The organism is Bradyrhizobium sp. 604_D8_N2_3 (genome assembly GCF_051810765.1).
GTDB lineage: Bacteria > Pseudomonadota > Alphaproteobacteria > Rhizobiales > Xanthobacteraceae > Bradyrhizobium > Bradyrhizobium barranii.
In genome coordinates this window covers 9,170,863-9,227,988 of sequence record NZ_JBPWPM010000001.1, presented here as the reverse complement: position 1 = coordinate 9,227,988, position 57,126 = coordinate 9,170,863, and the positions used below count along the sequence as shown (strand labels likewise).

Genomic DNA, 57,126 nt, shown 5'->3' with positions numbered 1-57,126 from the left:
GCGCAAATATTCGCTGGCGAATTACGATGATCTCAAGAAGACCTTCATCGCCGTGACCAAGCTGCCGGACGCGGTCGTCGACAAGCAGCTCAAGGAGCGCACCGAGCTCACCCACAGCCGCATCGGCGCACCCCAGCGCGAGTCGATCCTCGCTGCCGGCCTTGCCCTCCAGCAGGCCGGCGTCGTCGACGCCAAGGTCGATGTGAAGGCGACGCTGGATGCCTTGATCGACGACCAGGTCCCGCTGCCGACGAATTAGTTCGGCAAGCGTGCGCGGCAAACTCCACTGTCGTCCCGGGGCGCGAAGCGAGCCCGGGACCCTTAACCACAGGGCGTGGTTTGGCGCGAAGGCCGTCACTCCGGGTCCCCGTAACCATATCGCCCTGTGGTTATGGGCCCCGGATCTGCGCTTCGCTTGTCCGGGGCGACAACCGAGATTGCCGCGCGCCCTTGCATTCCCCGATCAGACGCGCTTCCTACCGGCCATGATCTCCGACGCGCCAGTCCTGCAACAGACCTCGGAACCGGCCGAAAGCGCCGCCGCGCCCTCGCGGCTGTCGCGTTATGCGCGGCCGTTGCTTGGAATATTGCTGCCGCTCATCCTCGCGCTCGGCTGGGAGCTGGTGGTGTGGTCCGGCTGGTCCAACGGCCGTCTGGTGCCGCCCCCCTCGCGCGTCTTTGCGACCATCACCGAGCTCGCCCGCTCCGGAGAGCTGGTCCGCCACATCGCCGCGACGCTATGGCGGGTCGGCCTCGGCTTCGCTTTCGGCGTGATCGCGGGCACCGTGCTCGGCGCCATCTCCGGCTACTGGTCGCTGGCGCGGCGGCTGCTCGATCCGACCGTGCAGGCGCTGCGTGCGATCCCTTCACTCGCCTGGGTGCCGTTGTTCATTCTCTGGCTCGGCATCTTCGAGACCTCCAAGATCGCGCTGATCGCGGTCGGCGTGTTCTTCCCGGTCTATCTCGGCGTGATGGGCGCGATCCTTTCCGTCGATCGCAAGATCGTCGAGGTCGGTCGCACCTTCCGCCTCTCCGGGTTCGCCATGATCCGCCGCATCCTGCTGCCCGCGGTGCTGCCGGCCTATGTGGTGTCCTTGCGTGTCGGCCTTGGTCTGGGCTGGATGTTCGTGGTGGCGGCCGAGCTGATCGGCGCTTCCGAAGGCCTTGGCTATCTCCTGCTCGACGGCCAGCAGCTCGGCAAGCCCGCGCAGATTTTGGCCGCGATCGTCATCTTCGCCATTCTCGGCAAGCTCACCGACTGGCTGATCGAGGTCGGGGCCGCGCCGTTCCTGCGCTGGCAGGACGCCTTCGGGCGCGCGAAGGGAGCGTAACGCGATGCTGGCGCTCGACCGGGTCAGCAAGACCTATCCCAACGGCGTGCAGGCGCTGGCGCGATTCTCCGCTGAGATCAAACAGGGCGAGATCGTCGCCATCATCGGCGGCTCCGGCTGCGGCAAGTCCACGCTGCTGCGTGCCATCGCCGGCCTCGATCGCGCGAGCGCAGGCATGGTGACGCTCGACAGCGAGGCGATCAGTTCGCCGCACGCAAAAATCGGCATCATCTTCCAAGAGCCGCGGCTTCTGCCCTGGCTCAGCGTCGCGGACAATATCGGCTTCGGCCTTGCCGACCTGCCCGCGGCCGAGCGGCGCGAGAAGGTGGCGCGCGCGCTCGCCCGCGTCGGGCTCACTGATAAGGCGCAGGCCTGGCCGCGCGAGCTCTCGGGCGGGCAGGCGCAGCGCGTCGCGATCGCGCGTGCGCTGGTGCCGCAGCCGGAAGTGCTGCTGCTCGACGAGCCGTTCTCGGCGCTCGACGCCTTCACCCGCAGGGATCTCCAGGATCATCTGCTCGACCTCTGGGCCGACACCCGGCCGACACTCATCCTCGTCACACATGACGTCGACGAGGCCGTGGTGCTGGCTGATCGCGTTTTGGTGATGCGGCCGCGGCCGGGCCGGCTGTTCGACCAGATCGAGATCAATCTGGGCCGGCCGCGCGACCGCAATTCGCCGCTGTTCGAGAATTTCAAGCGAAGTGTGCTGACGTCACTCGACCGTTCGCTCGACCGCAACGTGCCCGACCGTGACGCAACCCAGGGTCCCGGTCAGGCCATGTGGTGGTGACATTTTCTCTCTGAGCCGGTACATCGAGGGACGATTTTTCCGGGAGAGAACAAGATGGACGCCGCAGCACTGCGCCAGATGCAGGCCCCGATCAAGGAACGCTACAAGACCGATCCCAAGACCGCGATGATCACGCTGAAGGCCAAGGGCTCGACCGACAGCGAAGGCATCGCCTGCAAGGTCGAGACCGGCCGCGCCATCGCGATGGCGGGCCTGCATCCGGCCACCGGCGGCTCCGGCCTCGAGCTCTGCTCCGGCGACATGCTGCTGGAAGCGCTGGTTGCCTGTGCCGGCGTCACGCTGAAATCGGTCGCGACCGCCATCGAGATCCCGCTCAAGACCGGCAATGTCTATGCCGAGGGCGATCTCGATTTCCGCGGCACGCTCGGCGTCGACAAGGAGACTCCGGTCGGCTTCGCCGAGATCCGCCTGCGCTTCGAGGTCGACACCGACGCGCCGCAGGACAAGCTTGATCTGCTCCTGAAACTCACCGAGCGCTATTGCGTGGTCTACCAGACCATCAAGAACGGCCCGAAGGTTTCGGTGTCGATGCAGCGGATGTGACTTCCTGACCCTCCCCTTGAGGGGGAGGGTCGATCGCGCGCAGCGCGAGCGGGGTGGGGTGATCTCTCCACTCGGGCGCCGTATCCGTCGAGAGACTGTCACCCGACCCCGTCTCATATTTCGCTACGCTCCATATGAGCCGACCCTCCCCCTCAAGGGCAGGGTAAGAAGCAAAAAAATGCCCCCCGAGCTCCACTTCATCATCCTCCTCGTCCTGCGCATGGCGATCGCCGCGGCGTTCGTCGTGTCCGCGTCGTTCATTGCCGAGCGCACCGGTCCGGTGATCGGCGGACTGGTGGCGACCTTGCCGATCTCGGCCGGTCCTTCCTACGTCTTCCTCGCGCTCGACCATGATGCCGCCTTCATCGCGCAAGGCGCGCTGTCGAGCCTTCCGGTCAACGCGGCGACGATCGTCCTTGGGCTCACCTATGTCGTGCTGGCGCAGCGGAACAATCTGCTGGTGAGCGCGGGCAGCGCGGTCGCGGTGTGGATCGTGCTGGCCTCCATCATCCGCCTGTTCGACTGGACGTTGACCGCCGGGCTCGCCGTCAACCTGGTCGCCTTCGGCATCTGCATTCCGCTGCTCGCACGATACCGCCATGTGAAGATGCCGCTGGTGACGCGTCGCTGGTACGACATTCCATTCCGCGCCTCGCTGGTCGCGACGCTGGTTGCGATCGTGGTCTCGACCTCGGGATGGGTCGGCCCGCGGGTGAGCGGCGTCATCGCACTCTACCCGATCGTGTTCACCAGCATGATGGTGATCCTGCATCCGCGCATCGGCGGCCCGCCGACCGCTGCCGTGCTCGCCAACTCCGCCTGGGGCCTGCTCGGCTTCGGTCTGGCAATTGCGGTGCTGCACGTCGCCGTCACGCAGTTCGGCTCGCCGATCGGCTTGAGTTGCGCACTCGCCACCTGCATCGGCTGGAACCTGACGCTGTGGTGGATGGGACGACGGAAGAGGCCGATGCATCAGCCGCGCCGCGCTTCGTAAGGCGAGATACGCTACGCTTGGGACCTCAACCCTGCGTCAGGATAGTTAGTTACCCGGGCTGGCAGACCCGCTAAACTGGCAACAGAGCAAGATCGGGGCGTGCGGTGGAGGGATTGTACAAGGTCGAATACGATATCAACGACGGCTCCGGCCGCAGCGTGCTGTACGCCCATGCCGGGAAAATGCTTGGCGGCAACACGGCCTTCGCCCACTTCGGCACCTACGAGATTGTGGACGGCGAAATCGTCGCCAGGCTCCGGACGAAGCGCCACAGCCGGTCGCCGCAGCACAGGTCGCTGGTCAGTTCCGACGCCGTCACAATCAGCATTCGCGGTCGACCGCAGGGCAAGCTCTACCGCTTCGAGGGAGAAGTGGTCGAGGACGCCTCGGTGTTTCGCGCCGTGATGACGCCGCTCGGCGACGAGGACGTTCCCCCGCCCGGTGCGGTCGGCGAGGGCGGCATCGTCAGCGGACTCTATTCGATCGACATCCGGATGCTGGATGGAATTACCGGTGGCCATACCGGCGTGATGTTGCTGCGCGACGGCCGCATCCTCGGCGGCGATGCCTTCTTCTATTATCTTGGCGCCTATTCTTCGGCGAACGGTCGCTGGAAAGGCGAATTCGTCAATCAGGAACACACGCCGGCGAAGAGCGAGCATCCCTTGTTCGGTGGCTATGAGGTGGGCATCGGCTTCTCCGGCCACTGCGATGACAAGGGCGCCGACATGGAAGCGATCGCGCTCGCCGGCAAGCGCAGCATCCGCCTCGCCGCCACCTTGAAGCTGATCGAGCCGTTTGCCAGGGCGAGCCGCTGACGGCCGCCGGAAGGCGTTGCGTTAATGGGGCAGCATCCTGGACGGTAGTCGCGCGGAAAAGTGCGCGCGGGGCCGCAATCCGTTCATGTCGCGACGTCGCTAAGTATCGATTTGATCGTTGCTAATTCGCGTTTCGGCCGTTTCTTCCGCCGGCCATTTTCGGTTCCATCACTCCGTATTTCTTCGGAGATGGGCTGCCCGATTCCGATAGGTGCATTAATCTAAATTTGGTGCATTCCCCGTAAAGCTACTCGTCGGTTGTCGTTTCCGCGTTTGGGCGGACATGGGCATCAAGGCGGGTCCTCTGTACGCGTGAACGGACCCACATAGTTCACAGCTAGTCATATTCCAACGCTCGGTCTGTCCGAGGGCGTCCGCTCGCCTGTCTTTGAGGCGCGTTGCGCTGCGGCACCATGCGATCCATTCTGGAGATGTTTTGATGTTTGGTCGTAATCCCCATGGAAATGCCCAGGCACAGCTCGACGCCATCGGCCGTTCGCAGGCGACGATCGAATTTGCACTGGATGGCACCATCCTCACCGCGAACGAGAATTTCCTGAAGGCCCTGGGCTATGGGCTGGGGGAGATCAAGGGAAAGCATCACTCCATGTTCGTGCCCGCCGATCAGCGAGGCGGCGCGGCGTACAAGGCGTTCTGGTCCGCGTTGAAGAGCGGCGAGTTCCAGGCCGCGGAGTTCAAGCGGATTGCAAAGGGTGGTCGCGAGATTTGGATCGAGGCGTCGTATAATCCCGTGCTTGACGGCGACGGCAAGCCGATCAAGGTCGTGAAGATCGCGACCGATATCACCGCGAAGAAGATCAATGCCATGACGGAAGCCTCCAAGGTGTCCGCCATCGGCCGCGCCCAGGCCGTCATCGAGTTCAAGCTCGACGGCACTATCGTGACTGCGAACCAGAATTTCTGCCAGGCGCTCGGCTATTCGCTGGCCGAGATCGAGGGCAAGCATCACAGCCTGTTCGTAGGCCCCGCTGAGCGCGACAGCGCGGCCTATCGCGAATTCTGGGCCAGGCTCAACCGCGGTGAATTCCAGGCGGGCGAATACAAACGCATCGGCAAGGGCGGCCGCGAGGTCTGGATCCTCGCCTCTTATAACCCGCTGCTCGACGAGAACGGCAAGCCGTTCGGCGTTGCCAAATTTGCGACCGACGTCACCGCGGAGAAGCTGAAGAACGCCGACCTCGCTGGTCAGATCTCGGCGATCGACAAGGCGCAGGCCGTGATCGAATTCAACATGGACGGCACGATCATCACCGCCAATGCCAATTTTCTCGGCACGCTCGGCTATTCGCTGGCCGAGATCAAGGGCAAGCATCACAGCATGTTCGTCGAGCCATTGGAGCGCGACGGCGCTGCCTATCGCGAGTTCTGGGCCACGCTCAATCGCGGCCAGTACCAGGCGGCTGAATACAAGCGCATCGGCAAGGGCGGCAAGGAGGTCTACATCCAGGCCTCCTACAACCCGATCCTCGATCTCAACGGCAAGCCGTTCAAGGTCGTGAAATACGCCACTGACACCACGCGGCAGGTGCTGGTCCGCATGGGCAATGAGCGCGTCCGCGGCATGATGGAATCGGTCGCCGCAGGCTCGGAGGAGCTGAACGCGTCGGTGCGCGAGATCTCCGAAGCGATGACCAAGTCCCGCGAGACCGCGATGAGCGCGGTGGAGCAGGTTGCCTCTGCCGACGCGCAGGCGCAGCGGCTGACCGAGGCAGCGAAGGCGATGAGCGGCATCATCGAGATGATCAACAGCATTACCAGTCAGATCAACCTGCTCGCGCTCAACGCCACGATCGAATCGGCGCGCGCCGGCGAGGCTGGCCGCGGCTTCGCGGTGGTCGCTTCCGAGGTGAAGAGCCTCGCCAATCAGGCGAGACAGGCGACCGACAAGATCGGCCAGGAGATCGGCAGCCTCAACGGCATCTCCGGCGACGTCGTCAGTGCGCTCGGCTCGATCAAGCAGGCCATCAACAACGTCAGCGAATACGTCACTTCGACAGCCGCTGCCGTCGAGGAGCAGAGCACGGTCACGAACGAGATGTCGACGAGCATGCAGCGCGCCGCCGCGGAAGCTGCTGCGATGGCGGCAAGGGCGTAGCCAAGCGCGCAGAAGTCGTAGGGTGGGCAAAGGCGCGCTCTTCGCGCGCCGTGCCCACCATCTTCCCGCGAATTGGTCGTTGAATGGTGGGCACGCTGCGCTTTGCCCACTCTACGGCATCGTCACTGCTTCGGCAGCTTGGCCTTCAACGCATACAGCGCATCCAGCGCCTCGCGCGGGGACATCTCGTCCGGATGCAGCGCCTTCACCGCGTCCATCAATAGCTCCGCCTCGCTCGGCGGCGCGGCTTCGGCGGCGGCGCGCGAGGGCACCGCGAACAGCGGCAGATCGTCGGCCAGCGCCCGGGCGGTTTGACCGCGGTCCTGGGCTTCCAACTTCGCCAGCACCGATTTGGCGCGCGTGATCACGGCCGGCGGCAGGCCGGCGAGCTTGGCGACCTGGATGCCGTAGGAGCGGTCGGCCGAGCCCGGCAGCACCTCGTGCAGGAACACGACATTGCCCTGCCATTCCTTCACCCGCACCGTCGCGTTGAACATCCGCGGCAGTTTTGCCGAGAGCGCGGTCAGCTCGTGATAATGCGTGGCGAACAGCGTGCGGCAGCGGTTGCTCTCGTGCAGATGCTCGATCGCGGCCCAGGCGATGGAGAGGCCGTCGAACGTCGCGGTGCCGCGGCCGATCTCGTCGAGGATCACGAGCGCGCGCTCGCCGGCCTGGTTCAGGATCGCTGCGGTCTCGACCATCTCCACCATGAAGGTGGAGCGGCCGCGGGCGAGGTCGTCGGCGGCGCCGACGCGCGAGAACAGGCGGTCGATGATGCCGATCCGCGCGCGCGTCGCCGGCACGAAGCTGCCGATCTGCGCCAGCAGCGCGATCAATGCGTTCTGGCGCAGGAAGGTCGATTTACCGGCCATGTTGGGACCGGTCAGCAGCCACAGCTGGCCGGATTTTTGCGCCGGTGTTGGCGAGAGATCGCAGGCATTGGCAATGAATGGCTCGCCATTGCGCTTCAAGGCCTGTTCCACGACGGGATGGCGGCCAGCTTCGATCGCGAAGCCGAGGGAGCCATCGACCTCGGGCCGCACATAATTGTCGTCGACCGCGAGCTTGGCCAGCGAGGTCGCGACGTCGAGCAGCGCAAAGGCATGGGCAGCGGCGCGCAGATCGTCGCTGATATCGAGCGCCTTCGCGGACAGCCGCTCGAAGATCTCGAGCTCGAGCCCGAGCGCGCGGTCGCCGGCATTGGCGATCTTGGCCTCGATCTCGCCGAGCTCCGAGGTGGTGAAGCGCACCTGGCCCGCCAGCGTCTGGCGATGGATGAAGGTCGCATTCAGCGGCGCCGACATCAGCTTGTCGCCGTGTTGCGCGGTGACCTCGACGAAATAGCCGAGCACGTTGTTGTGCCGGATCTTGAGGCCCTTCACACCGGTATGATCGGCGTAGCGCGCCTGCATCGAGGCGACCACAAGACGCGAAGCGTCGCGCAGGTTTCGCGTTTCGTCGAGCGCGGGCTCGTAGCCCTGACGCACGAAGCCGCCGTCGCGCTTGATCAGCGGCAGCTGCTCATCAAGGGCGCTGGCAAATTCGGATGCGAGCTCGCGCGACGGACGCTGCAGGGCCGCCATCACCACCGCGATCTCCTGCGGCGGCTGGTCGAGCTCGGAAAGCCGCGCCAGCACCTGGTCGGCGGCGATGATGCCGTCGCGCAGGCCGGAGAGGTCGCGCGGTCCGCCGCGGCCGACCGAAAGGCGGGCCAGCGCCCGCGACATGTCGGGCGCGCCGCGCAGGATGCTGCGGATGTCTTCACGCGCAGCGGAGTCCGCAACGAAGGCGCTGACGGCATCGAGCCGCCGCGCGATTGCGGGCGCGTCCGTCAGTGGCGCGGCCAGCCGCTGCGCCAGCAGGCGCGAGCCGGCCGAGGTCACGGTGCGGTCGATGGCGTCGAGCAGCGAGCCGCGGCGTTCGCCCGCGAGCGTTCGCGTCAGTTCGAGATTGGCGCGGGTGGCCGGATCGATCGCCATGGTCGCGCCCGAGGCCTCGCGCGCGGGTGGCGACAACGGCGGATGCTTGCCGACCTGGGTGCGGTCGACATAGGTGACGGCGGCGGCTGCGGCGGTCGCTTCGAGCCGCGTCAGTTGCGCCAGCCCGTCCATGGTCGCGACGGCGAAATAATCACACAGGCGTTTTTCCGCGGTGGCGCCATCGAAGACGTCGCGGGTCAGCGGCGTCACCGCCGGCAGCTCGCGCAAGGTCTGTCCGAGCTCGCTGTCATTGTAGAGTGCGTCGGTGACGATCGCCTCGTTCGGATTGATGCGCGCCAGCGTTGCGGCGAGCTCGCCGCTAGAGCATTCCATCACCGTGAATTCGGCGGTCGAGATGTCGATCCAGGCGAGGCCAAAACGGTCGCCGCCACCGGAGGCGCGGGCGCGCGCGATCGCCAGCAGATAATTGTTGGCGCGCGCGTCTAACAGCGTGTCCTCGGTCAGCGTGCCCGGCGTGACCAGCCGCACCACGCCACGGCGTACCACGCTCTTGTTGCCGCGCGCTTTGGCGGCGGCGGGATCCTCGGTCTGCTCGCACACGGCGACCCGGTGGCCGGCGCTGATCAGGCGATGCAGATAATCCTCGGAACGCTCGACCGGCACGCCGCACATCGGGATGTCGGCGCCCTGATGCTTGCCGCGCTTGGTCAAGACGATGCCGAGCGTCTTCGAGGCGATCTCGGCGTCCTCGAAGAACAGCTCGTAGAAGTCGCCCATCCGGTAGAACAGCAGCAGGCCCTGATGCGCCGCCTTGATTTCAAGGTACTGTTCCATCATCGGCGTGACGCGCGCGATGGCTTCCGCCGGCAGCGTGGGCGCTTCGTCAGGGGGCGGCACAGGTATCGGCTGTTGCATTGTCATGGGCGGCGCAACCTACAAAATTTCGCCTCCTGCTCCTACCGGTTTGGCCGGCGAGCGGAGGTTTTCCACGTTGTCCGCACCACGGCATGCATTGGCAGCGTGCGCCCCCCTCGGAACAAGCAAGAAACCGTCAATTGACCTGCCGCGGGCGCCCTCCTAAAACTCCGCGGACATTGAAGAATTTGGGCCGGACCGCGGCATTCAGGGAGAACAACGATGCGTGACGTCTTTATCTGCGATGCCGTGCGGACCCCGATCGGCCGTTTCGGCGGCTCGCTCGCCAAGGTGCGCGCCGACGACCTCGCGGCGGCCCCGATCAAGGCGCTGATGGCCAAGCATCCCAATCTCGACTGGGCACAGGTCGACGAAGTCTTCTTCGGCTGCGCCAACCAGGCCGGCGAGGACAACCGCAACGTCGCGCGCATGGCGCTGCTGCTTGCGGGCCTGCCGGATTCGGTTCCCGGGCAGACCCTGAACCGGCTCTGCGCCTCCGGCCTCGACGCGGTCGGTGCGGCTGGCCGCGCCATCCGTTCCGGCGAGATCGAGCTTGCGATCGCCGGCGGCGTCGAATCCATGACCCGCGCGCCCTTCGTGATGGGCAAGGCGCAGGAAGCCTTCTCGCGCTCCGCCGAGATTTTTGACACCACCATCGGCTGGCGTTTCATCAATCCGCTGTTGAAGGCGCAGTATGGCGTCGACGCCATGCCGGAGACCGGCGAGAACGTCGCCGAGGAATTCCAGGTCTCGCGCGCCGACCAGGACGCCTTCGCGATCCGTTCGCAGCAGCGCGCGGGCGCGGCGATCGCGGCGGGTTATTTCGCCGAGGAGATCACGCCGATCACCGTTCCCGGCGGCAAGGCCGGCCCGATCACCGTGGACAAGGACGAGCATCCGCGCCCGGAGACGACGCTGGAAGGCCTGGCAAAACTGAAGCCGATCGTGCGCAATCCCGGCACCGTGACCGCCGGCAACGCCTCCGGCGTCAATGACGGCGCGGCCGCGATGATCCTGGCTTCTGAAGCCGCCGTGAAGAAGCATGGCCTCACCCCGCGCGCACGCATCCTCGGCCTCGCCTCGGCCGGCGTGCCGCCGCGCATCATGGGCATCGGCCCGGTGCCGGCGACCCGCAAGCTGATGGAACGCCTCGGCAAGAAGATCAGCGATTTCGACCTGATCGAGCTCAACGAGGCCTTCGCCTCGCAAGGCATCGCCTGCATGCGCCAGCTCGGCGTCGCTGACGACGCCGATTTCGTCAATCCGCATGGCGGCGCCATCGCGCTCGGCCATCCCCTCGGCATGAGCGGCGCGCGCCTCGCGCTCACCGCCGTCCACGGCATGGAAAAGCGCGGCGGCAAGCTGGCGCTGGCCACCATGTGCGTCGGCGTCGGCCAGGGCGTTGCCGTTGCGATCGAGAAGCTGAATTAAGCTTTCTCTTCTCCCTCTCCCCGCAAACGGGGAGAGGGCCTTTCGAGGGCCGTGTCATGATCATCGAGCGCGAGCAGGATGTCACGGCCGCCGCACTGGCGGTTATGGAGCGGACGTCCGACCCGCGGATGCGGCAGATCATGGTCTCGCTGGTCAAGCATCTTCACGGCTTCGTCCGCGACGTGCGCCTGACCGAGAAGGAATTCCGCGACGCCACCGCTGTTATCGCCGAACTCGGCAAGCTGACCACCGACACGCACAACGAAGTCGTGCTGATGGCGGGCTCGCTCGGCGTCTCGCCGCTGGTGTGCCTGCTCAACAACGGCGATCAGGGCAATACCGAAACCGATCAGTCGCTGCTCGGCCCGTTCTGGCGGTTGAACTCGCCGCGGGTCGAGAATGGCGGCTCGATCGTCCGCTCGGAAACGCCCGGCGCGCCGCTGTTCGTCAGCGGCCGCGTCGTCGACAGGGACGGCCGTCCCGTCACGGGTGCGGAGGTCGATGTCTGGCACGCCTCGCCGGTCGGTCTCTACGAGAACCAGGACCCCGATCAGGCCGACATGAACCTGCGCGGCAAGTTCACGACCGACCAGGACGGACGCTTCGCCTTCCGCTCGGTGATGATGGTCGGCTACCCCATCCCGACCGACGGCGTGGTCGGCCGCCTCCTGGAGGCGCAGAGCCGGCATCCCTATCGTCCCGCGCATCTGCACGCGCTGATCTTCAAGCCCGGATTCAAGGTGCTGATCTCGCAGGTCTACGACCCCGCCGACCCCCATATCGACAGCGACGTGCAGTTCGGGGTGACGCAGGCACTGATCGGCAAGTTCCAGCGCCACGACACGCCGCATCCGACCGCACGAGACGTCCCGACCCCCTGGTATTCGCTCGACCACACCTACCGGCTGGAGGCCGGTGAGGCCGTGTTACCGCGTCCGCCGATCAAATAGCGTGGCCCTGCCGGGCGCAGGACGCCCGCCAAACCCGCTTCCCTAGATTAGTTATGTTCTATAATGATCGGGGGGAGCGTTGACCGGCTGGAGCAAAATGGCCGGGGAGGAGTTCGCCAATGACATTCATCTATCCCGTCGACAGCAACAAGGCGCATCCGCTGCCGCTGTCGCCCGAATACAAGAGCTCGATCAAGCGCGCGCCGAACAAGCCCTTGATCCCGATGCGCCACACGCTGTCGGAATTGACCGGCCCGGTCTACGGCCACGAGACCGTGCGCGAGGGCGATGCCGATCTCACCACCCAGCATACCGGCGAGCCGATCGGCGAGCGCATCATCGTGCACGGCCATGTGCGCGACGAGGACGGCCGCGGCGTGCCGAACTCGCTGGTCGAGATCTGGCAGGCCAATTCCTGCGGCCGCTACGTCCATGTCCGCGACCAGCATCCGGCGCCGCTCGATCCGAACTTCACCGGCGCGGGCCGCACCGTGAGCGATGCCGCCGGCTACTACCGTTTCGTCACCATCAAGCCTGGCGCCTATCCCTGGGGCAATCACCACAACGCCTGGCGTCCCGCGCATATCCATCTGTCGGTGTTCGGCCATTCCTTCGTAACGCGCCTCGTGACGCAGATGTATTTCCCTGCTGACCCGCTGTTCCCGTTCGACCCGATCTTCAATTCGGTGCCGGACGAGAAGGCGCGGGCGCGGATGGTGTCGTCTTTCGACCTCGAGAACACGCAGCCCGAATGGGCGCTGTGCTACCGCTTTGACATCGTGCTGCGCGGCAAGAACGCCACGCCAATGGAGAACACTTAAGTGCAGGACAACGGTATTACCCCATCGCAGACCGTCGGTCCGTTCTTCAAATACGGCCTGACACCGACCGGCGAATACGCCTGGAACGACGCGTTCACCAACTCGACGCTGACGCCCGACGTCACCGGCGACCGCGTCCGCATCGAAGGCCGCGTGTTCGACGGCGACGGCGTCGTCGTGCCCGACGTCATGCTGGAGATCTGGCAGGCGGATGCGAAGGGCCGCTTCGCCGACCCCCAGGACAAGCGCGCGCTGCCCAATGCCAGCTTCCGCGGCTTTGCCCGCTGCGGCACCGACAAGGACGGCAATTATTCCTTCGACACCGTCAAGCCGGGCGCGGTGCCCGATCCCGACGGAAAGCCACAGGCGCCGCACATCGTCCTTGCGGTGTTCGGTCGCGGCATGCTGCGGCATCTCTACACCCGTATCTATTTCAGCGACGAGGCCGGCAATGTCGCCGATCCCGTGCTGGGACTGGTGCCGGCCGATCGCCGCGCGACGCTGATCGCGACGCGCGAGGCGGGGAAGGCGGTCTATCGGCTCGACCTGCGGCTTCAGGGCGACGACGAGACGGTGTTCTTCGACATGTGAGGCAGCAACGCGTGGCGGCGATATCGACAGCCGCCACGCGTTTCTCATCCAGCGCAACTGAGCTGGTTGCTGCGTTTCATCGGGCCTGAGACGTTTCTGTTCGTGCCCCGAGTCGGTCTCGCTGACGCAAAAACGACCGACTGACGTCCTCTTTTCGTAATTTTCCGGTGCCCGCGGGATACAATTTCCGCGCGAAGCAATCCCGTGTTTACCGCAGTTGTTTAGGGTCCGTTCGGATTTCGACCTGCGCCATTGGATTGTTTCATGAAAATTCGTCTCTCGCTTTCTTCTGCAGTCATTGCATTCGGGATCGTGCTCGCCATCGGCTTTACTGCCGTCGTCTCGACCAGCCTTTACGCCCTGCGCGAGCTCAAGGTCGGCGGTCCGCTTTACTCCGACATCAAGCTCGGCAACGACCTCATCGCGGACATCCTGCCGCCGCCCGAATATGTGATCGAAGCCTATCTCGAGGCCACGCTCGCCATGCGTGAGCCGGACCAGCTGTCGGCCCATGGCGAACGCCTGGTCCAGCTCCGCAAGGATTACGATGAGCGCAAGGCATTCTGGACCACCTCCAACCTCTCCACCGATCTGAAGACGGCGTTGGTGTCGAAATCCGACGCCGAGGTGCAGAAGTTCTGGAAGCTTCTGTCCGACCAGCTCCTGCCAGCCCTCAAAGCCAAGGACGTGGCCGGCGCCGAACGCGCCTATGCGCAGCTCAAGGACGCCTACACCGCGCACCGCGCCGTCATCGACAGCATCGTCGAGAGCGCCAACAAGCAGAATGCCGACATGGAGAAGCTGGCCGCCGAGCGCGACAGCTCGATCCTCTACATTCTCCTCGGCGTCTCCGCAGCCGTCCTGGCCTTCATTGCCGCAGGCCTGCTCGGCGTCGCGCTTGGCGTGGTACGCCCGATCGTGCGCATGACGGACACGATGCAGAAGCTCGCGACCGGCGATCTCGCCGCCGACATCCCCTTCGCGCACCGCCAGGACGAGGTCGGCTCGATGGCGGGTGCGCTCCAGGTGTTCAAGCAGGGGGCGATCGAGAATTCGCGCCTGCGCGAGGAGCAGTTGCGGAAGGAGCAGGAGGCCGCGACGGCCAAGCGCGGTGCCCTGCACCAGATGGCCGAGACCGTCGAGCGCGAGACCGGCCGCTCGGTCGATTCCGCGAGCGTGGCGAGCCAGGGTGTCGAACGGGCCGCCTCCAGCCTGTCCGAGATCGCCCGGTCGCTGTCTGCGGAGTCGCAGGCGGTGGCCTCGGCGTCCACCCAGGCGCTGGGCAGCTCGCAGACGGTCTCGGCCGCGGCCGAAGAACTGAGCGCCTCGATCCGGGACATCGCAACGCAGGTGGCGCGGACCAGCACGGTCACGAAATCGGCGGTCGCGGGCCGCGAGCAGGCGCGTTCGACCATCCAGGCGCTGGCGGGCGCGGTGAAGAAGATTGCGGAGGTCTCCGACCTCATTGGCGGCATCGCCGGCCAGACCAACCTCCTGGCGCTCAATGCCACGATCGAGGCCGCGCGGGCCGGCGAGGCCGGCCGCGGCTTTGCGGTGGTTGCGGCCGAAGTGAAATCGCTGTCCGACCAGACCGCCAAATCCACCGAAGAGATCGGGCGCCTGATCGCCGAGGTGCAGGCCTCGACCCAGGCCGCGGTCGATGCGGTCGAGACGATGGGAGGCCACATCGTCGAGATCGACGGCGTGGCGACCTCGGTCGCGGCGGCGATGGAGGAGCAGGACTCCGCAACGCGGGAGATCGCGCGGTCGATTTCCGAATCGGCATCCGCTGCGAAGGAGGTCTCGGCCAAGATCGCCAATGTCAGCCGCGACGCCGCCTCGGTGGACGAGCGCGCCACGGAGGTGAGGCAGGCGATTGCGGGCATGGCGGCCAATCTGGAATCGCTGCGGTCGGTCGTCGTCCGGACCGTGCGCGACTCGACCGCCGCGGCTTGAGCCGGGCGCCGGGTCTGCAACTGGTGTGTGGGGTCGTGATCGCGCAGTATGGCGCGGGACAGGGGCATCGTGGTCATGACACCTCCACAACTGCCGGCGGTCGTTGAGCCCGCCCAACTGACGGCTGCGCTGCGCAGGGGTGGCGTGCTGGACGCTGGCGCGGTGCGCGAGGTGAAGGTGCTGCATCAGCGTGACACCGTCGTGTCACACATCGTCCGCCTCGGCCTGCGCTATGTCGGGGAATCCGCCGGTGCGCCGCAATCACTGATCCTGAAGACCGCCAATTCCGCGTTTGCGCAGACGCTCGCCAATGCCGGCCGGCACGAGGTGGCGTACTACACGCAGCCTGCGCCGAAGATGCCGCTGGGATTGGTGCCGCGCTGCTTCGACGCGCATTTCGACGAAGAAAGCCTCGCCTGGCACCTGCTGCTCGAGGATCTCACCGACAGCCACGAGGTCGCAACGCAATGGCCGCTGCCGCCGTCACGCGAGCAGGCGATCGCGATCGTCACGACGCTGGCGCGCTGGCATGCGGCCTGGTGGGACCATCCCGATCTCGGCGAGACCGTCGGCAGCTGGGCGAGCACCGAAGACAGCACGCAGCACATGGAGGCGTTTGCAGGTCATTACGACCGCTTTGCCGATTTGCTCGGTGACCGCCTCAGCGAGGAGCGACGCCTCATCTACCGTCGCCTCATCGATCAGTCGGCCCGGCTATCCGAGCGCTATCATTCGCGCCGTCATCTCAGCATCACCCATGGTGATGCCCATAGCTGGAATTTCCTGCTGCCCCGCACCGGTGTCGCCGATACCGCGCGCATCTTCGACTTCGACCTGTGGGGCATCGACGTCCCGACCAACGATCTCGCCTACATGATGGCGATGCAATGGTACCCGGAGCGACGGCAGGCGCTCGAACGCTCGCTGCTCAATTTCTATCATGACACGCTGATCGAAAGCGGCATCACGGGCTACACGCGAGGTGCGCTCGATCGCGACTACCGTTGGTCCGTGCTCTGGCACATCACCAAGCCGGTCTGGCAGTGGAGCATCAACATCCCGCCGGTGATCTGGTGGAACAATCTGGAGCGGGTGATGATGGCGGTCGAGGATTTGGGCTGCGAGGAGTTACTGTAGTAACTCGTGCCGCCTGCTCGCTGTCGTCGCCCGGCTTGACCGGGCGACCCAGTATTCCAGAGACGTTTGTGGGCTTCGGAGAAGCCGCGGCGTACTGGATGCCCCGCCTTCGCGGGGCATGACGCCAGTGGCTACTCCATCACCGCATGTTCCGGCCCCGCGGCCTGCTTGCGCAGCGTGGCCTTGGTCGAGCCGATCAGCAAGGCGAGCGGGATGGTGCAGAGGATGAAGATCATCACCAGCATATAGTCGTGTGCGAAGGCGATGATCTGCGCCTGCACGCTGACCATCCTGTCGGCCATGGCGCGGCCGGCGTCGGTGGAGAGATTGATCATGCCGCTGACGCTGGGCATCTGGAGCGCGTGGTTGAACGGGTTGATGTACTCGGACAGGATCGCGTAGGTCCTCCGCGTTCCCTGCGTCAGTTCGGCGATGACGACGGAGATGCCGACCGAGCTCGCGACGTTGCGCATCAGGGTCAGCATCGCGGTGCCGTCAGTACGCAGCTCGTTCGACAGGGTCAGGAATGCCACCGTCGAGAGCGGCACGAAGACGAGGCCGAAGCCAAAGCCCTGGATGACACTGACGGTGACGATCTCCGGCACCTGGGTCAGGTCGGTCCACCCGGTCATCTGGAACAGCGAGCCCGCGGTCAGCGTCAGGCCGGTGATGATCAGTGTGCGTGCCTCGAAATAACGCATCATGCGGCCAACCAGCATCATGGCGAAGAAGGTGCCGAAGCCGCGGCTCGCCAGCAGCAGGCCGGCGGTGATGATGGGATAGCCGATCACGTTCTGCATGTAGGGCGAGGCCAGCGCCATGGTCGAGAACAGCACGAGCCCCATCACGACCATGAACATGCAGCCGGTGACGAAGTTGCGATCCTTGAACAGCGCGAAGCGGATGAACGGCGACGACGTCGTGAAGGAGTGCGCGAGGAAGAAGTAGAAGGCGACGGCCGAGACGATGAACTCTGCGATGATCTCATTGGATTCGAGCCAGCCCAATTGCTCGCCCCTGTCCAGCGCGAGTTGAAGCGAGCCGATCGCGACCGCCAGCGCGGCGAAACCGAACCAGTCGAATTTGAGGCTGATATCCTTCCGGGTCTCGTCCATGAAGACGATCAGGCCGAGCACGGTGATGGCGCCGAACGGCAGGTTGACGAAGAACACCCAGTGCCAGGAATAGGTCTCGGTCAGCCAGGCGCCGAGCGAGGGGCCCATGATCGGGCCCATCATCACGCCCATGCCCCAGATCGACATCGCCTTGGCGCGTTCCTGGAGCGTGTAATAATCGAGCATGACTGATTGCGACAGCGGCACCAGGGCCGCGCCGAACACGCCTTGCAGCAGACGGAACAGCACCATCTGGTTGATGTCCTGCGCCAAGCCGCACAGCACGGATGCGAAGGTGAAGCCGGCGGCGCAGATGATGAAGATGCGCTTGCGGCCGAAGCGGTTGGCGATCCAGCCGACCGGCGCCGTCATGATCGCGGCGGCGACGATGTAGGACGTCAAGACCCAGTTGATCTGGTCCTGCGAGGCCGACAGTGAGCCCTGCATGTAGGGCAAGGCGACGTTGGCGATGGTGGTGTCCAGCGCCTGCATGATGGTCGCGGTCATGGCGCAGATCGTCACCATGTTCCTGCGCAGGCCGGGGACCATCAGGCTGGCATTGGGGCCGGACATCGGATCAGTCCTTGTCCTGGTCTTTGTCCTGGTTCGCCGTCGCCGACAATCCGAACAGGCCGGCGAGCGAGCGCTTGTGGCCGGTGTCGATGGTGGCGTAGACGCTCATGCCGGCCTTCAGCTTCCGCACGTATTTGTCGGTCTCGTCGAAATAGATCCGGATCGGCACGCGCTGTACCACCTTGACGAAATTGCCGGTGGCGTTCTGCGGCGGTAGGATCGCGAATTGCGCGCCGGTGCCGGGCGAGAGCGAACCGATCTTGCCCTTGAAGACGTGGTTCGGGAACGCGTCGACCTCGAGGGTCACAGGCTGTCCCTCGGTGACGTGGGTGAGGTCGCTCTCCTTCGGATTGGCGTCGACCCAGGGGTGGGCGACGTCGATGATGGAGAACACCGGCGTGCCGGCGGTGACGTAGCGGCCGAGCTGAATCTGCTCGACCTGCGTCGCAACGCCGCCCATCGATGCCCGCACCACGGCGTGGTCGAGATTGCGCTCGGCATTGTCGAGCTTGGACTTGGCCTGCGCGTAAGGCGGGAATTTCTCCAGCGGCAGGTCGGTGTCGCCGAGCAGCTGCGTCTTGGCCGCCGAGATCTGCTGCTTGACGTATTGCGCGATCGAACCTGATGTGACCAGCGCGTTCGCGGAGTTGTCGAGGTCGAGTTGCGAGCCGTAGCTGTTCTTCACCAGCGCCTGCTTGCGCTCGACGTCGCGCTGCTTCAGGTCGACGCCCTGTTGCGCAAGGTTAAGCATGTCGCCGTAGATCTTGATGTTGGCGCGGAGGTTGTCATAGGTCGACTGCGCCTGCATCAGCTGCGCCCTGGCCTCGTCCACCGCGAGGCGGAACGGCACGGGATCGATCTCGAACAGCTCGTCGCCTTGCTTGACGATCTGGCCTTCCCTCACGACGACCTTCTGGATCTTGCCGGAGATGTCGGGCGTCACCAGGACCTTCTGCGCGCCGACATAGGCATCGTCCGTGCCGACGTAGCGGCCGCCGTTCAGATAGAAGGTGAGGCCGCCGACGGCGACGACGAGCGGCAGCACGACCAGGAGCAGGAAGCGGCGATAGCGGCGCAGGCCCGCCACCAGGCGGCGGCGCGGATCGGTGCCGGCTTTCTTGGTGGGCTTGCCGCTGTCGCTCTTCTGCTCGGGCTGGAACTTGAGGACCTGATCAGCCATAGCGCTGCTCCTTACGCGCTTGTTCCGCGCCGGATGTCTGGATCGCGTTACGCACGTTTTCCTTGATGGATTCGAGTTGGGTGAGGAGACGGTGGGCGTCCGCCGGGCTGATGCCGTCGAGTGCGTTCGCCGTGAGTTCCGATTTCAGGCCGCTCATCTTGCCGAGCAGCGCACGGCCGGCCTTCTTGAGATAGAGGCGCTTGACGCGGCGGTCCGAGGCGTCGCTGCGGCGCTCGATCCAGTCGCTGTCGCAGAGCTTGTCGATCAGGCGCGTCAGCGTGATCGGCTGCATCTCCAGCAACTCGGCGAGTTCCGACTGCTTCATGCCCTCGCTGCGCTCGACCTTGGCCAGGACCGCCCATTGCGCGCGGGTGATGCCGAAGCGCGATGCCTCCTTGTCGGCATAGACCCGCAAGAGGCGGTAGAGTTCACCGAGCGTGAACAGGAAGTTCTGGTCGACGGACCCGCGGGTCATAAGGTTATCTCCAATGAGCTTGACTATAATAAGCAAGCTTATGATTATTTCGTGGCGGATTAGCGGGACGCTGTCCCGCAGCAAGAGCATGGCTGGCAGGCGCATTCCCGGTCGCGCTTTGGGTTCCACGGCCGAAATGCTAGAAGGCAGGCCACATGACCCTCGCAAAGCCGGCATTTCCGACGCCCGACCACGATCACGGCCGCTGCACCGCGGACGCGCTGGCGCACGCCGAGACGGTTTGCGAGGCTCGCGCGCAGAAATTCACGCCGATCCGCCGCCAGGTGCTGGGGGCGCTGCTCTCCAGCCACCGGCCGCTCGGCGCCTATGAGATCATCGACGAATTGGCAAAGTCGATGCCGCGGCCGGCGCCGATCACGGTCTACCGTGCGCTCGATTTCCTGATGGCCAACGGCCTCGTGCACCGCATCGAAAGCCGCAACGCCTACCTCGCCTGCGCCGCCCACGACCACGACGCGACCTCGGCGGTGGCGTTCCTGATCTGCGAGCGCTGCGGCCTGGTCGGCGAGATCCCGTCGGCGTCCTTCGCCAAGGACCTCAATGCCGCGGCGCGCAGCTCAGGCTTCGCACCAAAACTGTCCGTGGTGGAGATTACGGGCGTCTGCGCCCATTGTCAGAAAGCTGCATAAAGCAACAACGGCGCAAGCCGGTATTCGGGAAGAAATGTCCGCACCACAAGCCATACCGTCCGCCGGTCGCCCCCTCAGTGCCGGCGCCATCGCCCTGATGCTCATGCTGTGCCTGACCTGGGGCTTCAATCAGATCGCAGTGAAGCTGGTGCTGCCGGAGGTGCCGGCGATGCTCCAGGCGATGATCCGTTCGATGGGTGCGCTGCCGGTGCTGTTCATCGTCGGCAGTTTGCGCGGCGTCAAATTCTTCGAGCGCGACGGCACGTGGAAGGCCGGCCTGGTCGCCGGGCTGATGTTCGGCGTCGAGTTCGTGCTGATTTTCCAGGGCCTGCGCCTGACCTCGGCCTCGCGCGCGGTGGTGTTCCTCTACACGGCGCCGTTCTTCGTCGCGCTCGGGTCCTACCAGGTGCTCGGCGAGCGGCTCGGCGGCACCCAATGGCTGGGGCTGGCTGTGAGCTTTGCCGGAGTTGCGCTCGCGATCGGCGTGCCGCAGCCCAATGTGGATTCGCACATCCTGCTCGGCGACCTCCTGATCGTGGCCGGCGCAGGGCTTTGGGCGGCGACCACGCTGGTCGCCAAGGGCACCCGGCTGCGCTTCGCGGCGCCGGAAAAAGCACTCGGCTATCAGGTCGCGACCTCGATCCCGATCCTGGGCACCGCCGCCTGGCTGTTTGGGGAGACCATCACCCAGACCCCGTCGCCGCTGTCGCTCGGCCTGATGGCCTTCCAGGCGATCTGGGTGGTTGGAACCACGTTCACGCTTTGGTTCGCGCTGGTCAAGACCTATTCGGCCAGCAAATTGTCGGCTTTTACCTTCATCACCCCTTTGTTTGGCGTGGTGGGTAGCTATTTCATCATGCACGACACCTTGAGCCTGACATTCGGGGCCGCTGCGATCCTTGTAATTGCTGGGCTTTTTCTGGTTAACCGTCCCAGCTCAACGGCTGCGGCGCCGCGCGATGCATTGCTCAACGTCACCAAAACCTGATATTTGGACCCCATGAACAAGCTCGAAAACCCCATTGATTCCGACATTGCGGGCCCGGCGCCCCGGCACCGGACCACCCAGGTCAAGGTCGGCGACGTCGCCGTTGGCGGCGGTGCGCCGATCGTCGTGCAGTCGATGACCAACACCGACACCGCCGACATCGACGGCACCATCGCCCAGGTCGCAGCGCTTGCGCGCGCCGGCTCCGAAATGGTCCGCATCACCGTGGACCGCGAGGAGGCCGCTGCTGCCGTTCCGCATATCCGCGACGGCCTGGCCAAGCGTGGCATCACCACGCCGCTGATCGGCGACTTCCACTATATCGGCCACAAGCTGCTCGCGGCCTATCCGGCCTGCGCCGAGGCGCTCGCGAAATATCGCATCAATCCCGGCAATGTCGGCTTCAAGGACAAGCGCGACACCCAGTTCGCCGACATCATCGAGATCGCGAACAAGAACGGCAAGCCGGTCCGCATCGGCGCCAATTGGGGTTCGCTCGACCAAGAGCTGCTGACCAAGCTGATGGACGAGAACGCCGCGTCCGCCAATCCGCGCGACGTGCGCGCGGTGACGCGCGAGGCCATGGTGCAGTCGGCGCTGCTCTCGGCCGCACGCGCCGAAGAACTCGGCATGCCCAAGAACCGCATCATCCTGTCGGCCAAGGTTTCGGCCGTGCAGGATCTGATCGCGGTCTATCAGGATCTCGCGGCGCGTTCCGATTACGCCATCCATCTCGGTCTCACCGAGGCCGGCATGGGCACCAAGGGCATCGTGGCCTCGTCGGCCGCGCTCGGCATCCTGCTTCAGCAGGGCATCGGCGACACCATCCGCATCTCGCTGACGCCGGAGCCCGGCGGCGACCGCACCCGCGAAGTGCAGGTCGGCCAGGAATTGCTGCAGACCATGGGCTTCCGCACCTTCGTGCCGCTGGTTGCGGCGTGCCCCGGCTGCGGCCGCACCACATCGACCACGTTCCAGGAGCTGGCGAGCTCGATCCAGGCGTTCATCCGCGACGAGATGCCGGGCTGGAAGACGAAATATCCGGGCGTCGAAGAGCTCAACGTCGCGGTGATGGGCTGCATCGTCAACGGCCCCGGCGAATCCAAGCACGCCAATATCGGCATCTCGCTGCCGGGCACCGGCGAAGCGCCGGCCGCGCCCGTCTTCGTCGATGGCAAGAAATTCCGCACGCTGCGCGGCCCGACCATCTCCGCCGACTTCAAGGCGCTGGTGATCGACTACATCGACCAGCGCTACGGCCAGGGCGCCAAGGTGCCGGTGACCGCGGCGGAGTAAGCGTCTCCCAAACATTGGAATCGTAGGGCGGGTTTGCCAAAAGCAACCCGCCTTATTTTTTGCGCGACCGTAGCCTGGATGGAGCGCAGCGAAATCCGGGGCATTGCCCACCGTGGAACGACCCGTTCCCGGATTGCGCTTCGCTCCATCCGGGCTACGATGTCTTCCAATCAAAATGATCGGGAGACATGCCATGAGCTCACTCGCCGGCAAGCAGGGCCCGCGCTACCGCCACACGGCCGAAGACGGCGCGGCTTACGAGACCATCGCGGTCGAAAAGCTCACCCCCATCATCGGCGCGGAAATATCCGGCGTCGACCTCGGCAGCCTCGTCGATGGCGATGCCCGCTCCAACCGACAGATGGACGAGATCCACCGCGCGCTCGCCGAAAACCTCGTCATCTTCTTCCGCGATCAAAACATCACGCCAAAACAGCATCTCGCGTTCGGCCGCAAGTTCGGCGAGCTGCATTTCCATCCCGCCGCGCCGCACGAGGACGAGGATCCCGCGCTGATGAAGATCTACGCCGACAAGAACTCGCCGCGGGCGAACGGCGAGGGCTGGCATTCGGACGTGTCCTGCGATCTCGAGCCGCCGATGGGCTCGATCCTCTACATCAAGCAGTGCCCGCCGCGCGGCGGCGACACGCTGTTCGCCAACATGTACGCGGCCTATGAGGCGCTGTCGGATCGGATGAAGGCCTATCTCGACGGGCTGACCGCGCTGCATGACGGCGAGCCGATCTATCGCGGGCTTTACGCCAATTACGGCGTCGCCGATCGTCCGTCCTATCCGAGCGCCGAGCATCCGGTGGTGCGCACGCATCCGGTGACGGGCAGGAAGGCGCTCTACGTCAACCGCGGCTTCACCCATCACATCAACGGCATCCCGCGCGACGAGAGCGATGCGATGCTGGCCTATCTCTACCAGCACGCCGAGAACCCGCTGTTCCAGTGCCGCTTCCGCTGGACCGGGAATGCCATCGCGTTCTGGGACAACCGCTGCACCCAGCACCGCGCGATGTGGGACTACTGGCCGCATACGCGTTCAGGCACGCGCGTGACGGTGAAGGGGGAAAGGCCGGTCTAAGTCGCCGCCGTCGCCAATCGCTCAGTGACCTGAATCACGGACTTGGTATTGCCCCCGTCGAATGATGTGGGCTCGTGGTGCTGCTTGCAGGGGCTACAACCAGCGATATACTCGCAAAGGGCGATTTGGGGGGAATTATGCGCTGGGTGGCGGCTACCATTCTTGCGCTCGTTTTTTACGGGTTCGCGGGTCAGGCGCTGGCCGAGAAGCGCGTCGCTCTGGTGATTGGCAATTCGTCGTACCGGAATGTCCCGAGCCTTCCGAATCCCCGGAATGACGCCGCCGAGATTGCCTCCCTGTTCAGATCTGCAGGATTTTCCGCGGTCGATGCCCGCCGTGATCTTGGGATTTCAGACATGCGGCGCGCGATCAGCGATTTCGCCGAGATGGCAAGCGATGCCGACGTGGCCGTCGTCTATTTCGCCGGCCATGGCATCGAGGTCGATGGTGCAAACTACGTCATCCCCGTCGACGCGAAGTTGTCCCGCGATTTCGACATCGAGGATGAGGCTATTTCCCTCGATCGCATTCTGAAATCGATCGAGCCCACCAAGCGGCTTCGCCTCGTCATCCTGGATGCGTGCCGGGACAACCCGTTCTTGAAGACCATGAAGCGAACCATAGCGTCCCGATCGATCGGTCGCGGGTTGGCGAAGGTCGAGCCCGCGATATCCGATACGCTGATTGCCTTCGCGGCCAAGGCCGGATCGGTTGCGCTGGACGGCGATGCCAAAAACAGTCCCTTCACGGCCGCGCTGCTGCACAACATCGCCGCTCCCGGCTTGGACTTGAGGATTGCGCTCGGCCGAGTTCGCGACGAAGTGCTGAAGGTCACCAATCGTCACCAGGAGCCGTTCGTCTATGGATCATTGGGCGGCTCTGTCATCTCGATCGTCGATGCACCGAAACTGCCGCCACCGCCAACGACGGATGACATCGTCTGGAACGCCGTGAAGGATTCGACCTATCCGGCCGTGTTCGAGGAGTTCATCGCGAAGTTTCCGACGACGCCACATCTGAAGGCGGCCCAATCACGGCGTGATGAGCTCAAGCAGGCGCAAGCTGCGGCTGCCGCGCGCATACCCCCGCCGCCGACCGCCGACGAAATCGTCTGGACGGCGATCAGGGATTCGAACTATCCCGCGATCTTCGATGATTTCGTCAGCAAGTTTCCCACCAGCAAGCATCGAGCCGAGGCGCAATCGCGTGCCGACGAGCTGCAAAAGCAGATCGCCGCCGCTGCCGCCCGCGTTCCACCGCCTCCGACCGCCGACGAGGTCGTCTGGGATGCCATCAAAGGCTCGACGTATCCGGCAATCTTCGATGATTTCGCCAGCAAGTTTCCGGCAAGCCCGCATCTGGCGGACGCCCAGAGGCGCAGGGATGAGCTGAAAAAGCAGATTGCCGCCACGCAAGCTCCGCCACCTCCAGCCGCCGAGGACATCGTCTGGGCCGCGATCAAGGGATCGCGCGATCCCGCGATCTTCGATGAGTTCGTGAGTAAATATACGGCGAGCCCGCACATCGCGGACGCGCGACAGCGCGGGAATGATCTGAGGAAGGAGATCGCGGCCGCTCAAGCGCCGCCACCTCCGCCTGCAGATGAGATCGTCTGGAACGCGATCAAGGAGTCGCACGATCCCGCGATCTTCGAGGAGTATTCCGCAAAATATTCCAGCAGTTCGCACGTCTCTGCCGCGCTGTCGCGTCGTGACGAGCTGTGGAAGGAACGCGCGGCGGCAGCTGCACCGCCGCCGGCCCCGCCCGCGACCGATGAGATCGTCTGGAATGCGATCAAGGATGGGCGCTCGCCGGCGATGTTCGAAGAGTTTCTGAGCAAATTTCCCGAAAGCGCGCGCTCCGCAGAGGCGCGCGAACGGTTCAAGGCGTTACAGGCGGTGCAGGTGGCCTCCACCAACGCCACGCTTCCGGCTCCAGACACGACCCCGCAGCGCGAAGGACTGACTGCGATTGGCATCAAGGTGTTGTCCGATTCGGAAGAGGCGGCTCTGAAGCAGAAGGCCAGCTTCAAGGAATGTGAAAAGTGTCCGGAGATGGTTGTGGTCCCGCCGGGCGCGTTCATGATGGGGACGTCGGAGAGTGCATCGAAACGCACCGCGGAATCGTCTCGCCACAAGGTGACGTTCGCCCATTCATTCGCGGTTGGCCGTTACGCTGTCACGTTTGCGGAATGGGACGCCTGCGTCGCCGATGGGGGATGCAATGGGTACAAGCCCTGGGACAACGGTTGGGGCCGCGGGAGACGACCGGCGATCAACATTTCCTGGTCGGATGCCAAGAGCTATGCAGCCTGGTTGTCGGCCCGCACCGGCAAGACGTACCGCCTCCTGAGCGAAGCCGAGCGGGAATATGTGACGCGCGCGGGAACGACGTCATCGTTCTGGTGGGGAGTCTCCGTGTCTCGGGGCCAGGCCAACTACGATGACAGGGCCAGCCAGGACAAGAATGCAAAGGGTGCCTCCGGGCAAAAGACGGCTCCTGTCGATTCCTTCCAGCCGAATCCGTGGGGCCTCTATCAGGTGCACGGCAATATTTGGGAATGGGTCGAGGATTGCGTCAACGACACTTATGAGGGCGTGCCTGTGGACGGGAGTCCTTGGCTGAAAGGCCGATGCGAGCAGCGTGTCCTCAGGGGAGGCTCCTGGGTCAGCAAGGCGGATGCAGTCGAAGCGGGGAGCCGTTACGGCGTGCAGTCCGAAGGACGCGTGAGCAACGTTGGATTTCGAGTCGCGAGAACCTTGAGATAGCCGGGCACGAGTGCATCGGCCTCGCCAGCCGGAACAATCCCATACAATAACTCTAAGATTTTTTCATTGGAGACTTATGAAATGACAACCTACCCGGTACGCCTACCGTCGGCCCTCTTGATCAAAATCACCGCGGGGCTCGTCCTGTTCTTCGGAATCCTCTGTGGCGCACATGCGGGCGGGGGGAACACGTCGCTCGTCGTGAAATCGGGCGAGGCAAAGGAAATCTGCAAATGCGGCGGACACTGGCGCGTCGACAGCAGTGGCAAGGTCTGGCCCGTCAGCATTGAAGTCGTGACTCCGCCGAAGAGCGGTGCCGTGACGACGCGAGCGAGCACCGGGCAACGCAAATTGAGAAGCGGAGAGGCCAAGACCGTGCGGCTGACCAGCGTGGTGTACCAATCCAAGAAGGGTTATGTCGGTGAAGACTCCTTCACGTATCGGCGCGTGACGGCGGACCCTACCGACCCGGATAATGGCAAGGTATACACAGTCGCCGTCACCGTCAGGTAATTGCGATGGGGGCGGATAGGAGCCCTAAGATCTGCCCCCTTCGGCCTGCCATAAAGGCGGCGATTACGCTGCGCCAACCCACTTCACGAAGCCGTGCTTGCGTTGACGTCTTCCCGCGTCCGCGCCAATCTTCCCGAAAATCAAATCGGGAGGATCCGCCATGCTCCGCGCCGAGGACAACAAGTTCCTGACCGAGTCCGGCTCGGGGACGGGAATGGGCGAGTTGTTGCGATCGTCGTGCAGCGCTTCGGCGACGTCGCCGACTTCGTCGGCAGGCCGAGGATCGCGGCAGCGGAGTAGGACTTGTCGTTAGGGCGGGGCATCGTCGCAATTCTCCTCGTGTCGCTGGTCGCACTGTTGCTTCCGTCGATCGACGCGGGCCGTGCTGCCCCGGCCCGGAAGGTTGCGAAAGCCAGACCTAAGCCTGCGCCCGCACCAGCCAAATGTGAGATGCCGAAATTCCGGATCGTCGTCGACGTCGGGCACACCCCGGACTCCTACGGCGCGTTGAGCGCGCGCAATGATCCGGAATTCGGCTTCAACTTCCGGCTCGCAAGGCTGGTCACGGCAAAACTCAAATCCGAAGGCTTTACCGCAACCCGGCTGCTCGTCACGGACGGCAAGGCGCGGCCGAGCCTGTTCAAGCGCGTCAGTGCCGCGAATGACGGCCGGGCCGATCTCGTGCTATCGATCCATCACGATTCGGTGCCGGATAAGCTGCTCGAGACCTGGGAATTCGACGGCGCAAAGAGCTATTTCAGCGACCGCTTCTCGGGTCACTCGCTGTTCGTGTCCGAGCGCAATCCGCACTTCACCAGCAGCCTGAAGCTGGCCCGGATGATCGGCAGACAGTTGAAGGAGCAGGGGCTGCACTACGCCAGCCAATACACCCTGCCGGTGATGGGCCGCTACCGGCGCCAGCTGCTCGACAAGGATGTCGGCGTCTACCGCTATGACGGGCTCGTCGTGCTGTCACGGACGCGGAGTGCCGCCGTGCTGCTCGAAGCCGGCTCGATCATCAACCGCGACGAGGAGATGGAGATGAATTCGTCGGAGCGGCAGGAGATGATTGCGGGCGCCGTTGCGGCGGGGGTCGGGGAATTTTGCGAGAGGCGATAGTTGGTGCTGCCGTCATTGCGAGCGAAGCGAAGCAATCCAGAGTCTTTCCACGGCAGCAGTCCGGATTGCTTCGCTTCGCTCGCAATGACGAAAAGACTACAACGGCACCCCCCGATACTCCCTGTTCGCCAGGCTTGCCTCTTCCAGGTCCAGGTCGCGCTCGATCCGGCGCCGCGTCTCGTCGGTGATCTGACCGTCGCGCAGGAGGTCGTGGATGAACTTTCGCTCGGCGACGATCAGGTCGCGGGTCAGGGCGGTGCCGGCGGCGGAGACGTCGTGATGGTTGGGGTCGAGGGAATCCGGAAGCTGGTTGACACGAATCTCGTGACGCGCGCGCAGGAGCCGCATCACCTCGTCCGACACATCCTTTTCCTCGGTCATTGCGTCGAGCGACTTCAGCGCCGCCTCGAGCGCCTGGCGGCGTGCCGCGATCTCGGCCTCGTGCTCGGCGACATGCTCGTTGCGGCCGGCCTCGGCGACACCGAGCCAGCGCACCACCGGCGGAAGCGTCAGGCCGACGCCGATCAGCGTCACGAAGATGACTCCGAAGGCGACGAACAGGATCAGGTCGCGATACGGGAAGGCCTCGCCGCCCGGCAACGTGAACGGCAGCGCCAGCGCGGCCGCCAGCGACACCGCGCCGCGCACGCCGGTGAAGGCGAGCACGAACGGCCATTGCCATGGCGGCGATGGGTCGCGCTTGCGCAGGCTCTTGCTCAATATCCGCGGCAGATAGATCGCAGGATACAGCCAGACGAAGCGTGCGATGACGATGACCGCCAGGACCACCGCGGTCGCGATCATGATATCGTCGAGCGGAAACGCCTTCGACTTCTCGTAGAGTGCCCGCATCTGGAAGCCGGTGAGCAGGAACAGCAGGCCCTCGATCAGGTAGATGATGAGATCCCAGAAGAAGATGCCTTGCAGGCGCGTTGACGCCGAGATCAGCAGCGGGCCGTTCCAGCTCACATAGAGGCCGCAGGCCACGGTCGCGATCACGCCGGAGCCGCCGAGATGCTCGGGCAGCCAGTAGGACACGTAGGGCGTGATCAGCGACAGCGTCAGCTCGACCTGCGGATCCCTGGACCATTTGCGGAAGCGAAGGGAGAGCCAGCCAATGCCGATGCCAAAGGCGATCTCGCTGGCGACGATGAGGACAAACTCGCCGGCCGCCAGCGGCAGTGAGAAATGGCCGACCATGATGGCCGCAAGCGCGAAGCGGTAGAGGATCAGCGCGGTCGCGTCGTTCGCGAGTCCCTCGCCCTCGAGGATGACCAGGAGCCGGCGCGGTATGTTCAGACGGCGCGCGATCGCGAGCGGCGCCACCACGTCCGGCGGAGCGACGATGGCGCCCAGCAGGAATCCGATGGTCCAGGGCAGGCCGATCACATAATGCGTGGCCGCAGCCACCAGCGCCGCGGTGAAGATCACCGCGCCGACAGCGAGCAGCACGATCGGCCGCAGATTGTTCCTGAACTCGCGCCAGCTCATCGCGACGCTCGCCGAGTAGATCAGCGGCGGCAACACCATCAGCAGCACCAGTTCCGGCGGCAGTTCCACCGGCGGCATGCCCGGCACGAAGGCGAGGCCGACGCCGGACAGCATCAGGAGAATGGCGGGTGCGATGTTGAAGCGGCGGGCGACCAGCGCGGTGCCGGCCAGCACCGTGAGCAGGATGAGAAAGGTCTGAAATTTCGCTGCGATCATGGCCTGTCTTGGCCCGGAAGCGGCCAAAAGGTCAATGCGTCGCGGCTCACGCCAGCCGTTCGGCCACCATGCGTCCGACGCGCGCGAACACGGCTTCGATCTGCGCGGCGTTGGGCCTGCCGCCCTGGGTATAGGCCGCGATCAGGATTGGTACATCCGCCTTGTTGTCGAGCTTGGGCCAGACGACCGCGATATCGCCCGACGCATCCTTGCCGTTGTTGCCGGTCTTGTCGCCGATCTTCCAGCCTGCCGGCAGGCCGCCGCGCAGCCGGTTGGCGCCGGTCTTGCAGCCCACCATCCATTCGGTGAGCTGGGTCCGCGAGGCCGGCGACAGTGCTTCGCCCACCACCAGCCGCTTCAGGTTGCCGGCCATCGCCGCCGGCGTCGTGGTGTCCCGGGGATCGCCGGGCGGTGAGCGGTTGAGCTCGGGCTCGTTGTGGTCGAGCCGCGAGGTGGTGTCGCCGAGCGATCGCCAGAAGGCCGTGAGCGCGGCGGGGCCGCCGATCCGCGCCAAGAGCAGGTTGGCGCAGGTGTTGTCGCTGAGCTCGACGATCGCCTTGCACATGTCGGTGACCGACATCGCGCCGGCGGCGAGATTTTGTTTGGCGACCGGCGCGTAGTCGAGCAGGTCGGCCTTGCCGTAGGGGATCATGGCCGCAAGCTGCTCCTCGCCGCGATCGGCCCGCGCCAGCACGCAGGCCGCGAGCGAAGCCTTGAATGTCGAGCACATGACGAAGCGCTCGTCGGCGCGCCATGCGAGCTTCGCGCCAGTCGCGAGGTTCTCGGCATAGACCCCGATCCGCCCGCCGCTCTCGCGCTCGTAGGATTCGAGCTCCGGCGGTGCGTCTACGGCGAGCGCGGGGGAGGCGGCCATCCAGCACAGCGAGGCAAACAGGGTACGGCGGTCGAGAGGCATAGGGGACTTTCAGACATCGTCATTGCGAGCGCAGCGAAGCAATCCAGAATCTTTCCGCGGAGACAGACTGGATTGCTTCGCTTCGCTCGCAATGACGGAAAATCAAAGGCGAGTTCGTCAGAATTCGGGCAGCGGAAGGGTCGTCCCCCTCACTCCCTCAGGTCATACCGGTACGATTTCGACACGATCTGCCAGCCGTCGGCGAGCTTCATCGCCACCAGATAGTCCGTGAAAAAGCGTGGCGGCAGCTGGCACCTGACCTTGATGAAGGCGGTCTTGTCGTCCGAGCGGTCGATGGTGACGATGAAATCCTCGCGCGGCTTGCCTTCGGCCTTGCCGGAAGGGCGCTTGCGGACGCGATCGAGCCAGTCGGGCACGGTCAGCACCTGAAGCTCGCCCTTCTCGACCCAGCGCAAATCGGCGGAGGGATGGAAGATGGCGCCGAGTTTTTCGGCATCGCCCTCGTAAAGTCCGTCGAAATAGGATTGCACGACGGCTTCGACGCTCGAACGGTTCTGGCTCATGGGACATCCCTTTGAATGATGGCTTGGGGCGAACTTAGTCGTACACATCAAAATGCGCTATGGGTGTCTGCGCCAATTGAGCGAGGACGCTGGAATGACCGGATCAGAAAATTCGAACGCTCGTATCCTCACCGGTGAATGCTATTGCCGTGCCGTGCGCTGCGAGGTCGCGGACGCGTTCTCTTACGCACTGAACTGCCATTGCTCGAACTGCCGCCGCACCACCGGCTCCGCCTTCAAGCCGTTCGCCGGGATCGTGCAGGACAAGCTCCGCATCGTCCGTGGCGAGGACCAGCGCCTCATCTATGGCGACGACACAACCCATGACGCGCACTGCGCGCGCTGCGGCTCGCTGCTTTATTCCCGGGTGCGCGAGGGAAAATGGGTCCATGTCGCCATGGGAACCCTGGTTGACGCCCCCTCGATTCGGCCGAGCGCCCACATCTTCGTGGGCTCGAAAGCGCCCTGGCATGAGATCACGGACGAGCTGCCGCAATACCGGGGACACATCGGGGCTGACTGAGCGCATACTTGGCCTGCGCCAGCGAACCGCTATCGCTCTGGCGAGACTAAAGAGTTCCTTGGCAGTTTGCAGGCGTCGTCTTCGTGATCTCCATCACAAATGCGATGGCGGATTCTGCTAAGGCAATCCCCAAAGGGCGACCGAATTGCTCCCGATCTCTGGAAGTTCTGTCATGCGTAGCCTGCTCGGACTTTGTCCGCTTTTCCTGGCTCTCTTGTTCGGCGCTGCGCCCGCTCTCGCCGGAAAGCGCGTGGCGCTGGTCCTTGCCAACTCGTCGTATCAGTACGCGCCGTCGCTCGCGAACCCCGTCAATGACGGTGCAGTGATGGCGAAGACGCTGAAGGACGCCGGCTTCGAAATTGTGGAGTCCCGGCATGATCTGTCCGCGCTGGAGACGCGGCGCGTGCTGCGCGATTTTGCCGATGTGACGCGCGATGCCGACATCGCCGTGATCTACTATGCCGGCCACGGCATCGAGGTCGAGGGCTCGAACTATCTGATCCCTGTTGACGCCAAGCTCGAACGCGACACCGATGTCTACGACCAGGGGCTGTCGCTCGACCGCGTCCTGGTCACGGTCGAGCCCGCCAGGCAGCTTCGCCTGGTGATCCTCGACGCCTGCCGCGATAATCCGTTCGGCAAGACCATGAAGCGCACGGTTGTCTCGCGCGGCATCGGCCGCGGCCTGGCCCAGGTCGAGCCGAACAGCCCCAACACGCTGATCGCGTATTCGGCCAAGGCCGGCTTCACGGCGCAGGACGGCGACGGCGCCAACAGCCCGTTTACGGTCGCGCTGTCGAAGCATCTGACGACGCCGGGCCTCGACGTCCGCCGCGCCTTCGGCTTCGTGCGCGACGACGTGCTCAAATCGACCGGCAACAAGCAGGAGCCGTTCGTGTACGGTTCGCTCGGTGGCGAGGACGTGCCGCTGGTGCCGGTCAAGGTGGTCACGGCCGCTCCGGTGGCGAACCCGCAGGCGGCCGATATCCGCCGCGACTACGAGCTCGCGCTCCAGGTTGGCAACAGGCCGGCCTGGGAGGCATTCCTGGCCCAGCATCCTGACGGCTTCTATGCGAATCTCGCCAAGCTTCAGGTCGAAAAAATCGGTGCCGAGCAGGCCCATGCGGCGGCCACCGAGAAGGCGAAGCAGGCCGAGGCCGAACGCGATCGTCTTGCCGCCCTCGGCGCGCAGAAGGATGCGCAGGCCAAGGCTGCGGCTGATGCGAATGCCGCCGAGCAGGCGCAGCTCGCCGCGCAGAAGGCCAAGGAGCAGGTGCAGCAGCAGGCGGCCGCGGCCGAGCAGCAGCGCGTCAACCTCGCCGCCGTGGCACCAGGTGCTGCACCCGCCAGCACGGCGAGCCCCGCCGGCAGCAGCGTCGCTTCGCTGACGCCGACGACCACGCCGGTCGACCTCAGCCGCTTGGTGCAGACCGAGCTCGGCCGCGTCGGCTGCTTCTCCGGGCAGGCTGATGGCAACTGGAATACGATTTCGCGGCGCTCGCTGTCGCAGTTCAACCGTTACGCCGGCACCAAGCTCGACGTGAAAGTGGCGAGCACCGATGCGCTCGATACCGTCAAGTCAAAGCCGTCGCGCGTCTGCCCGCTGGTCTGCGAGCACGGCTTCAAGGCCGACGGCGACAAGTGCACGAAGATCGTTTGCCGTGAGGGCTATGCGATCAACGACGACAATGCGTGCGAGAAGCAGCGCATCGCCAAGCCTGCGACGGCCAAGCCTGCAACCGCCAAGCGCGACGACGGCGATGAGCGTTCCGCACGGCAGCGCCGTCAGGCCGGTGGCGCGGCGGGCGGCTATGGTGCCGCCGCGGGCATTGCGGCTGCCGCGAGCGCCGGCCGCGCCTCGGGTGGCGGGCAGATTTTCTGCAATGGCGGCAGTTGCCGCCCGGTCAACCGCGGCTGTCATCTCGAATATCGCGGCGGCGGCGGCCCCGGCAACGACGCCAATGCCGAGGTGTGCAACTAGGACCGCGCCATCGACGCCGTCGTCTCGGCACTTGCCGGGATGACGTCAGTTCGAGATCGCGCTTGCCGCGATGTTCACTGTCAGCGCCAGCAGCGCCGTGTTGTAGATGAACGACACGATGCCATGCGCGGTCGCGGTGCGGCGGATGGTCTTGTCGGTGATGCCGACGTCGGAGACCTGCGCGGTCATGCCGATCACGAACGAGAAATAAACGAAGTCCCAATAATCGGCGTGATCTTCCTTATCGCCGCTCGGAAACTGCAATCCGCCCGGCGGGTGCCGGTAATAATCATGGGCGTAATGCAGCGCGAAGGTCGTGTGCACGGCGGCCCATGAGAGCGCGATGGTGGCGATCGCGATGGTCAACTCCCACGCCCCGCGATGCGGGGTGCCGAGCTCAGACATGATCGCTGCGATGCTTGCGAAGGCGCCGATCGCCGTCACCAGCAGGATCACGAAGCGGCCGTCGTCCTGCATTGCGGCACTACGGCGGATGTGCTGCTGGTCGTTGCACAGCATCATCGCGTAGACCAGCACGAGATAAACCGCGATCAACGCATCCCAGCCGAACAGCAGCCGCGTCACCAGCCGGTGCGATCCCGGCAGCAGCAAGCAGACCAGGATGCCGGCAGCGAGCGCGATAAAGGTACGCGGCCGCGCGTAAATCAGCCGCATCGGCCGCGACATCTTGCGGAAGCGGACGAGGACGGGATCGTCTTTGTCGGTGGCCATGATGGCTCCAGCCCTCTCGCTCAACTCTCGTTGTCGCCGCGGCGGCGGCCTGCTCCCTCGCCCCGCTTGTGGGGAAAGGGTCGGGGTGAGGGGGAGCCTCCGCAAGGACGGTGAGAGCTGGATTCGCGGAGGCTCCCTCTCATCCGATATTCAAGCCGCGCCTGAATATCGACCTCTCCCCGCAAGCGGGGCGAGGTGAAGATCGTGCACTACATCAGTTCTTTCGCTCGGCGACGAAGCGCGCGGCGGCTTGCAGCACGGCGGCGCGGTCGCCGAAGATCGACACGGCGCCGTCGGCCCGCGCGAGCAGGTCGCGCACGCGCTGCTTGGCGCCTTCGATGCCGAGCTGGGTGACGAAGGTGGTCTTGCCGAGCGCTGCATCGGCGCCGGCCGGCTTGCCGAGGGCCGCCGCATCGCCTTCGACGTCGAGCAGATCGTCGGCGATCTGGAAGGCTTCGCCGAGCGCGCGGCCGTAATCGTCGAGCGCCTGATATTCCTTTTGCGAGGCCTGGCCGAGGATCGCGCCCGCGATGCAGCCGTAGCGCAGCAGCGCACCGGTCTTCATCTGCTGAATGCGGGCGACATCGATCGGCTCGTTGCCGCCAAAACGGCCTTCGCCGGCGAGATCGAGAATCTGGCCGCCGACCATGCCGCCGATGCCGGCGCAGCGCGCCAGCGCGCGCGTCAGCAGGAGGCGCACATTGGCGTCGCGGTGGATCTCATCGCGGGTGATGATGTCGAAGGCGAGCGTCAACAGGCCGTCGCCGGCGAGGATCGCGGTCGCGTCGTCGGTCTTCTTGTGCAGGGTGGGACGGCCGCGGCGCAGGTCCGAATTGTCCATCGCCGGCAAATCGTCATGGATCAGCGAATAGCAGTGGATGCATTCGAGCGCGGCGCCGGCGAGCAGGGCGGCCTCGCGGGGAACGCCGAACACGGCGGCGCTCTCGACCACCAGGAACGGCCGCAGACGCTTGCCGCCGTTGAGGCTCGAATAGCGCATTGCGTCCATCAGTCGCTTGGGACGAGCGATCTCATCGTGCAGGATGTCGTGCGCCAGCAGGCGTCCAAGCAGGGCTTCGGTGTCATCAGCGGTCTTGTCCAGGCGTTTGGCGAAATCGGACGGGGACGTGCCGGTCATCAAGAAGGGCTCCAGAACTAAAATTCGGCGGGACAATCCTTTATGCGCCCGCCCCAGTCAATCGTTTGGAAGGCCTAAAAAGTGCTGGAAAAGGCCCGAATTATCACAGACTTAATGGCGGGATCCGTGGCCGCGTTTCATTTTGCGCCGGAAAGGTCGATTTGCGCATCGTCAAGATCCTGCTGGTAGCGCTCATGGTCGTGGCTCTCGCGCCCTACGTGATCGCGCCGTTCTACCGCACCGGCCATCCGGTTTCGACGCTGATGGCCTGGCGGTCGCTCCGGGGTGCGCCGATGCATCGGGAGTGGATTGATCTGGCCGCGATGTCTCCCTCGCTGCTGCGATCGGTGGTGGCGGCCGAGGACGCCCATTTCTGCAAGCATCACGGCATCGATTGGGGCGCGCTGCGCGAGGCGATCGACGATGCGAAGGAGGACGGGACGCCCTTCCGGGGCGCCTCCACCATCACCCAGCAGGTGGCAAAAAATCTGTTCCTCTGGCAGGGGCGGGATTTTGTCCGCAAGGCGCTGGAATTCCCGCTGGCGCTGTGGATCGATTTTGTCCTGCCCAAGGCGCGAATCCTGGAGATTTACCTCAACATCGCCGAGCTCGGCCCGCAGGGCCAGTTTGGGGTCGAGGCGGCCAGCGCCTATGCCTTTGGCAAATCGGCGGCCAACCTCTCGCCCCGGGAGGCGGCACTTCTGGCCTCGATCCTGCCCAATCCGGTCAAACGGAGCGCCCGGACCCCCGGGCCTGGCGTCCGGCGGCTGGCGGGGACCTATGTGGCGAGGGCGCAGGCGAACTCGCTTTTGACCTGCTGGCGGGAAAATCGCTGATTTTGGGCCCTTTTCGGACGTATTTTCCGGTCTAAAAGCCTAGATTTACGGCCAGCCTTCCTCTATAAGCCCGGCCTTGATCGGCATTCAGCTCGCCTCGGTTTGCGGGTGCTGAGCCGTCCCCTCGCGGACGATGCCCTGACAACACCAATCCCTAGAGGATATTGAAATGGCCGTTCCGAGAAGAAAAACCTCGCCGTCGCGTCGTGGCATGCGCCGCTCGGCAGACGCCATCAAGAAGCCGACCTATGCGGAAGACAAGGACTCCGGCGAGCTCCGTCGTCCGCACCATCTCGACCTCAAGACCGGCATGTACAAGGGCCGTCAGGTCCTGAAGAAGAAAGAGTCCTGAATTTAGGACCTTTCTCCGGGCAGGATCATTTCGCCTGCCTGATTTCGGCCACCCAATGAGATATGACAATGACGGCGGCGGAGCTAATGCTTCGCGGCCGCATTGTCCTGTCCGGATATCTTGATCGAGAAGGCATTTCGCCGATGGTCGGTTTCCCGCTGCTCCTGATCCCGCTCGCGGTCTACAACATCATCGCCTTCCTGATGCCGTCCGTGTCCTTCACGGACGTGCTGTTCAAGGTGCCGATGATCACGGGCGAGACCTGGCCGGTCACGCTTGCCGACGTGATGCTCGCGCTCGGTATCGTGTTGCTGCTGTTAGAGGTGGTCAAAGGCGCGCGGCCCGGCTCGAAATTCCTGATGGATCATCTGCTGTCGCTGATCGTGTTCGGTGCTGCCGCGGCCGAGTTCGTGATGTGGCCCAAGTTCGGCAACTCCACCTATTTCCTGCTGGTGCTGCTCGCGATGGCCGATTTCCTCGGCGGTATCGCCCAGCGCACGCGCCGCCGCGTCACCTATGTCGCGGAGACGACAGTGCCGGCGCCGCGCAAGGCCAAGCGCCAGGTCGAAGCGGCAACGGACGATGTGGCGTCCGAACCCAAGTTCGAGCCGGTGTCTGCGCCGGCGGTGCCACCCGCGCCTTCAGCGCAGTCGGTCGCCGAATCCGTGCTGAAGGATCACCCCGCGCCGAAGCCGGTGAACCCGCCCTCGCCGGAAATTCCCTCGCCGGATTTGCAACCGGGCAACGGCACGCCGCCGTCTCCCGACGCGCCGCGCTGATCCTTCAAACCACCTGCCGCGTGCGCGCGGTGACGCTCGGAAGCGGGCGCTTGCTGCCATAGGCCGTCTGCGCATCTTCGGAAGAGGCGCGGCGGAGCCGGCTGGACTGGGGCAGGTGCTCGGCATTGGCAATGAGTTGGGTGACGAAGCTCGGATCGGGACGGGGCAGCGGCGCCTTGTGGACCCACTGCAACGTCGGCAGCAGCGGCACCAGGGCCGTGCCCGTGCCGTTGTCCGCGCAGTTCGGTCGATCAGTACTTAACATCGCAATCACCGTTGATCCGGCGAGGCCTGTCGCGTTTCGAGACGCCGGCGCCGGTGCGTGTCATGTACTCGCAAGGCCTATGCCGGCCGGGCCGGTTTGGTTCCGCGGGCCTGCGAAACATGGTTTCCAAATTGTTTATGAACTTTGCCTAGAGTCGGAGTCGAATCTGGCCGTATTCTGTGCCGACTCAGGACTCCCTGCTGTCCCGAAACGAGGCGATTTTGACCCCTGCATTGCCGCAAGCCTCCGACATCCTGGCCGCTCTTGGTCAGGCCGTTTTCGCCTGGGACATCGCCAGCGATTCCATCGTGTGGGGTGAGCAGGTCGCCAGCGTCTTTCCCGGCATCCCGGCCGAGCGGCTCGCGACTGGCGCCGAATTCGCCAAGCTGATCGAGCCCGCGCAGACGCTGCGGACCGCCGCGCTGGCGCAGACCTCGCCGGTGCACGGCGCCGACGGCACGCCCTATCGGGTCGAATATGGCGTGCGCATGAGCGCCGCCGATCCCGTGGTCTGGATCGAGGAGACCGGCCGCTGGTTCGCCGGCCCCGATGGCCGCCCGGTGCGCGCGATCGGCTCCATCCGCATCAACAATGAGCGCCACGCCCGCGACGAGGAATTGACCAAGCTGGCTCGGCTCGATCCGCTGACCGGTGAGCTCAATCGTTCCCACCTGATCGCGGCGCTGGCCGAGGCGATCGAGGAGACGACCCGCTTCCGCTCGACCGCAGCCTTCATGCTGGTCGGCATCGATCATCTCGCCCGCGTCAACGACGCTTTCGGCTTCGACGTCGCGGACGCCGTGATCCTCGACGTGGCCAAGCGCATCCGCGCCCGCCTGCGCGGCGGCGACGTGCTCGGCCGTTTCTCCGGCAACAAGTTCGGCCTGATCCTGAAGAACTGCACCGTCGATGACATGAACGTCGCCGCCGAGCGCTTCCTTGCCGGCATCCGCGACGAGGTGGTGCCGACCAAATCCGGCCCGGTCTCGGTCACGGCGTCGATCGGCGCGGTCAGCGTGCCGCGCTATGCCCGCAGCACCGACGAGGCCGTCAATCGCGCCCATGAGACGCTGGACGCGGCAAAACAACGCCGCGTCGGTTCGTTCGCGGCGTGGCGCCCGGATGCTGCGCGCGACGCACAGCGCCGCGTCAACATCCGTGTCACCGACGAGATCGTCACCGCGCTGAACGAGCGCCGCATCAAGCTCGCCTATGAGCCGGTGGTCGCGGCCGCCTCGCGCGAGTGCGCGTTCCACGAATGTCTGGTGCGGATGGACCAGGGCGACGGCCAGGTGCTGCTGGCGCCCGACATCGTGCCGGTTGCCGAACGGCTCGGCTTGATCCGCCTGGTCGATCACCGCGTGCTCGAGCTCGTGGTCGCCGAGCTTGCGGCCGCGCCCGACATCTGCCTCAGCCTCAACATCTCGCCTGATACGACGATGGATCCGGACTGGTGGGCTGGAATTGAGTCGCTGATGCTGGCCCATCCCGGCGTCGCCGAGCGGCTGATCGTCGAGATCACCGAGACGGTCGCGATCCAGGACATCGATGACGTGCGCGGCTTCGTCACGCGGCTGAAGAATTTCGGCAGCCGCATCGCCATCGACGATTTCGGCGCCGGCTACACCTCGTTCCGAAACCTGCGCAAGCTCGGCGTCGACATCGTCAAGATCGACGGCGCCTTCGTGCAGAACATCACCCGTTCCGCCGACGACCGCGCCTTTGTGCAGACCCTGATCGACCTCGCCCGCCGCCTCGACATCAAGACGGTTGCCGAGTGGGTGCAGGACGAAGAGGCCGCCGCCATGCTGCGCGACTGGGGCTGCGACTACATCCAGGGCCGCCTGATCGGGCTCGCCTCAGCCGACCGCCCATGGGGCACGCCGCCGGACAGCGCACTGCCAGCGGCAGGATAGAGCTGCGTCCCTTGCTTCGTCGGATAACGACGAGCTGCGCGGGGCTTTCCGCATGCTCGCTGTCATCGCCCGACTTGATCGGGCGATCCAGTATTCCAGAGACAGTTGTGTTTAAGCCGAGAGGCCGCGGCGTACTGGATGCCCCGGTCAAGCCGGGGCATGACAGCTGAGTGGGAGGCGCGCAGCTACGCGACGCAAATACCGGGCACCGCGATCTTCTGGAACAGATGCGGGCTTGCGACTGCGGATGCGGGGTAGGCGGCGATCTTTGCGCGGAATTCCGGGTGGGTGAAAGCGGCGCGGAAATGCGCGTTGGATTCCCACACTGCGTAATTCAGGTAGGTCGGGCTGTCGCCGACGGCGCGGTGAAGCTGGGTGGAGATGAAACCGGGCTGGCGCTTCATGAAGGCGGCGTCGTCCTGCCACGTCTTGAGGAAGCTCTGCTCATCCTCGGCGTCGAGCGTGAACACGTTGACGAGCACCACGGGGCCGGTTTCGAGCGCGATCTGACGGTCGATCGGGAAGGCAGGGTCGAGGGGACGCATGAGGGGCATGACATTGCTCCGGTCAAGTTGGTGTCATAATGTCAATTCGACAGTCCCGGATATAGGCAATTGACATCATGATGTCAATACGGAGCAGTGGTGCCAAATGACCAAGACCAAGCGGACCCCGGCGGGCGAAGCCCTGACCGGCCTCATCCTCGACCTGTTCCGCGCCAACAGCCTGCTTCTGACCGCTGGCGATCGGCTGGTGACATCGCTCGGCCTCACCAGTGCGCGCTGGCAGATCCTGGGGGCGATCGCCGACGCCGAGCGCCCGGAGCCGGTCGCCTGGCTCGCCCGCAATCTCGGCGCCAATCGCCAGAACGTGCAGCGCATCGTCAACGACCTCGCGCGGGATGGTCTCGTCGTGTTCGAGACCAACCCGCATCACCGCCGGGCGCAGCTCGTGGTGCTCACCGACAAGGGCAGGCAGGTCTACGACGCCGCCGGCCGGTTGCAGGTCCCGTGGGTCAACGGCCTTGCGGATGGATTGTCGGTCAGGGATATCGACGTGGCCCATCGCGTCGTGACCGCACTGCGAGCCGGTCTGAAAGACGCCGGTGAAGCGAACGAGTAAGCAAGCGAGGCGCCGGGGGACACGAGGCGTACATCGTGTGAGCCCATTTCGGACTCAAATCCGCCGCCGACTCAATCGATGTATCCAAATGCGGTTGGAGGCATGTCCTGAGTTGGGGAATTTGCCATGAGTGATGAAGATTTAATGCGTCATAAGCTGATTTCCACTGCCGAAGATATCGTGCGTGATGAGTCTTTCGAACTCTTGTCGCAGCAGCTCTGCGAAGGCGCTAGCTTTTCGGACGATGAATCCCCGTCGAACGACGTTTTTTTGCTTCTTGAGGAGAATGCGCGGCTTCGTGCGCTTGCCATCAGCCTTTCCAGCCTGGTCGGAGACCTCTCCGAACGGGAGTGGAGCAATGCGCTCGCATCGGCCGATCGTGCCACGCTCAATCGCCTGAGGTCGTGTCGGGCGTAACGATAGAGAGAGCGGCGAGGTGAAGCGGAGCGTCACGCCACGCGCCTGACCGCGTTCAGTCGCTCGATCGTGCGTCCGACCTCGGCTGCCGGGCACGGCCTGCCGAAATAGTAGCCCTGGACTGCGGTGCAGCCGCATTCGCGGACGAAGTCGAGCTGCTCGATGGTCTCGACACCTTCCGCCGTGGTCTCGACGCCGAGCACGGAGCCGAGGCTGGCGATGGTGCGGACGATGGCGACGCTCTCCGGGCTTTCGCCGAGCGTGCCGACGAAGGAACGGTCGATCTTGATGCGGTCGAACGGAAACTTGCGCAAATAGCTCAGCGAGGAATAGCCGACGCCGAAATCGTCGAGGCTGACGCGCACGCCAAGAGCGCGGAGCTGGTGCAGGATCTCGATCGTCGCCTCGCTGTCGTCGAGCAGCGCCGTCTCGGTGACCTCGAGCTCGAGCCGCTGGGGCGGCAAACCGGCTTCCGCAAGCGCGCTCGTGACCATCGCGACCAGTCCGCGCGAGCGGAACTGCACCGGCGACAAATTGACCGCGACGGTGACATCGGGCCAGGACGCCGCTGTCGCACAGGCCGTGCGCAGCACCCATTCGCCGATCGGGACGATCAGCCCGTTCTCTTCCGCGAGAGGAATGAATTCGGCCGGCGAGACCAAGCCGCGCGAGGGGTGTTTCCAGCGCAGCAGTGCTTCGAAGCCGGTAAGCTCGGTGGTGTCGAGCCGCACCTGCGGCTGGAACACGAGGTGAAATTCGCGGGCTTCAAGCGCGCTACGCAGATCGTGCTCCAGCGCGTGCCGGCCGCGCGCCTGTTCCTCCATCTCGGGCTCGAACAGCTGGTAGGCGCCGCGGCCCTTTGCCTTGGCCTGGTACAGCGCGAGGTCGGCGCATTTCATCAGCTCGTCGGCATCGAGCCCGTGATCGGGCGCGATCGCGATGCCGACCGAAACGCCGACATGGATCGACTGGCTTTCCAGCGGCGGCGGGTGGCCGATGATCTCGACCAGGCGGCGGGCGAGCCGTTCCGCCGATTGTGGCTGCGGTCCGCGCTGGAGAACGGCGAACTCGTCGCCGCCGAGGCGGGCGACGGTGTCATGCTCGCCGACATTCTCCTTCAGCCGCGCCGCGACCCAGCGCAGAAGCCGATCGCCGGCGGCGTGGCCGAGGCGATCGTTGACGGTCTTGAAATTATCGAGGTCGAAGCACAGCACGGCCATCGCTCCGCCGGCGATCGCGACCTGGTTCAGTCCCTCGCCCATTTTCTCGCGGAACAGCGTGCGGTTGGGCAGGTCGGTGAGTGAATCGTGCTGCGCCATGTGCGCCACGCGGGCCTGGGCCTTGTGGCGCTCGGTGACGTCCTCATAGGTGACAACCCAGCCGCCGTGCTCCATCCGCTTGTGATTGAGCTTGATGATGCGGCCGTCGTTCAGGTGACGGTGCAGCGTGTGTTCGCCCTCGCGCAGCCTTTCGACATAGTCGGCATAGATCCTCGCGGCGGTCGTGTTCGGATGGATGCCGAGGTCGCAGCTATGCTCCATGATCTCGCGCATCGAGACGCCGGGCTTCACGACATCGGGCGACAGCCCATACATCTCGATGTAGCGGCGATTGCAGACGATGACGCGCAGGCTCGCATCGAGCATGCACAGGCCCTGGCTCATGTTGTTCAGCGCCGCGTCGAAGCGGCGGTATTGCTCGCTCAGCTCTTCGATCGCGCGCTCGCGGTCGGTGATGTCCTCGTAGGTGGCGACGAAGCCGCCCTCGGGCAGCGCGCAGTAGCGCACCGAGATCACGGTGTCGTTCGACATGCGCCGGCGCATCGGCGAGGAATCGTGGTTCGCGATCCTCGCGCTGGCGGCTTCCAGCAGCTGTTGCGGACTGTATTCGGAAACGAACGCCCCGTTCACCATCGACCGCTCGATCAGCTCGCCGAGATGCGTGCCAGGCCTGGTTTCCTCCGGCGACAGCCGATAGATCTTGCGGTAGGTGGTGTTGCAGACGCGCAGGCGCATGTCGCTGTCGTAGAAGGCGAGCCCGTGCGCCATGTTCTCCAGCGCCGCATCGAGGATGAAGTTCTGTTGCCGCAGCGCTTCTTCGTACTGCAGCCGCTCGGTGACGTCCTCATGCACCGTCACCCAGCCGCCGTCGGGCAGGAAGCGGGACACCGCCTGCACCATCCGGCCGTCATAGCGCATCACCAGCAGGCTCTTCGCCTTTCTGCTGCGCACATCCTCCAGCCTGGTGTCATGGAACTCGTCGGCCGGCATGCCCGGCAGGTTGCCGCGCGACATCCAGTGTTCGATCACTGAGCAATGCGAGACGCCCGGCTTCACGATATCGGGGTCGAGATTGTAGAGGTTCAGAAACCGCTCATTGCAGACGACGACACGGCTGTCGCCATCGTACATGATGAGGCCGTGCGACATGTTGGCGAGCGCGTGCTGGCTGCGCTCCGTCTGCACGCGTAATTCCGCCTCGAGCCGGGCGAGGCGGCTGACGTCATCGCAGATCGTCATCCAGCCGCCGCCGGGAAGCGGCTTCAGCTCGAGCGCCATGACGAGTCCGCTCGCGAGTATCTGTTCGGTGCGGAACGGTTGACCAGCCGCGATCTGCTTCACGCGCCGGCCATAGAGCGCATCGAGTTCGCTGACAGGAAAGTTGCCGAGCGCCGCGCTGTGGGCGAGCACGTCGCGATAGCTGGTGCCGACCCGCACGATGTCGGCCGACATGTTGAACAGCGTGAGGTAGCGCTGATTGACCAGCACGATCCGGTTGTCGGCGTCGTAGACGCAGACGCCCTGCTCCATGTGATCGAGCGCAAGCTGGCTCAGCCCGACGAGGGCCTGCGGGCCCTCTGCGCGGCGTGCACCAAGCTCGTTATCGCGGATCGGCGTCATGGGATCGACGGGTCTCGGCCGGCAATAGACTTAACGCAACGTAGTTCAGCCACTGAGCGTAGCGAAGAGGCCGGAAAATTCCCTTAAGCGCAGTAGTTTACGGAGGGTGACTGGGGATGCGGAGCGGCGTGCGCCAAGCGCGCGAATGCCGAGATATCTGCAAGCCAGAGTTGGCCGTAAGCGCACGACAAACTCCGCTGTCGTCCCTGCCTAGTGCGCAATTGCGCACGGGCGCAGGGACCCATAACCCCAGGGAGAAATTTGGCGAAGACTGATCCTGAATGGTCTTCCCGCGGTACCGGCGTCTGGGCTCACAGGTAGATCACGCGGTATGGGTCCCTGCGCCCGTGCGCAATTGCGCACTAGGCAGGGACGACAGCGGATGTTTGGGTCGAGTGTCCCCTACGGCCCGTACAGCACGAGTTCCGTGTCCGTGAGGTCGCCGAGCTGCGGCCGGTGCGGACCCTTGAAATACTTGCGCCCGCGCCGCTCGGTGTAGATGCCGGCGAGGCCGGGAATCGGGCCATTGGAATCGATCGCCACCGAGATCTTGCCGAGTCGCAGCAGCAGCCGGCCGATGCGGCCTGCGCAGGCGGCGTATTCGGCGGCGCTGCGGCAATAGATCAGCTTCATCGCCGGCGGTGCGATGAAGCCGCGGCGGATGCGCACCGGCTGCAGGATGAAGGGGAACGTCCCCTTCGGCGTGCGGCAGACCAGGCTGAGGCAATTGTAGCGGGCATGCCGCGTGAGGAGCTGCGTCTCGTCGTCGGTCAGCCCTTCGATCGTCTTGGCGTGCTGCGAGATGACCTCGATCTTGCTCCAGCGCGGAGGGCGCGCGAGTGCAGGCACGGAGAAGAAGATGCCGTGGCAATAGGCACGAAAGCCCTGCGTCTCGATGATCGGCCAGGTCCACGGCGCCGGGCTGATGTTGAGATAGGTGACATCCTTGTGCCGCTGCGCGATCTTGGTCAGCAGCGGGGCGTAGTTGCGGTAGGCCGGATCGACATACCAGCTCGACAAATTGCACTGGATGGCGGCCTCTTCGCCGTGCTTTCGCGCCGTGTAGATCAGCAGCAGCACGCCGACGGGCGCGCCGTCATTGTCGAGCATGTAGCCGAAGCGCGGATAGCCCTCCGGCACGGGCCGGAAGGCCTGCCGGCGCAGACCCTGGATCCAGTAATTGCGCGAGCGGCCGACGAAGCCGCGCGTCAGCAGGTCCGCGACCGCATCGACGTCGGCCTCGGTGATCTCGCGGCATCGGACCTTGGTGTGGATCACGCTCGTTTTACCCGTGGAAATGGGAGGCCTCGTTCGCTCTATCGTTTCAGCACGATCTATTCGGAAAACCGACCCGCACTTTTCCGGATCATGCTCTAGCGCCAGCCTTCACCATGGGCATCGGCCGTGGCTAACGGCTGCATGCCCATGATCTCCCGCACCTTGGCGGGCCAAGCGGCGAGATCCGTGCCGTGGGTGTGGAACATGGCGACGGCCAGGCGGTCCATGCCGAAGGCGACGCAGCCGGTATGCGCGGGTTCGCCATTGGCGTCCTGGATGCCCCAGGTCGTGCCAAAATGTTCGCGGTGATAGTTGAAGCTCATGCAGGCGGTCGGCTGATCCTCCGAGCGGAGCGGGATCAGGAGCTCGAACTTGAGCTGCTGCTGCTTCTGGCTCACCGCCTTGATCTGGCCGACGCGGCCGAAGAAGGGGTCGCTGGCGTAGTCGACGCGGAAGGTCAGGCCGAGGTCGCGGGCGATCGCCTGCGCGCGCACCATCCAGCGCTCGCGGAAATCGGCGACGTCGTCGGGGCTGCCGATGCAGACATATTCGCGCATCCGGAACGATTGCAGCCGGTCGAGATGTTTCGACGGCTCGCGGCGGAAGCAGTCGGCAGCGACGTCGAAGCGCAGGCCGCCCTTCGGCAAAGGTCCGCGGCTCGCCGCGATCGGATAGACCGGGTAGCACGCGGCGGGCGACAGCACGAGGTCGGCCGGCGAGAGCGATGAAGTCCAGTCGCCGCCGGCATCGAAGCGGCTCACCGCCGCGTTGATCTCGCGTTCGGTGCCGTGCAGGCCGCAGACGCAGCCGAGCAGGTTCGGAAAGCTCTTGAGATAGCCGGATTTCTCGAGCTGGGCCCGGCTCATCACCGGCGGAAAGCGCATGACCTCGGTGCCGGTCTCGCGATGGTTCGTGATCAGCGCGGCCAGCCGCTCGACGACGCCCTCATAGAGCGCGGTGCGGGCGTAAACGCCGTCCGAGCCCATGGGGTGGAACAGCTTGTCGGCGAGATGATCGAGCGGATCTGCGATTTGCGGCGCGGTCTCGGGCGAGCTGGGGAGAACAGCAATGTTCATGTTCGACTTCCTGCTATCTGAAATTGTTCTTTTTGGCCGAAAGGCACGTCAGTCGCGAAGGCTTTCTAGTCTCGAAGGCTTGCCGGAATGCCGCTCATCAGCGTCGAAGTGGCGGCGTTGGCGAGAATGCGGTCGTTGTTGATCATGATCGGCGAGGACAGCACGTCGCGCAGGTGGCGGCCCATGGTGAACTCGCCATCGTTGCGGTAGCCGGAGAGGCCCGCGGTGCGCATCGCATGCATCACGGTCTCGACCGCGAGCTCGGAGGCTTGCACCTTCAACAGCGTGATCGAGGACTGGAAATCGAGCGAGCTCAGCGCGCGCTCGTCATGCTCGGCGCGGGCAAAGGTGTCGACATTGGCTGCGATCAGCGCGCGCAGCTTGGCCAGCGACATCTTCGCGGCAGTGAAATGCGCCGCGGCCGGCGGCATCTGGCCGCCCGAGGTGCGGGCCGCCTTGCGAACGAAAGCCTGAGCACGGGTCACGGCCGCGGCGGCGATGCCGGCCCAGGCCGAGGACCAGCACAGATGCGCGAACGGCGTCATGGTCTGGGCATGGATCTTGTCATAGGATTCCGGGAAGATGCGGTCGGCCGGGCAATCGACCTTCAGCTCGAAGCCGGTCGAGCAGGTGCCGCGCATGCCGAGCGTCTCCCAGCCCTGCGTCTGCTTCAGCGAATAATCGTCCTTGGCGAGCGCCAGCAGAACCTGGTCGGAGGCGGCGGCCTCGGTGGCGCGGCGGGCGATGGTGACGAGGCCGTCGGCCTCCGCACCGTAGGAGATCACGGTGGCGTCGCGCACCAGCGAGACTGCGTCGCCGGCGTGGTCGACTGCCGCGGCGCTGGCGCGAATGTTGCCGCCGTTCTGGCCTTCGGTGGTGGAGGAGGCGAGCAGCCACTGGTCGCGGGCGACCCGGCGCATCATCGTTTCCATCCAGGGGATGCCATGGCCGTGCCTGATGACACAGGCGACCTTGGTCGTGTGCATCGCATAGATCATCGCGGTCGAGGCGCAGGCGCGCCCGAGCGTGTAGCAGATATCGGTGACGTCGTAGATCGAGGCACCGAAGCCGCCGAACTCGACCGGGATCATGACGCCGAGCAGTTTCTGCTCACGCGCGACCTCGAAAGCCTTGTGGGGGAAGCGGGCGCCGCGATCGACCTCGTCCGCATCGGCAGCCGCCGCAGCGGCTGTCCGGGTAGCGCGTTCGATGAGGGAGGGGCCGTGTTCGAGAAAGCTCGTTTGCGTTTCGTCGACAGTGAGGACTGCTTCACGCACGTTCATACTCGTCCGCCTCCGGTTTGCCGTTCAGGATCGCCGGCATCATTCGCGATGCCGTGCAAGCGATCCTCCGACCATTTTGCTTGTGAGACGAGGCTACGGATTTAATTCAAATTCGTCGATGAAATAGAGGGTAAACAAAGCCAAATTCCGAACGAACAGTTAAGTTCGGGTTGTTTGCATCACCGACAATTCCGCGGTCGCGTTAGGGATCTGGAAGAACTCGGAATTCCAGACAATCTGAGTCATCGTTTACTAAGAAAGGCGAAGTAATGGTGGCGCCCATTGTGGGATCGGCCCGTCGCGCCCATCGTAGCCGGCAACCGGTCCGACCGTTGAATAGACAGATGGGAATTTACCGATGCAGGCCTTCGATACCGACGTGCGCGATCGCATCATCAAGCTGGTGAAGGGCATCCTCGAGCAGAACTCGCTCACCGCGGACATCACACCACAGGCGAAGCTCGTCGATGCGGGTCTGACCTCGATGGACATGGTCAATCTGATGCTCGGCGTCGAAGCCGAGTTCGACTTCACCATCCCGCAGTCCGAGATCACGCCCGAGAATTTCCAGTCGGTCGAGACGCTGGAGCGGATGGTCGCGACCCAGCTGCAGCTGGCGGCGGCGGCCTAATTAGACGTACCTATCACTCCCCGGGTCGTCCCTGCGAACGTCGGGGACGACACTGAGAGCGAGGCGAGCACTCCAGGCTCCTCACAGCACCGGCATCGCCCCACCGCCCCCGTTTCAAAATCGCCGCAAAACTGGCATAGCTTAACCATGTCGCACATAGCTGACAGGGTGGAGCAGGCATGACGCAGGCGGTATTGGGCATCATTGGTGGCTCCGGCATCTACGATCTGCCGGGTCTCGAGGGCGCGCGCGAAGAAGTGATCAAGAGCCCCTGGGGCGAGCCGTCGGCCCCTCTGCGGCGCGGCTCGATTGCCGGCCTGCCGATCGTGTTCCTGCCGCGGCACGACAAGGGTCACCGGCTCTCGCCCTCCGACATCAATTATCGCGCCAACATCGATGTTCTGAAGCGGGCCGGCGTCACCGACTTGATCTCGCTCTCGGCCTGCGGCTCGTTCAGGGAGGAGCTGTCACCCGGCACCTTCGTTCTCGTCGACCAGTTCGTCGATCGCACCCACAAGCGCGAGAGCTCGTTCTTCGGCAGGGGATGCGTCGCGCATGTGTCGATGGCGCATCCGGTCTCGCCGCGCCTGCGCATCCATCTTGCGGCGGCAGCTGAAGCCGAGGGCATCGCGTTTGCGCGCGGCGGCACCTATGTCTGCATGGAGGGGCCGCAATTCTCCACCTACGCGGAAAGCATGACCTACAAGACATCGGGCTATTCCGTGATCGGCATGACCAACATGCCCGAGGCGAAGCTCGCGCGTGAGGCGGAGATCTGCTACGCCACGGTCGCGATGGTGACGGATTTCGACTGCTGGCATCCCGACCACGACGCCGTCACCGTCCAGGACATCATCCGCGTGCTGACCTCGAACGCCGACAAGGCGAAGGCGCTGGTGGCGCGGCTCGCGACGGATTTTCCGCGCGAGCACGAGCCGTGCCCGATCGGTTCGGACCGCGCGCTCGACACCGCGTTGATCACGGCGCCCGAGGCGCGCGATCCCGAGCTCTTGAAGAAGCTCGATGCGGTGGCCGGGCGCATCCTGCGGGCGTGATACGAAAGGCAGAATGCCATGAAGGTTGACGGCAAGCATTTCCGCAGCATCTGGCGCGAGCGCGATGGCTGGTCGGTCGGCGCGATCGACCAGCGCCGCCTGCCGCATGAGTTCGTCATCGCGAAGCTGACTTCATGCGAAGACGCTGCGGTCGCCATTCGCGACATGCTGGTGCGCGGCGCGCCGCTGATTGGTGCAACCGCGGCCTACGGCATGGCGCTCGCCATGCGCGAGGACTCATCCGACGCTGGCCTCAAGCGCGCCTATGACACGCTGGTCGTGGCGCGGCCGACCGCGATCAATCTGAAATGGGCGCTGGACGAGATGCGCACGGCGCTCGCCCCGGTCGATCCGGTTGAACGGGCGGAGGCGGCCTATGCGCGCGCCGACGAGATCGTCGAGCAGGACGTCGAGATCAACCGCGGCATCGCCGGCAACGGCTTGAAGCTGATCGAGGCGATCGTCGCAAGGAAGAAGCCGGGCGAGACGGTCAACGTGCTGACCCATTGCAATGCCGGCTGGCTTGCCACCGTCGACTGGGGCACCGCGACGGCGCCGATCTATCTGGCGCATGAGCGTGGCATCAAGATCCATGTCTGGGTCGATGAGACCCGTCCGCGCAACCAGGGCGCCTCGCTCACGGCCTGGGAGCTCGGTCATCACGGCGTGCCGCACACGGTGATCCCCGACAACACCGGCGGGCACCTGATGCAGCACGGCATGGTCGACCTCGCCATCGTCGGCACCGACCGCGTCGCCGCCAATGGCGATGTCTGCAACAAGATCGGCACATATCTGAAGGCGCTTGCAGCACACGACAACGGCGTGCCGTTCTATGTCGCACTGCCGTCGCCGACGATCGATTTCGCCGTTGATGACGGCATCCGCGACATTCCGATCGAGCAGCGCAGCGGCACGGAGGTGACCGACATGACCGGCCGCACCGCGGATGGCCGGCTGGAGACGGTGCGCATCGTGCCGGAGGGCTCGCCGGTCGCGAATTACGCGTTCGACGTGACGCCGGCGCGGCTGGTCACTGGTCTCATCACCGAGCGCGGTGTGCTGAAGCCGGATAGAGCATCGCTGGCGGCTGCCTTTCCGGAGCGGATCGCCGCCGCGGCGGAATAGGCTGCCGTAAGGTGGGCAAAGGCGCGAAAGCGCCGTGCCCACCATCTGCTTGTGGTGGGCACGCTCCGCTTTGCCCACCCTACGGCTTCGTGCCTCGCAACGATGAGCCAGCCTACCCCAACTTCAGCCCCGTCGCCGCCTCAAGCTCCGCAATCGCCTGCGCCCCACTCGCCACCTTGATCGTGGTCATGCCCATCTCGCGCGCGGGTTTTAGATTGACGCCGAGATCGTCGAGATAGACGCACTTCTTCGGATCGACCTTCAGCGTCTCGACCATCATCCTGTAGATGCGCGGGTCGGGCTTGCGCAAGCCGATCTTGGCGGATTCGACGACGTGGTCGAACAGAACCATCACCTCGGCGATGTAGAGTGAGCGCCCGGTCATGCTGCCGATCGCGTTGGCAGGCAGATTGTTGGTGATGCAGCCGGTCTTGAATTGCGCCTTGATGCGCTTGAGGGCCTCGACCATCTCGGGACGCAGATCGCCCTGAAGCAGCGGCAGCACGTCGCGGCCGCGCACCTCCGCGCCGAGCGCGCGAGATTCCTCGGCGAAAAGCTTGTCGAAGGTGTCGATATCGACCTCGGCCCGCTCGAACTTGGCCCAGGCGTTTTCCAGATGATTGGCGGCGTTGGTGCGCCGGATGATGTCGACGGGGAGACCGCGCTCGGTCTCGTACCGCGCGAACGCCTCGAACGGCGAGCTCGTCAGCACGCCGCCAAAATCAAAGATCACAGCCTCGATCGTCAAGATCCCGCCCTCGTCAATTCCTTCCCAAGAGCGCTAGCATGCGCTATCGGCAAGGGCCAGTCTGAAGCAATCCCGCCGTCACCGATGCTGACGCCAAGGCGTGTTCCCATGAAGAAGCTTGCAACCCTCATCGCAGCCGCGCTGCTGCTCGCCACGCCCGCACACGCCATCGTCGGCGGCGGCACGCCGCAGGCCGATGGTGTCGCGCGCGCGGTCGTCACCATCGTCGGCTCGCGGGGCAATTTCTGCACCGGCAGCCTGATCGCCCCGAAGGTCGTGCTGACGGTTGCCCACTGTGTGCAGCCCGGCGCGGACTACAAGATCGTCGATCGCGGCGCTGACGGTGCGCCGCAATTGCTGAACGTGCGCACCGTCGCGATCCATCCCAACTTCAACATGCAGGCAATGCAGGCGCACCGCGCCACCGCGGACGTGGCATTGTTGCAACTGGAAATTCCACTCAAGGGAAAATCGACGGTGTCGGTCGGTGCGCCGACTATTCCAATCCAGGTTGGCAGCCGCTTCGTCATCGCCGGTATCGGCGTCACCGTCCGTGGCGACGGCAAGAGCGGCGGCGCGACGCGCGTCGCCGGGCTCGTGGCCACGGGCCAGCCCGGCACGTTCCAGATCCGGCTGGTCGATCCCGTAACCAACGGTGTTCGCGACGGAATTGGCGCCTGCACCGGCGATTCCGGCGGTCCGGTGTTCGAGGACAAGCCGAACGGCCCGGTGCTTGTCGGCGTCATCAGCTGGTCCACGGGGCCGAACGGCGCCGCCGGCTGCGGCGGATTGACCGGCGTCACGCCGCTCACGCTCTATCGCGACTGGATTTTGCAGACCGCGCGGAGCTGGGGTGCGGCGTTATAGTTTGACCGCGAATTGATCTATGTCATTTTGAAGTGGAAGCGCGATGGGTGACCATGCCCGTCGCGGAGGAAACGCGCCGTCCGGTCAAGGGCGGCCACAAAAACAAGCAAGGCATAGAAGCAACAATGAATGTCGCTGTCCGCAGTCACGCCACAACCAAGCAGGCCTCTGAACATTTCGACGTGCTGATCGTCGGTGCCGGCATCTCCGGCATCGGCAGCGCCTATCACATCGAAAAGCAGCTTCCCGGCACGAGCTACGTCATCCTGGAGACGCAGGCGACGTTCGGCGGCACGTGGAGCACGCATCGCTATCCCGGCATTCGCTCGGACAGCGATCTCCATACCTTCGGCTACAGTTTCAAGCCCTGGGTCGGACCGCCGATCGCGACCGCCGAGGAAATCCTCGCCTACATGAACGAGGTGATCGACGACAACGATATCGCCCGACACATCCGCTACAAGCACCAGATCAATTCCGCGAGCTGGTCGAGCGAGCAAAATCTCTGGACCATCGAGGCGACAACGACCGACACCGGCGAGGCGAAAACGTTCACCGCCAACTTCCTCTGGATGTGCCAGGGCTATTATCGCCATTCCGAAGGCTACACGCCGGAATGGAAGGGCATGGACCGCTTCAAGGGCCGCATCGTCCATCCGCAGAGCTGGCCCGACGATATCGACCTCGTGAACAAGAAGGTCGTCGTGATCGGCTCCGGCGCGACCGCGGCGACGCTGGTGCCGAACATCGCCGACGCCTGCGCGCATGTCACCATGTTGCAGCGCTCGCCGACCTATTTCCGGCTCGGCCGCAACGCCATCGAGATCGCCGAGGAGCTGCGCCGGCTTCAGGTCGACGAGGAATGGATCCACGAGATCGTCCGCCGCAAAATATTGTTCGAGCAGGATGCTTTCACAAAGCTCTGCATTGCCAAGCCGGAGCAGGTGAAGAAGGATTTGATCGACCAGATCCGCGCGGTTCTCGGGCCGGACTACGACGTCGAGACGCATTTCACGCCGACCTACCGGCCGTGGCGGCAGCGTATCGCCTTTGTGCCCGACGCCGATCTGTTCAAGGGCATCGCCAGCGGCAAGGCCTCCGTCGTCACCGATGAGATCGAATGTTTCGTCGAGAACGGCATCCAGCTCAAGTCCGGCAAGCTGCTGGAAGCCGACGTCGTCGTCACCGCAACCGGCTTCAATCTTGCGGCGCTCGGTGACATCGCCTTCGAGATCGACGGCAAGCCGCTCGCCTTCGGCGACACCGTGACCTATCGCGGCATGATGTTCACGGGCGTGCCGAACATGGTCTGGGTGTTCGGCTATTTCCGTGCGAGCTGGACGCTGCGCGTCGACGTCGTCGCCGATTTCGTCTGCCGGCTGCTCGGCCACATGAAGGCCAAGGGCACGAAGAAGGTCGAAGTCAGGCTGCGGCCTGAGGACCACAACATGCCGATCCTGCCCTGGATCGATCCGGAAAACTTCAATCCCGGCTACATCATGCGCAACATGGACCTGCTCCCCAAGCGCGGCGACAAGCCGGAATGGCAGCACAGCCAGGATTACTGGACCGAGAAGGACGAGATCCCGAAGACGGATCTGGACGACGGAGCGTTTGTTTACGGGTGAGGGGCCGTCGGAGTAGGGAACGTTAGAAGCCCCCCACACTCGGCTGTCGTCCCGGGGCGCGGAAGCGAGCCCGGGACCCATACTCCCAGGCAGTGGTCATAGGGTTGGCTGGTCACTCCGAGTCTTCACCAAACCACTTCCTGTGGTTATGGGTCCCGGGCTCGCTTCGCGCCCCGGGACGACACTGTTGGTTGGGTGAACGGCGCACCAACTCATCTGCAGTGCTGCTACGAATTCCTTCGCGTCGCATTCGTTGCAATCGCGGCCGCCGCGGTCCGGTTCTCCACGCCGAGCTTGGCGTAGATCTGCTCCAGGTGCTTGTCCACGGTGCGCGGGCTCAAGCCCAGGATCTGCGCGATATCGCGGTTGGTCTTGCCCTTGCTGAGCCAGGCCAGCACTTCGCCCTCGCGGGTGGTGAGGCCGAGCTCGCTGGTGAATTCGGGTGGCAGCGCAGTGCCGGACTCCTTGGACAGCCGCAGCAGGAACTCGTTCGGCGCGGTCTCGCCCATGTAGTAGAGCCGCAGTTGCGGATTGTCGGGCAGGGGAGCCGCCTGCGACTTCGAGCTGCCCTTGTCCTTCGCCTGCTCCAGCCATTGCAGGAGTGATGGCGGCAGGACGAAGTCGTCGGCCTGCGCGCCATGATGATCGGCCAGCAGTTTTTGCGCCTGCGGGGTGGCCCAGAGCACGTGGCCCTGGCGGTTGACCGCGAACAGGAAGCGGCCGGAGACGTCGAGCGCGGCACGCGCGCTCTGGGTCAGGCGGGCGTTGCCGAGATGGACGCGGATGCGCGCCAGCATCTCCTCGATCACAATCGGTTTTGTCACGTAGTCGACGCCGCCGGCCTCCAGCCCGCGCACGATGTGCTCGGTCTCGGCGAGGCCCGTCATGAAGATCACGGGCACGTTGGCAACGCCCGCATCGCGCTTGAGCCGGCGGCAGGTCTCGAATCCGTCCATGCCGGGCATCACGGCGTCCAGCAGCACGATGTCGGGCGTGATCTGGTCGACGATGCGCATCGCGGCCGCGCCGTCGAGCGCCACCATCACCGTCATCCCGGCGCCGTCGAGCGCGTCGGTGAGCAGCCGCAGCGTCTCCGGGGAGTCATCGACAACTAGCGCGACATCGCGCTTCCTCGACTCAATGCTCATGCGCATGCAACGTCTTCAATGTGGCCATGTACCGGTCGAGATCGAAGCGGTCGACCAGCGACCGCATTTCCGCGACGAAGTCGGCATGCTCGGGGTGCTCGCTGCCGATCTCGTCCAGCTTCAACTGGATGCCCTTGACGTAGCCGATCTGGCCCAGCCCCATCAGCGCCTCGATGTGCCGCACCGGTGGCCTTGATCCGCTCTCGAGCCGCCAGAACGGCACCGCGATCTGGTCCGAGCCGTACTGCCATTCGATCTTCAGGAGCTGACGGATCGTCTCCAGCAGCCGCGGGATGTCGATCGGCTTCATCAGATAGCCGTCGTGGAAGGGCTGCGCCAGCGGCGCGCCGTGAGCCTCCAGCGCGCTCGCCGACACCATCAGGATGCGCGCCTGGTGGTGGCCGCTCGTGCGCAAGGCCTCCGCGACGGCCCAGCCGTCCATGGCAGGCATCGAGATGTCGAGCAGGAACAGGTCGGGCCGGCAATGCTGCGCCAGCGCGAGGCATCCTGGCCCATCGGGTGCACTGAGCAGGATGAAGCCGAGCGGCGCCAGCACCTCGCGCAGGAGGTCGCGATGCACGGGGTCGTCGTCGGTGATGAGGATGGTCTTGCGTGCGCCCCGATAGCCGGAGACCGGCGCCTCTACCGGCGCGATGCGCAGCGGATTGGCGACTTCCGATAGCAGGATCTTGACCTTGAAGGTGCTCCCGGCGCCAACCGTGCTCAGGACCTTGATGTCGCCGCCCATGACGCCGGCGAGCAGCCGGCTGATGGTCAGGCCCAGCCCGGTGCCGGTCTGCGGCTGCGAGACGCCGAGCGCGCCACGCTCGAAGGGCGCAAAGATGCGTTCGAGGTCGTCGCCCTGGATGCCGGGGCCGGTGTCGATCACTTCGAACTCGGCAACGGGGCTGCGATAGTGCACGACGAACTGCACGCTGCCGGTCTGGGTGAACTTGATCGCGTTGGAGAGCAGGTTGATCAGCACCTGGCGGAGCCGCTTCTCGTCGGCGTAGACCACGACCGGCAAATGCGCCGGCCGCCTGAACACGAAGTCGATGCCCTTGGCGGCGGCCTGGAGACGGAACATGCCGACGAGCTGGTCGAGGAATTCGCTCAGGCGCACTTCGTCGCGCGACAGATACAGCCGTCCCGCCTCGATCTTGGAAATATCAAGAATGCCGTCGATCAGGCCGGAGAGGTGATCGGCACTGCGGCGAACCACGCGGACCTGGTCGCGCGGCTTGGTGTTGAGCGTTGCGTCCTGCTCCAGGAGCTGGGCATAGCCGCTGATCGCATTCAGCGGCGAGCGCAGCTCGTGGCTCAGCCCCACCACGTAGCGACTCTTGGCGAGGTTGGCAGATTCGGCGACCTCCTTGGCGCGCTGAAGCTCGGCGTCGGTGCGCTTGTGCGCGTCGATCTCCTGGATCAGCAGCGTCGTCTGCCGCCGCGTCTCGGCCTCGGCGGCGCGACGGCTCTGCTGCGCCAGCACGAACAGCCAGGCCACAACGCCGATGATGATGCTGAGCGAGAAGAACACCTTCCAGAGCACGTTCGAGACGAGCAAATTCTCGCCCGGCACGCTCGCCGAGGTCTGAAGATAGATCAGTCCCAGCACCAGCGCGACGAGGCCGGCGGAGACCACGAAGACGCCGATATAGTGGCCGAACTGCGAGTTGATCCGCCGGTAGATCGGTTCGGGAAGAATCTTGCCGAGCGCGTCGGCGAACTGCACCTGCGCCCGCGCATGCGGCTTGCAGAGGTCGTGGCAGCGTGCATCGAGCGAGCAGCACAGCGAGCAGATCGGGCCGGCGTAAGCGGGGCAGGACGTCATGTCCTCCGGCTCGAAACTGTGCTCGCAGATACAGCACTGGATCGACTCGATGTTGGCCCAGCTCCGCTTCGGCTTGCGCGCGATGTAGTACTTTCCGTCGGTGAGCCAGGCGATGACAGGCGCGGTGACGAAGGCGACCGTCAGCGCGACGAAGGCGGCGAGCGCCTTCATGGTCGGGCCGAACAGGCCGTAGAACGCCGCGATCGAGACGATGGTCGCGATCG

General features: G+C 64.8%; 51 protein-coding genes (2 of these 51 cut by a window edge). 33 read left to right on the top strand and 18 right to left on the bottom strand.

Going from position 1 to position 57,126, the window contains the following annotated elements; all coding sequences use genetic code 11:
* The 7 genes from AB7245_RS44280 to AB7245_RS44250 all read left to right on the top strand — a co-directional run.
* A protein-coding gene (locus AB7245_RS44280; RefSeq protein WP_014491109.1) for an aliphatic sulfonate ABC transporter substrate-binding protein crosses the window boundary here: on the top strand, positions 1 to 259 show its end. It extends 713 nt beyond the left edge of the window; 259 of the gene's 972 nt are visible here — the last part of the coding sequence; the start codon falls outside the window, past its left edge; the stop codon is at positions 257 to 259.
* A 226-nt stretch (positions 260 to 485) separates the two neighbouring features.
* On the top strand, positions 486 to 1,331 hold the full coding sequence (locus tag AB7245_RS44275) for an ABC transporter permease (RefSeq protein WP_085404060.1): 846 nt from the start codon (positions 486 to 488) through the stop codon (positions 1,329 to 1,331).
* Positions 1,332 to 1,335: 4 nt separating this feature from the next.
* On the top strand, positions 1,336 to 2,121 hold the full coding sequence (locus AB7245_RS44270) for an ABC transporter ATP-binding protein (protein WP_085404059.1): 786 nt from the start codon (positions 1,336 to 1,338) through the stop codon (positions 2,119 to 2,121).
* Between the two features lie 54 nt (positions 2,122 to 2,175).
* Positions 2,176 to 2,685, top strand: a complete 510-nt coding sequence (locus AB7245_RS44265; protein WP_028149375.1) for an OsmC family protein — start codon at positions 2,176 to 2,178, stop codon at positions 2,683 to 2,685.
* A gap of 178 nt (positions 2,686 to 2,863) precedes the next feature.
* Positions 2,864 to 3,679 carry a hypothetical protein gene (locus AB7245_RS44260; protein WP_085404058.1) on the top strand — a complete coding sequence of 272 codons (816 nt, stop codon included), beginning with the start codon at positions 2,864 to 2,866 and terminating at the stop codon, positions 3,677 to 3,679.
* Between the two features lie 104 nt (positions 3,680 to 3,783).
* Complete coding sequence (locus AB7245_RS44255; protein ID WP_085404057.1) at positions 3,784 to 4,497, top strand: hypothetical protein; 714 nt, start codon at positions 3,784 to 3,786, stop codon at positions 4,495 to 4,497.
* Positions 4,498 to 4,936: 439 nt separating this feature from the next.
* Positions 4,937 to 6,613, top strand: a complete 1,677-nt coding sequence (locus AB7245_RS44250; protein WP_135215601.1) for a methyl-accepting chemotaxis protein — start codon at positions 4,937 to 4,939, stop codon at positions 6,611 to 6,613.
* A 122-nt stretch (positions 6,614 to 6,735) separates the two neighbouring features.
* Here the strand turns inward: AB7245_RS44250 and mutS are convergent, their stop codons facing one another.
* Positions 6,736 to 9,474, bottom strand: a complete 2,739-nt coding sequence (gene mutS, locus AB7245_RS44245) for a DNA mismatch repair protein MutS (RefSeq protein WP_085404055.1) — start codon at positions 9,472 to 9,474, stop codon at positions 6,736 to 6,738.
* 216 nt (positions 9,475 to 9,690) lie between these two features.
* On the opposite strand from mutS, the gene pcaF reads away from it, so the two are divergent.
* The 6 genes from pcaF (at position 9,691) to AB7245_RS44215 (ending at position 16,354) form a co-directional block, all read left to right on the top strand.
* Positions 9,691 to 10,899: a 3-oxoadipyl-CoA thiolase gene (gene pcaF, locus AB7245_RS44240; protein WP_085404054.1), complete on the top strand. Its 1,209-nt coding sequence runs from the start codon at positions 9,691 to 9,693 to the stop codon at positions 10,897 to 10,899.
* Positions 10,900 to 10,955: 56 nt separating this feature from the next.
* Positions 10,956 to 11,849, top strand: a complete 894-nt coding sequence (locus AB7245_RS44235; protein WP_085404053.1) for a dioxygenase family protein — start codon at positions 10,956 to 10,958, stop codon at positions 11,847 to 11,849.
* A gap of 119 nt (positions 11,850 to 11,968) precedes the next feature.
* Positions 11,969 to 12,670, top strand: a complete 702-nt coding sequence (gene pcaH / locus AB7245_RS44230) for a protocatechuate 3,4-dioxygenase subunit beta (protein ID WP_071909017.1) — start codon at positions 11,969 to 11,971, stop codon at positions 12,668 to 12,670.
* The gene (gene pcaG, locus AB7245_RS44225) at positions 12,671 to 13,261 is read left to right on the top strand and encodes a protocatechuate 3,4-dioxygenase subunit alpha (RefSeq protein ID WP_085404052.1); all 591 of its coding nucleotides are present in this window, start codon (positions 12,671 to 12,673) and stop codon (positions 13,259 to 13,261) included. It abuts the gene before it with no gap.
* Positions 13,262 to 13,525: 264 nt separating this feature from the next.
* Positions 13,526 to 15,217, top strand: coding sequence for a methyl-accepting chemotaxis protein (locus tag AB7245_RS44220; protein WP_135215600.1), 1,692 nt, complete (start codon positions 13,526 to 13,528; stop codon positions 15,215 to 15,217).
* A 48-nt stretch (positions 15,218 to 15,265) separates the two neighbouring features.
* Positions 15,266 to 16,354 (top strand): phosphotransferase, encoded by a 1,089-nt coding sequence (locus AB7245_RS44215; RefSeq protein ID WP_085404050.1) that lies wholly within the window; start codon positions 15,266 to 15,268, stop codon positions 16,352 to 16,354.
* 131 nt (positions 16,355 to 16,485) lie between these two features.
* Here the strand turns inward: AB7245_RS44215 and AB7245_RS44210 are convergent, their stop codons facing one another.
* The 3 genes from AB7245_RS44210 to AB7245_RS44200 are packed head-to-tail and all read right to left on the bottom strand — an operon-like array spanning position 16,486 to position 19,697.
* A complete protein-coding gene (locus AB7245_RS44210) occupies positions 16,486 to 18,042 on the bottom strand; it encodes an MDR family MFS transporter (protein ID WP_085404049.1) in 1,557 nt (518 codons plus the stop codon).
* Between the two features lie 4 nt (positions 18,043 to 18,046).
* On the bottom strand, positions 18,047 to 19,222 hold the full coding sequence (locus AB7245_RS44205; protein ID WP_085404048.1) for an HlyD family secretion protein: 1,176 nt from the start codon (positions 19,220 to 19,222) through the stop codon (positions 18,047 to 18,049).
* Positions 19,215 to 19,697, bottom strand: coding sequence for a MarR family winged helix-turn-helix transcriptional regulator (locus AB7245_RS44200; protein WP_014491125.1), 483 nt, complete (start codon positions 19,695 to 19,697; stop codon positions 19,215 to 19,217). The genes AB7245_RS44205 and AB7245_RS44200 overlap by 8 nt, the downstream gene beginning before the upstream one ends.
* A 155-nt stretch (positions 19,698 to 19,852) precedes the next feature.
* Here AB7245_RS44200 and AB7245_RS44195 point away from each other — a divergent pair, with 155 nt between their 5' ends.
* The 7 genes from AB7245_RS44195 to AB7245_RS44165 all read left to right on the top strand — a co-directional run bounded on the left by AB7245_RS44195 (position 19,853) and on the right by AB7245_RS44165 (position 28,121).
* A complete protein-coding gene (locus tag AB7245_RS44195; RefSeq protein WP_038943833.1) occupies positions 19,853 to 20,347 on the top strand; it encodes a Fur family transcriptional regulator in 495 nt (164 codons plus the stop codon).
* A gap of 34 nt (positions 20,348 to 20,381) precedes the next feature.
* Positions 20,382 to 21,335, top strand: coding sequence for a DMT family transporter (locus AB7245_RS44190; protein ID WP_085404047.1), 954 nt, complete (start codon positions 20,382 to 20,384; stop codon positions 21,333 to 21,335).
* Between the two features lie 12 nt (positions 21,336 to 21,347).
* Entirely contained in the window at positions 21,348 to 22,631 is a 1,284-nt protein-coding gene (gene ispG / locus AB7245_RS44185) for a flavodoxin-dependent (E)-4-hydroxy-3-methylbut-2-enyl-diphosphate synthase (RefSeq protein ID WP_085404046.1), read from the top strand.
* A 193-nt stretch (positions 22,632 to 22,824) separates the two neighbouring features.
* Entirely contained in the window at positions 22,825 to 23,721 is an 897-nt protein-coding gene (locus AB7245_RS44180) for a TauD/TfdA dioxygenase family protein (protein WP_085404045.1), read from the top strand.
* 137 nt (positions 23,722 to 23,858) lie between these two features.
* Positions 23,859 to 26,489 carry an SUMF1/EgtB/PvdO family nonheme iron enzyme gene (locus tag AB7245_RS44175; protein ID WP_085404044.1) on the top strand — a complete coding sequence of 877 codons (2,631 nt, stop codon included), beginning with the start codon at positions 23,859 to 23,861 and terminating at the stop codon, positions 26,487 to 26,489.
* A gap of 81 nt (positions 26,490 to 26,570) precedes the next feature.
* Entirely contained in the window at positions 26,571 to 27,002 is a 432-nt protein-coding gene (locus AB7245_RS44170; protein ID WP_063980026.1) for a hypothetical protein, read from the top strand.
* A 303-nt stretch (positions 27,003 to 27,305) separates the two neighbouring features.
* Positions 27,306 to 28,121, top strand: coding sequence for an N-acetylmuramoyl-L-alanine amidase (locus tag AB7245_RS44165; protein ID WP_354077347.1), 816 nt, complete (start codon positions 27,306 to 27,308; stop codon positions 28,119 to 28,121).
* Between the two features lie 96 nt (positions 28,122 to 28,217).
* On the opposite strand, the gene AB7245_RS44160 is transcribed toward AB7245_RS44165, so the two are convergent.
* From AB7245_RS44160 to AB7245_RS44150, 3 genes are all read right to left on the bottom strand, one after another.
* Positions 28,218 to 29,828 (bottom strand): Na+/H+ antiporter, encoded by a 1,611-nt coding sequence (locus tag AB7245_RS44160; protein ID WP_094184376.1) that lies wholly within the window; start codon positions 29,826 to 29,828, stop codon positions 28,218 to 28,220.
* A gap of 46 nt (positions 29,829 to 29,874) precedes the next feature.
* Positions 29,875 to 30,744 (bottom strand): class A beta-lactamase, encoded by an 870-nt coding sequence (bla, locus tag AB7245_RS44155; protein ID WP_085404042.1) that lies wholly within the window; start codon positions 30,742 to 30,744, stop codon positions 29,875 to 29,877.
* Positions 30,745 to 30,893: 149 nt separating this feature from the next.
* Positions 30,894 to 31,268 carry a nuclear transport factor 2 family protein gene (locus AB7245_RS44150; protein ID WP_007598116.1) on the bottom strand — a complete coding sequence of 125 codons (375 nt, stop codon included), beginning with the start codon at positions 31,266 to 31,268 and terminating at the stop codon, positions 30,894 to 30,896.
* A gap of 94 nt (positions 31,269 to 31,362) precedes the next feature.
* Between AB7245_RS44150 and AB7245_RS44145 the strand changes: the two genes are divergently transcribed.
* Positions 31,363 to 31,791: a GFA family protein gene (locus tag AB7245_RS44145; protein WP_085404041.1), complete on the top strand. Its 429-nt coding sequence runs from the start codon at positions 31,363 to 31,365 to the stop codon at positions 31,789 to 31,791.
* A gap of 172 nt (positions 31,792 to 31,963) precedes the next feature.
* Positions 31,964 to 33,772 (top strand): caspase family protein, encoded by a 1,809-nt coding sequence (locus AB7245_RS44140; protein WP_085404040.1) that lies wholly within the window; start codon positions 31,964 to 31,966, stop codon positions 33,770 to 33,772.
* Positions 33,773 to 33,817: 45 nt separating this feature from the next.
* Here AB7245_RS44140 and AB7245_RS44135 read toward each other — a convergent pair whose 3' ends face one another.
* On the bottom strand, positions 33,818 to 34,504 hold the full coding sequence (locus AB7245_RS44135) for a DUF1345 domain-containing protein (protein ID WP_063980020.1): 687 nt from the start codon (positions 34,502 to 34,504) through the stop codon (positions 33,818 to 33,820).
* Positions 34,505 to 34,718: 214 nt separating this feature from the next.
* On the bottom strand, positions 34,719 to 35,642 hold the full coding sequence (locus AB7245_RS44130) for a polyprenyl synthetase family protein (protein ID WP_085404039.1): 924 nt from the start codon (positions 35,640 to 35,642) through the stop codon (positions 34,719 to 34,721).
* Between the two features lie 161 nt (positions 35,643 to 35,803).
* Between AB7245_RS44130 and mtgA the strand changes: the two genes are divergently transcribed.
* The 3 genes from mtgA to AB7245_RS44115 all read left to right on the top strand — a co-directional run bounded on the left by mtgA (position 35,804) and on the right by AB7245_RS44115 (position 37,609).
* Positions 35,804 to 36,478, top strand: coding sequence for a monofunctional biosynthetic peptidoglycan transglycosylase (gene mtgA, locus AB7245_RS44125; RefSeq protein WP_085404038.1), 675 nt, complete (start codon positions 35,804 to 35,806; stop codon positions 36,476 to 36,478).
* A gap of 169 nt (positions 36,479 to 36,647) precedes the next feature.
* A complete protein-coding gene (gene rpmF, locus AB7245_RS44120; RefSeq protein WP_028149139.1) occupies positions 36,648 to 36,830 on the top strand; it encodes a 50S ribosomal protein L32 in 183 nt (60 codons plus the stop codon).
* Positions 36,831 to 36,973: 143 nt separating this feature from the next.
* Complete coding sequence (locus tag AB7245_RS44115) at positions 36,974 to 37,609, top strand: hypothetical protein (protein ID WP_085404093.1); 636 nt, start codon at positions 36,974 to 36,976, stop codon at positions 37,607 to 37,609.
* 4 nt (positions 37,610 to 37,613) lie between these two features.
* On the opposite strand, the gene AB7245_RS44110 is transcribed toward AB7245_RS44115, so the two are convergent.
* Positions 37,614 to 37,874 carry a hypothetical protein gene (locus AB7245_RS44110; RefSeq protein ID WP_167768148.1) on the bottom strand — a complete coding sequence of 87 codons (261 nt, stop codon included), beginning with the start codon at positions 37,872 to 37,874 and terminating at the stop codon, positions 37,614 to 37,616.
* Positions 37,875 to 38,095: 221 nt separating this feature from the next.
* Between AB7245_RS44110 and AB7245_RS44105 the strand changes: the two genes are divergently transcribed.
* Positions 38,096 to 39,790: a bifunctional diguanylate cyclase/phosphodiesterase gene (locus AB7245_RS44105; protein ID WP_085404092.1), complete on the top strand. Its 1,695-nt coding sequence runs from the start codon at positions 38,096 to 38,098 to the stop codon at positions 39,788 to 39,790.
* A gap of 185 nt (positions 39,791 to 39,975) precedes the next feature.
* On the opposite strand, the gene AB7245_RS44100 is transcribed toward AB7245_RS44105, so the two are convergent.
* Positions 39,976 to 40,344, bottom strand: coding sequence for an antibiotic biosynthesis monooxygenase family protein (locus AB7245_RS44100; protein WP_085404036.1), 369 nt, complete (start codon positions 40,342 to 40,344; stop codon positions 39,976 to 39,978).
* Between the two features lie 97 nt (positions 40,345 to 40,441).
* Between AB7245_RS44100 and AB7245_RS44095 the strand changes: the two genes are divergently transcribed.
* Together AB7245_RS44095 and AB7245_RS44090 are read left to right on the top strand one after the other, a co-directional pair.
* Entirely contained in the window at positions 40,442 to 40,912 is a 471-nt protein-coding gene (locus AB7245_RS44095) for a MarR family winged helix-turn-helix transcriptional regulator (RefSeq protein ID WP_085404035.1), read from the top strand.
* A gap of 126 nt (positions 40,913 to 41,038) precedes the next feature.
* The gene (locus tag AB7245_RS44090) at positions 41,039 to 41,329 is read left to right on the top strand and encodes a hypothetical protein (protein ID WP_085404034.1); all 291 of its coding nucleotides are present in this window, start codon (positions 41,039 to 41,041) and stop codon (positions 41,327 to 41,329) included.
* Positions 41,330 to 41,361: 32 nt separating this feature from the next.
* On the opposite strand, the gene AB7245_RS44085 is transcribed toward AB7245_RS44090, so the two are convergent.
* The 4 genes from AB7245_RS44085 to AB7245_RS44070 form a co-directional block, all read right to left on the bottom strand.
* A complete protein-coding gene (locus AB7245_RS44085) occupies positions 41,362 to 44,229 on the bottom strand; it encodes a PAS-domain containing protein (protein ID WP_135215592.1) in 2,868 nt (955 codons plus the stop codon).
* 402 nt (positions 44,230 to 44,631) lie between these two features.
* Positions 44,632 to 45,507 (bottom strand): acyl-CoA acyltransferase, encoded by an 876-nt coding sequence (locus tag AB7245_RS44080; protein ID WP_085404032.1) that lies wholly within the window; start codon positions 45,505 to 45,507, stop codon positions 44,632 to 44,634.
* A gap of 95 nt (positions 45,508 to 45,602) precedes the next feature.
* Positions 45,603 to 46,583 (bottom strand): amino acid--[acyl-carrier-protein] ligase, encoded by a 981-nt coding sequence (locus AB7245_RS44075; protein ID WP_028155272.1) that lies wholly within the window; start codon positions 46,581 to 46,583, stop codon positions 45,603 to 45,605.
* A gap of 65 nt (positions 46,584 to 46,648) precedes the next feature.
* Positions 46,649 to 47,866, bottom strand: a complete 1,218-nt coding sequence (locus AB7245_RS44070; RefSeq protein WP_085404031.1) for an acyl-CoA dehydrogenase family protein — start codon at positions 47,864 to 47,866, stop codon at positions 46,649 to 46,651.
* Between the two features lie 358 nt (positions 47,867 to 48,224).
* Between AB7245_RS44070 and AB7245_RS44065 the strand changes: the two genes are divergently transcribed.
* The 3 genes from AB7245_RS44065 to mtnA all read left to right on the top strand — a co-directional run bounded on the left by AB7245_RS44065 (position 48,225) and on the right by mtnA (position 50,680).
* A complete protein-coding gene (locus tag AB7245_RS44065; protein ID WP_014491153.1) occupies positions 48,225 to 48,497 on the top strand; it encodes a phosphopantetheine-binding protein in 273 nt (90 codons plus the stop codon).
* 179 nt (positions 48,498 to 48,676) lie between these two features.
* Positions 48,677 to 49,552, top strand: a complete 876-nt coding sequence (locus tag AB7245_RS44060) for an S-methyl-5'-thioadenosine phosphorylase (RefSeq protein WP_085404030.1) — start codon at positions 48,677 to 48,679, stop codon at positions 49,550 to 49,552.
* A gap of 18 nt (positions 49,553 to 49,570) precedes the next feature.
* Positions 49,571 to 50,680, top strand: a complete 1,110-nt coding sequence (gene mtnA / locus AB7245_RS44055) for an S-methyl-5-thioribose-1-phosphate isomerase (protein WP_085404029.1) — start codon at positions 49,571 to 49,573, stop codon at positions 50,678 to 50,680.
* A 112-nt stretch (positions 50,681 to 50,792) separates the two neighbouring features.
* Here the strand turns inward: mtnA and AB7245_RS44050 are convergent, their stop codons facing one another.
* Positions 50,793 to 51,428 (bottom strand): HAD-IA family hydrolase, encoded by a 636-nt coding sequence (locus AB7245_RS44050; RefSeq protein WP_085404028.1) that lies wholly within the window; start codon positions 51,426 to 51,428, stop codon positions 50,793 to 50,795.
* Positions 51,429 to 51,536: 108 nt separating this feature from the next.
* Here AB7245_RS44050 and AB7245_RS44045 point away from each other — a divergent pair, with 108 nt between their 5' ends.
* Positions 51,537 to 52,295, top strand: a complete 759-nt coding sequence (locus AB7245_RS44045; protein WP_063980005.1) for a S1 family peptidase — start codon at positions 51,537 to 51,539, stop codon at positions 52,293 to 52,295.
* 125 nt (positions 52,296 to 52,420) lie between these two features.
* Entirely contained in the window at positions 52,421 to 53,923 is a 1,503-nt protein-coding gene (locus AB7245_RS44040) for a flavin-containing monooxygenase (RefSeq protein ID WP_085404091.1), read from the top strand.
* Between the two features lie 227 nt (positions 53,924 to 54,150).
* Here AB7245_RS44040 and AB7245_RS44035 read toward each other — a convergent pair whose 3' ends face one another.
* Together AB7245_RS44035 and AB7245_RS44030 are read right to left on the bottom strand one after the other, a co-directional pair.
* The gene (locus AB7245_RS44035; protein WP_014491159.1) at positions 54,151 to 55,077 is read right to left on the bottom strand and encodes a response regulator; all 927 of its coding nucleotides are present in this window, start codon (positions 55,075 to 55,077) and stop codon (positions 54,151 to 54,153) included.
* Positions 55,061 to 57,126 carry the 3' portion of a hybrid sensor histidine kinase/response regulator gene (locus AB7245_RS44030; RefSeq protein WP_085404027.1) on the bottom strand. The gene runs 1,306 nt beyond the window's last position, so the window shows 2,066 of its 3,372 coding nt (coding positions 1,307-3,372); its start codon lies off the right edge, out of view — the gene reads right to left on this strand; the stop codon is at positions 55,061 to 55,063. Before AB7245_RS44030 ends, AB7245_RS44035 begins: the two co-directional genes overlap by 17 nt.

Bases quoted from the DNA above. Each gene is read 5' to 3' on its own strand.
- AB7245_RS44275 (WP_085404060.1), top strand. From the start codon at position 486: ATGATCTCCGACGCGCCAGTCCTGCAACAGACCTCGGAACCGGCCGAA.
- AB7245_RS44270 (WP_085404059.1), top strand. From the start codon at position 1,336: ATGCTGGCGCTCGACCGGGTCAGCAAGACCTATCCCAACGGCGTGCAG.
- AB7245_RS44265 (WP_028149375.1), top strand. From the start codon at position 2,176: ATGGACGCCGCAGCACTGCGCCAGATGCAGGCCCCGATCAAGGAACGC.
- AB7245_RS44260 (WP_085404058.1), top strand. From the start codon at position 2,864: ATGCCCCCCGAGCTCCACTTCATCATCCTCCTCGTCCTGCGCATGGCG.
- AB7245_RS44250 (WP_135215601.1), top strand. From the start codon at position 4,937: ATGTTTGGTCGTAATCCCCATGGAAATGCCCAGGCACAGCTCGACGCC.
- mutS (WP_085404055.1), bottom strand. From the start codon at position 9,474: ATGACAATGCAACAGCCGATACCTGTGCCGCCCCCTGACGAAGCGCCC.
- pcaF (WP_085404054.1), top strand. From the start codon at position 9,691: ATGCGTGACGTCTTTATCTGCGATGCCGTGCGGACCCCGATCGGCCGT.
- AB7245_RS44235 (WP_085404053.1), top strand. From the start codon at position 10,956: ATGATCATCGAGCGCGAGCAGGATGTCACGGCCGCCGCACTGGCGGTT.
- pcaH (WP_071909017.1), top strand. From the start codon at position 11,969: ATGACATTCATCTATCCCGTCGACAGCAACAAGGCGCATCCGCTGCCG.
- AB7245_RS44220 (WP_135215600.1), top strand. From the start codon at position 13,526: ATGAAAATTCGTCTCTCGCTTTCTTCTGCAGTCATTGCATTCGGGATC.
- AB7245_RS44215 (WP_085404050.1), top strand. From the start codon at position 15,266: ATGGCGCGGGACAGGGGCATCGTGGTCATGACACCTCCACAACTGCCG.
- AB7245_RS44210 (WP_085404049.1), bottom strand. From the start codon at position 18,042: ATGTCCGGCCCCAATGCCAGCCTGATGGTCCCCGGCCTGCGCAGGAAC.
- AB7245_RS44205 (WP_085404048.1), bottom strand. From the start codon at position 19,222: ATGGCTGATCAGGTCCTCAAGTTCCAGCCCGAGCAGAAGAGCGACAGC.
- AB7245_RS44200 (WP_014491125.1), bottom strand. From the start codon at position 19,697: ATGACCCGCGGGTCCGTCGACCAGAACTTCCTGTTCACGCTCGGTGAA.
- AB7245_RS44195 (WP_038943833.1), top strand. From the start codon at position 19,853: ATGACCCTCGCAAAGCCGGCATTTCCGACGCCCGACCACGATCACGGC.
- AB7245_RS44190 (WP_085404047.1), top strand. From the start codon at position 20,382: ATGTCCGCACCACAAGCCATACCGTCCGCCGGTCGCCCCCTCAGTGCC.
- ispG (WP_085404046.1), top strand. From the start codon at position 21,348: ATGAACAAGCTCGAAAACCCCATTGATTCCGACATTGCGGGCCCGGCG.
- AB7245_RS44180 (WP_085404045.1), top strand. From the start codon at position 22,825: ATGAGCTCACTCGCCGGCAAGCAGGGCCCGCGCTACCGCCACACGGCC.
- AB7245_RS44175 (WP_085404044.1), top strand. From the start codon at position 23,859: ATGCGCTGGGTGGCGGCTACCATTCTTGCGCTCGTTTTTTACGGGTTC.
- AB7245_RS44170 (WP_063980026.1), top strand. From the start codon at position 26,571: ATGACAACCTACCCGGTACGCCTACCGTCGGCCCTCTTGATCAAAATC.
- AB7245_RS44160 (WP_094184376.1), bottom strand. From the start codon at position 29,828: ATGATCGCAGCGAAATTTCAGACCTTTCTCATCCTGCTCACGGTGCTG.
- bla (WP_085404042.1), bottom strand. From the start codon at position 30,744: ATGCCTCTCGACCGCCGTACCCTGTTTGCCTCGCTGTGCTGGATGGCC.
- AB7245_RS44150 (WP_007598116.1), bottom strand. From the start codon at position 31,268: ATGAGCCAGAACCGTTCGAGCGTCGAAGCCGTCGTGCAATCCTATTTC.
- AB7245_RS44145 (WP_085404041.1), top strand. From the start codon at position 31,363: ATGACCGGATCAGAAAATTCGAACGCTCGTATCCTCACCGGTGAATGC.
- AB7245_RS44140 (WP_085404040.1), top strand. From the start codon at position 31,964: ATGCGTAGCCTGCTCGGACTTTGTCCGCTTTTCCTGGCTCTCTTGTTC.
- AB7245_RS44135 (WP_063980020.1), bottom strand. From the start codon at position 34,504: ATGGCCACCGACAAAGACGATCCCGTCCTCGTCCGCTTCCGCAAGATG.
- AB7245_RS44130 (WP_085404039.1), bottom strand. From the start codon at position 35,642: ATGACCGGCACGTCCCCGTCCGATTTCGCCAAACGCCTGGACAAGACC.
- rpmF (WP_028149139.1), top strand. From the start codon at position 36,648: ATGGCCGTTCCGAGAAGAAAAACCTCGCCGTCGCGTCGTGGCATGCGC.
- AB7245_RS44115 (WP_085404093.1), top strand. From the start codon at position 36,974: ATGGTCGGTTTCCCGCTGCTCCTGATCCCGCTCGCGGTCTACAACATC.
- AB7245_RS44110 (WP_167768148.1), bottom strand. From the start codon at position 37,874: ATGTTAAGTACTGATCGACCGAACTGCGCGGACAACGGCACGGGCACG.
- AB7245_RS44100 (WP_085404036.1), bottom strand. From the start codon at position 40,344: ATGCCCCTCATGCGTCCCCTCGACCCTGCCTTCCCGATCGACCGTCAG.
- AB7245_RS44095 (WP_085404035.1), top strand. From the start codon at position 40,442: ATGACCAAGACCAAGCGGACCCCGGCGGGCGAAGCCCTGACCGGCCTC.
- AB7245_RS44090 (WP_085404034.1), top strand. From the start codon at position 41,039: ATGAGTGATGAAGATTTAATGCGTCATAAGCTGATTTCCACTGCCGAA.
- AB7245_RS44085 (WP_135215592.1), bottom strand. From the start codon at position 44,229: ATGACGCCGATCCGCGATAACGAGCTTGGTGCACGCCGCGCAGAGGGC.
- AB7245_RS44075 (WP_028155272.1), bottom strand. From the start codon at position 46,583: ATGAACATTGCTGTTCTCCCCAGCTCGCCCGAGACCGCGCCGCAAATC.
- AB7245_RS44070 (WP_085404031.1), bottom strand. From the start codon at position 47,866: ATGAACGTGCGTGAAGCAGTCCTCACTGTCGACGAAACGCAAACGAGC.
- AB7245_RS44065 (WP_014491153.1), top strand. From the start codon at position 48,225: ATGCAGGCCTTCGATACCGACGTGCGCGATCGCATCATCAAGCTGGTG.
- AB7245_RS44060 (WP_085404030.1), top strand. From the start codon at position 48,677: ATGACGCAGGCGGTATTGGGCATCATTGGTGGCTCCGGCATCTACGAT.
- mtnA (WP_085404029.1), top strand. From the start codon at position 49,571: ATGAAGGTTGACGGCAAGCATTTCCGCAGCATCTGGCGCGAGCGCGAT.
- AB7245_RS44045 (WP_063980005.1), top strand. From the start codon at position 51,537: ATGAAGAAGCTTGCAACCCTCATCGCAGCCGCGCTGCTGCTCGCCACG.
- AB7245_RS44040 (WP_085404091.1), top strand. From the start codon at position 52,421: ATGAATGTCGCTGTCCGCAGTCACGCCACAACCAAGCAGGCCTCTGAA.
- AB7245_RS44035 (WP_014491159.1), bottom strand. From the start codon at position 55,077: ATGCGCATGAGCATTGAGTCGAGGAAGCGCGATGTCGCGCTAGTTGTC.